At 37.9% G+C, this 45,972-nt stretch carries 38 protein-coding genes and 1 tRNA gene; 20 read left to right on the plus strand and 19 right to left on the minus strand.

Annotated features, from left to right (window positions below; genetic code table 11):
• Positions 1–7,426 (plus strand): Ig-like domain repeat protein (locus tag ACJMLD_RS06100; protein ID WP_405269255.1); only part of this gene is annotated, 7,426 nt, incomplete at its 5' end.
• Positions 7,427–7,698: 272 nt separating this feature from the next.
• On the opposite strand, the gene ACJMLD_RS06105 is transcribed toward ACJMLD_RS06100, so the two are convergent.
• A complete protein-coding gene (locus ACJMLD_RS06105; protein WP_405269258.1) occupies positions 7,699–10,317 on the minus strand; it encodes a right-handed parallel beta-helix repeat-containing protein in 2,619 nt (872 codons plus the stop codon).
• A 198-nt stretch (positions 10,318–10,515) separates the two neighbouring features.
• On the opposite strand from ACJMLD_RS06105, the gene ACJMLD_RS06110 reads away from it, so the two are divergent.
• The 4 genes from ACJMLD_RS06110 (at position 10,516) to ACJMLD_RS06125 (ending at position 14,142) form a co-directional block, all read left to right on the plus strand.
• The gene (locus ACJMLD_RS06110) at positions 10,516–11,214 is read left to right on the plus strand and encodes a TIGR00297 family protein (RefSeq protein ID WP_405269261.1); all 699 of its coding nucleotides are present in this window, start codon (positions 10,516–10,518) and stop codon (positions 11,212–11,214) included.
• A 101-nt stretch (positions 11,215–11,315) separates the two neighbouring features.
• A complete protein-coding gene (locus ACJMLD_RS06115; protein WP_405269264.1) occupies positions 11,316–12,554 on the plus strand; it encodes a 2,3-bisphosphoglycerate-independent phosphoglycerate mutase in 1,239 nt (412 codons plus the stop codon).
• Between the two features lie 8 nt (positions 12,555–12,562).
• Positions 12,563–13,900: a phosphoglucosamine mutase gene (gene glmM, locus ACJMLD_RS06120; RefSeq protein WP_405269267.1), complete on the plus strand. Its 1,338-nt coding sequence runs from the start codon at positions 12,563–12,565 to the stop codon at positions 13,898–13,900.
• Positions 13,901–13,932: 32 nt separating this feature from the next.
• On the plus strand, positions 13,933–14,142 hold the full coding sequence (locus tag ACJMLD_RS06125; protein ID WP_405269270.1) for a hypothetical protein: 210 nt from the start codon (positions 13,933–13,935) through the stop codon (positions 14,140–14,142).
• A 222-nt stretch (positions 14,143–14,364) separates the two neighbouring features.
• On the opposite strand, the gene ACJMLD_RS06130 is transcribed toward ACJMLD_RS06125, so the two are convergent.
• On the minus strand, positions 14,365–14,535 hold the full coding sequence (locus ACJMLD_RS06130) for a rubredoxin (protein WP_405269273.1): 171 nt from the start codon (positions 14,533–14,535) through the stop codon (positions 14,365–14,367).
• Between the two features lie 153 nt (positions 14,536–14,688).
• Between ACJMLD_RS06130 and glmU the strand changes: the two genes are divergently transcribed.
• Genes glmU through ACJMLD_RS06155 form a run of 5 tightly spaced genes read left to right on the plus strand, consistent with a single transcriptional unit; the run spans position 14,689 to position 19,434 of the window.
• On the plus strand, positions 14,689–15,978 hold the full coding sequence (gene glmU, locus ACJMLD_RS06135) for a bifunctional sugar-1-phosphate nucleotidylyltransferase/acetyltransferase (protein ID WP_405269276.1): 1,290 nt from the start codon (positions 14,689–14,691) through the stop codon (positions 15,976–15,978).
• A 12-nt stretch (positions 15,979–15,990) separates the two neighbouring features.
• A complete protein-coding gene (locus ACJMLD_RS06140) occupies positions 15,991–16,473 on the plus strand; it encodes a gamma carbonic anhydrase family protein (RefSeq protein WP_405269278.1) in 483 nt (160 codons plus the stop codon).
• A 3-nt stretch (positions 16,474–16,476) separates the two neighbouring features.
• The gene (gene hisC, locus ACJMLD_RS06145) at positions 16,477–17,577 is read left to right on the plus strand and encodes a histidinol-phosphate transaminase (RefSeq protein WP_405269281.1); all 1,101 of its coding nucleotides are present in this window, start codon (positions 16,477–16,479) and stop codon (positions 17,575–17,577) included.
• Positions 17,578–18,285 (plus strand): anaerobic ribonucleoside-triphosphate reductase activating protein, encoded by a 708-nt coding sequence (locus tag ACJMLD_RS06150; RefSeq protein WP_405269284.1) that lies wholly within the window; start codon positions 17,578–17,580, stop codon positions 18,283–18,285.
• 12 nt (positions 18,286–18,297) lie between these two features.
• Complete coding sequence (locus ACJMLD_RS06155) at positions 18,298–19,434, plus strand: tetratricopeptide repeat protein (protein WP_405269287.1); 1,137 nt, start codon at positions 18,298–18,300, stop codon at positions 19,432–19,434.
• 161 nt (positions 19,435–19,595) lie between these two features.
• Here the strand turns inward: ACJMLD_RS06155 and glmM (ACJMLD_RS06160) are convergent, their stop codons facing one another.
• Complete coding sequence (gene glmM, locus ACJMLD_RS06160; RefSeq protein WP_405269290.1) at positions 19,596–20,960, minus strand: phosphoglucosamine mutase; 1,365 nt, start codon at positions 20,958–20,960, stop codon at positions 19,596–19,598.
• A gap of 60 nt (positions 20,961–21,020) precedes the next feature.
• Positions 21,021–21,419 carry an exodeoxyribonuclease VII large subunit gene (locus tag ACJMLD_RS06165; RefSeq protein ID WP_405269293.1) on the minus strand — a complete coding sequence of 133 codons (399 nt, stop codon included), beginning with the start codon at positions 21,417–21,419 and terminating at the stop codon, positions 21,021–21,023.
• An 86-nt stretch (positions 21,420–21,505) separates the two neighbouring features.
• Here ACJMLD_RS06165 and ACJMLD_RS06170 point away from each other — a divergent pair, with 86 nt between their 5' ends.
• On the plus strand, positions 21,506–22,132 hold the full coding sequence (locus ACJMLD_RS06170) for a queuosine precursor transporter (RefSeq protein WP_405269296.1): 627 nt from the start codon (positions 21,506–21,508) through the stop codon (positions 22,130–22,132).
• Here ACJMLD_RS06170 and ACJMLD_RS06175 read toward each other — a convergent pair.
• The gene (locus ACJMLD_RS06175) at positions 22,129–23,787 is read right to left on the minus strand and encodes an ATP-dependent DNA ligase (RefSeq protein WP_405269299.1); all 1,659 of its coding nucleotides are present in this window, start codon (positions 23,785–23,787) and stop codon (positions 22,129–22,131) included. The genes ACJMLD_RS06170 and ACJMLD_RS06175 overlap by 4 nt on opposite strands.
• Entirely contained in the window at positions 23,787–25,061 is a 1,275-nt protein-coding gene (gene thiC / locus ACJMLD_RS06180) for a phosphomethylpyrimidine synthase (protein ID WP_405269302.1), read from the minus strand. The genes ACJMLD_RS06175 and thiC overlap by 1 nt, the downstream gene beginning before the upstream one ends.
• A gap of 81 nt (positions 25,062–25,142) precedes the next feature.
• Between thiC and ACJMLD_RS06185 the strand changes: the two genes are divergently transcribed.
• Positions 25,143–25,817: a PolC-type DNA polymerase III gene (locus ACJMLD_RS06185; protein ID WP_405269305.1), complete on the plus strand. Its 675-nt coding sequence runs from the start codon at positions 25,143–25,145 to the stop codon at positions 25,815–25,817.
• Here the strand turns inward: ACJMLD_RS06185 and ACJMLD_RS06190 are convergent.
• The 3 genes from ACJMLD_RS06190 to ACJMLD_RS06200 all read right to left on the minus strand — a co-directional run bounded on the left by ACJMLD_RS06190 (position 25,814) and on the right by ACJMLD_RS06200 (position 30,612).
• Positions 25,814–26,647 carry a methanogenesis marker 8 protein gene (locus ACJMLD_RS06190; RefSeq protein ID WP_405269308.1) on the minus strand — a complete coding sequence of 278 codons (834 nt, stop codon included), beginning with the start codon at positions 26,645–26,647 and terminating at the stop codon, positions 25,814–25,816. The genes ACJMLD_RS06185 and ACJMLD_RS06190 overlap by 4 nt on opposite strands.
• A gap of 140 nt (positions 26,648–26,787) precedes the next feature.
• Positions 26,788–28,986: a CDC48 family AAA ATPase gene (locus tag ACJMLD_RS06195; RefSeq protein WP_405269310.1), complete on the minus strand. Its 2,199-nt coding sequence runs from the start codon at positions 28,984–28,986 to the stop codon at positions 26,788–26,790.
• 315 nt (positions 28,987–29,301) lie between these two features.
• Entirely contained in the window at positions 29,302–30,612 is a 1,311-nt protein-coding gene (locus ACJMLD_RS06200) for a prephenate dehydrogenase (RefSeq protein WP_405269313.1), read from the minus strand.
• Between the two features lie 58 nt (positions 30,613–30,670).
• Between ACJMLD_RS06200 and ACJMLD_RS06205 the strand changes: the two genes are divergently transcribed.
• The 3 genes from ACJMLD_RS06205 (at position 30,671) to ACJMLD_RS06215 (ending at position 33,807) form a co-directional block, all read left to right on the plus strand.
• On the plus strand, positions 30,671–31,732 hold the full coding sequence (locus tag ACJMLD_RS06205) for an mRNA surveillance protein pelota (RefSeq protein ID WP_405269316.1): 1,062 nt from the start codon (positions 30,671–30,673) through the stop codon (positions 31,730–31,732).
• Between the two features lie 55 nt (positions 31,733–31,787).
• Positions 31,788–32,753 (plus strand): cell wall biosynthesis protein, encoded by a 966-nt coding sequence (locus ACJMLD_RS06210; RefSeq protein ID WP_405269319.1) that lies wholly within the window; start codon positions 31,788–31,790, stop codon positions 32,751–32,753.
• Between the two features lie 70 nt (positions 32,754–32,823).
• Positions 32,824–33,807: a glycosyltransferase family 1 protein gene (locus ACJMLD_RS06215; protein ID WP_405269322.1), complete on the plus strand. Its 984-nt coding sequence runs from the start codon at positions 32,824–32,826 to the stop codon at positions 33,805–33,807.
• Between the two features lie 5 nt (positions 33,808–33,812).
• On the opposite strand, the gene ACJMLD_RS06220 is transcribed toward ACJMLD_RS06215, so the two are convergent.
• Positions 33,813–35,114, minus strand: a complete 1,302-nt coding sequence (locus ACJMLD_RS06220) for an FAD-dependent oxidoreductase (protein ID WP_405269325.1) — start codon at positions 35,112–35,114, stop codon at positions 33,813–33,815.
• A gap of 79 nt (positions 35,115–35,193) precedes the next feature.
• Here ACJMLD_RS06220 and ACJMLD_RS06225 point away from each other — a divergent pair, with 79 nt between their 5' ends.
• Positions 35,194–35,478 (plus strand): HypC/HybG/HupF family hydrogenase formation chaperone, encoded by a 285-nt coding sequence (locus tag ACJMLD_RS06225; protein ID WP_405269328.1) that lies wholly within the window; start codon positions 35,194–35,196, stop codon positions 35,476–35,478.
• Here ACJMLD_RS06225 and ACJMLD_RS06230 read toward each other — a convergent pair.
• From ACJMLD_RS06230 to ACJMLD_RS06270, 9 genes are all read right to left on the minus strand, one after another.
• Positions 35,472–35,987, minus strand: coding sequence for an amino acid-binding protein (locus ACJMLD_RS06230; protein ID WP_405269331.1), 516 nt, complete (start codon positions 35,985–35,987; stop codon positions 35,472–35,474). The two genes, ACJMLD_RS06225 and ACJMLD_RS06230, sit on opposite strands and share 7 nt — an antisense overlap.
• Before the next feature lie 163 nt (positions 35,988–36,150).
• A tRNA-Ile gene (locus ACJMLD_RS06235) sits at positions 36,151–36,225 on the minus strand.
• A gap of 102 nt (positions 36,226–36,327) precedes the next feature.
• Positions 36,328–36,612 (minus strand): iron-sulfur cluster assembly protein, encoded by a 285-nt coding sequence (locus tag ACJMLD_RS06240; protein WP_405269334.1) that lies wholly within the window; start codon positions 36,610–36,612, stop codon positions 36,328–36,330.
• 89 nt (positions 36,613–36,701) lie between these two features.
• Positions 36,702–37,610 (minus strand): DUF5591 domain-containing protein, encoded by a 909-nt coding sequence (locus tag ACJMLD_RS06245; RefSeq protein WP_405269336.1) that lies wholly within the window; start codon positions 37,608–37,610, stop codon positions 36,702–36,704.
• A gap of 1 nt (position 37,611) precedes the next feature.
• Positions 37,612–38,103 carry a TIGR00295 family protein gene (locus tag ACJMLD_RS06250; protein WP_405269339.1) on the minus strand — a complete coding sequence of 164 codons (492 nt, stop codon included), beginning with the start codon at positions 38,101–38,103 and terminating at the stop codon, positions 37,612–37,614.
• Positions 38,104–38,114: 11 nt separating this feature from the next.
• Entirely contained in the window at positions 38,115–38,633 is a 519-nt protein-coding gene (gene tfe / locus ACJMLD_RS06255) for a transcription factor E (protein ID WP_405269342.1), read from the minus strand.
• 127 nt (positions 38,634–38,760) lie between these two features.
• Positions 38,761–39,960 (minus strand): DegT/DnrJ/EryC1/StrS family aminotransferase, encoded by a 1,200-nt coding sequence (locus ACJMLD_RS06260; protein ID WP_405269345.1) that lies wholly within the window; start codon positions 39,958–39,960, stop codon positions 38,761–38,763.
• Positions 39,961–39,965: 5 nt separating this feature from the next.
• The gene (locus tag ACJMLD_RS06265) at positions 39,966–41,852 is read right to left on the minus strand and encodes a polysaccharide biosynthesis protein (RefSeq protein WP_405269348.1); all 1,887 of its coding nucleotides are present in this window, start codon (positions 41,850–41,852) and stop codon (positions 39,966–39,968) included.
• Positions 41,853–41,999: 147 nt separating this feature from the next.
• Positions 42,000–42,872 carry a coenzyme F420-0:L-glutamate ligase gene (locus tag ACJMLD_RS06270; protein ID WP_405269351.1) on the minus strand — a complete coding sequence of 291 codons (873 nt, stop codon included), beginning with the start codon at positions 42,870–42,872 and terminating at the stop codon, positions 42,000–42,002.
• A gap of 79 nt (positions 42,873–42,951) precedes the next feature.
• On the opposite strand from ACJMLD_RS06270, the gene ACJMLD_RS06275 reads away from it, so the two are divergent.
• The 4 genes from ACJMLD_RS06275 (at position 42,952) to ACJMLD_RS06290 (ending at position 45,942) form a co-directional block, all read left to right on the plus strand.
• Positions 42,952–43,524, plus strand: coding sequence for a pyruvate kinase alpha/beta domain-containing protein (locus ACJMLD_RS06275; RefSeq protein WP_405269353.1), 573 nt, complete (start codon positions 42,952–42,954; stop codon positions 43,522–43,524).
• A gap of 129 nt (positions 43,525–43,653) precedes the next feature.
• Positions 43,654–44,790 (plus strand): cell division protein FtsZ, encoded by a 1,137-nt coding sequence (gene ftsZ / locus ACJMLD_RS06280; protein ID WP_405269356.1) that lies wholly within the window; start codon positions 43,654–43,656, stop codon positions 44,788–44,790.
• Between the two features lie 115 nt (positions 44,791–44,905).
• Positions 44,906–45,085 carry a protein translocase SEC61 complex subunit gamma gene (locus tag ACJMLD_RS06285; protein ID WP_405269359.1) on the plus strand — a complete coding sequence of 60 codons (180 nt, stop codon included), beginning with the start codon at positions 44,906–44,908 and terminating at the stop codon, positions 45,083–45,085.
• A 386-nt stretch (positions 45,086–45,471) separates the two neighbouring features.
• The gene (locus tag ACJMLD_RS06290) at positions 45,472–45,942 is read left to right on the plus strand and encodes a transcription elongation factor Spt5 (protein ID WP_405269363.1); all 471 of its coding nucleotides are present in this window, start codon (positions 45,472–45,474) and stop codon (positions 45,940–45,942) included.
• The last annotated feature ends 30 nt before the right edge of the window (positions 45,943–45,972 follow it).

Below are 45,972 nucleotides of genomic sequence, written 5' to 3' on the forward strand. Positions count from 1 at the left end.
TGGTATGGAATTCACTAACAGCACTGTTGACGGCAATGCAACATTCTACATACCTGAAATTACTTATGGTAATAAGACTGTTGTTGCAACCTATCCTGGTGATGACAAGTACAGATTCAACTCAACCACAGCTAAATTCACTGTAAACAAACGTGATTCATATGACATAATCGTCAATGTTACTGAATCCATCAATGTTGGAGATGTTGCCCAAGTTAATGTAACACTTCCAGAAAATGCAACCGGACAAGTGGTTGTAAAAGTCGATGGTAAGAATTACACCATTAACTTAACCAATGGTAAAGGATCCGTTGAAATTGAAGGATTGCTTAACGGAACTTACCCTGTAGAAGTGACTTACCTAGGTGATGACCAATACCTTTCAAGAAGCAACAATACTCAAGAGATTAAAGTCAACAAAGTTCCTTCAACAATTATTGTCACTGTCGACGACATTACCGTTGGAGATGTTGCAGCTGTAAATATTACAGTGATTACCAATGCAACAGGTAATGTGACAATTGTCATCGGTGACGAGTATAATAAAACTGTCGGAGTAACTGATGGCTTAATCAGCGTTGTTGTTCCTGGTTTAAGCGTTGGCAATAAAACAGTTAATGTGACCTACAACGGCGATGACAGATTCTTGCCAAATCAAAACTCAACTAACTTCACTGTTGGCAAAACCACTGCAGAAATCGACCTTGTCGTTCAAAATATCACTTACGGTGAAATCGAAACAATAACCGCATTCATTAATGCTACCGGCAATGTCACTATCAAATTAGGTGACGAAACATTAGATACAGCCAATATTGTTGATGGTAAAGTTGAATATGATATTGATAAATTGCCTGCTGGAAATTACACTGTTGAAGTAATCTATAATGGAGATACTAATACCAATACAACCAGTATTAAAGCAAACTTCACTGTTGAAAAAATAGATCCGAAAATCAGAATTGAAGTTGAAGATATAATTTATGGTGATGTTGAAACTATTATTGTACATGTAAACACTCCTGGAAATGTAACCATTAAAGTAAATGGTGACTTATGGTATGATGAAATATCATTAGACGGTCAAACCCATGTATTGAGGGCATCCAGATGGGCAGTGCCAAATACTGATGAAACCACTACTGTAGAAGCCCATAACTTAGAAGTGGGCAAATACATAGTTGAAGTAACTTTCAACGGTAATCAAAACTACACTAAGGCAACTGCAACTGTTGACTTTGATGTATTTAAAGCAAATACAACAGTAAGCATTGATGTTCAACAGACAGTCAAAGTCGGTGAGACCCAAGTGATGAACATTACAATTAACAACACAAATGCTACCGGTAATGTGACCATCAATATTGATGGCGAAAACTACACTGCACCAATTACAAATGGTACCGGTAACTTCACAATACATCCACTTGCCAGTGGAAATCATTCTGTTGTTGTAATCTATGAAGGAGACAAGAACCTTAACGGCAATTGGACTTCTGCAACATTTGAAGTTGAAAAACTTGATATTGCAGTTGATTTGGATGATATTACAGATGATATTTATGTTGGATCTCCTGTCACTTTCACTGCAAGATTAAATGAAACTGTAACCGGTGATGTTGTATTCACAATCAACGGCGCTAATTACACTGTGCATGTTTCAAACGATACTGTTGCTACTTATGAATACACTCCAGTCAATAATGATACTCTAGAGGTTGTTGCTACATTCATGGGCAATGATGAGTATAACACAAATTCAACTTCTAAAAACTTCACAGTTAATAAGGTTCCTATTGAAATTTCAGTTAGTGTTGATGAGCCTATCGCTTATGGAGATGCCGCCCATGTTTCTATCGTGTTAAATGAGACTATTAATGCTATTGTTGAATTAGTCGTTGATGATAAACCTTATTACGTTGCTGTAGTTAACGGTAAAGGCGAATTTAATGTTTCCGGTCTTTCCACCGGAGGTCATGTTGCTAACGTGACATTTGATGGTGATGACAAATACTTAGGAAACAGCTCTTCAACAACATTTACCGTATCTAGAGCGAATATTAATGAAACTGATATTAAAGTCATTGATCAAGGTAATGGTACTGTTGTTGTGGTCGTTCCAAGCAACGCTACAGGCAATGTAACCATTAAAGTTGGAAATAATACTTATAATGGCACTATTAAAGATGGCATAGCTACAATTGACTTAGATAATGAAACTCCTGGAACCCATGACATTGAAGTCATATATTCCGGTGATGGAAATTATGCCCCTGCAAATACTACTGGAACTGCAACAATTCCTAAACTTGCAACTCCAATCGACGTCACTGTTGAAAACATTAAAGTTGGAGACAAGGAAACCATTGTTGTTACTGTTCCGGAAAACGCAACTGGAAACATTACAATTGAAATTAATGGTGTCGAATACAGTGAACCGATTGAAGATGGCATAGCCACATTTGAAATTGAAAACTTGACTGCTGGAAATAAAACAGTGGCTGTTGACTATGTTGGCGATGATAACTACGTAGGAAACCACACTACCGCTAACTTCACAGTATCCAAAGTAACTCCAGAACTCAAATTGAATGTAACTTTAGATGGCGACACTGCAACTATAGATGTCGAAGTACCAGAAGATGCAACAAAACCAGTACTTATTGATGTAAATGGTATAGGATACTATGCAAACATTACCGATGGTAAAGGACGATTGGTACTTGAGGATTTGGCTGCTGGAGACTATAATGTTTTAGCCAGATATCCTGGAGATGACAAATACACAGAATCTGATGTGAAAAATGATTCATTCAAGGTTAGCGGTCTTCCTTCAACCGTATCAGTCAAAGTCGACAACATTACCTATGGCGAAGACGCAGTTGTCGAAGTGACCGTTCCTAGCGATGCTACAGGCAATGTAACAGTTACAATCGATGGCAAACCTTATGAAGCAAATGTATCTGGAGGAAAAGCCGTTGTAATTGTTCCTGACCTTAAGGCAGGCAATTACACAGTTGATGTAACCTATAACGGTGATGACAAATACAAACCTAGCAGCAATTCCACTGACTTAGAAGTATCTCCTGTTCAAACTGATGGCCTCAAGGTGATTGATCAAGGCAACGGCACGGTTGTTGTGGTCGTTCCTGACAATGCTACAGGCAATGTTACAGTTAAGGTTGGAAATAATACTTACACTGCAGAGGTTGTAAACGGCACTGCGGTCATTGATTTAGTGAATGAGACTCCTGGAACCTATGATATTGAAGTGATTTACTCCGGTGATGAAAACCACACTGCGGCGAATACTACTGGAACCGCAACAATTCCTAAACTTGCAACTCCAATCGATATCGCTGTTGAGAACATCAAAGTCGGAGACAAAGAAACAATTGTCGTAACTGTTCCAGACGATGCGAAAGGCAATGTAACAATTGAAATCAACGGTGTAGAATACACTGAAGAGATTAAAGATGGCAAAGCCACATTCGAAATTGAAAACTTGACCTATGGCAATAAGACAGTTTATGTCGACTACATCGGCGATAACAACTACACAGGAAACCACACATCCGCTAACTTCACAGTAGACAAACGCAAATCCAGCGTTAAAGTGGATGTTGAAGCAATCGATGTTGGTGAGGATGCAGTTATTACAGTAACAGTTCCTGAAAACGCAACAGGATATGTAATTGTTGAAATTGATAATCAGACTTATGCAATTAAAGTAAATGACGGAACAGGCTCTGCTACAATCAAAGGATTGGCTAGCGGAGACTATCCAATTAATGTAACTTACTTAGGAGATGACCAATACTTCAATTCAACCAATGCTACAAGCTTGAAAGTATCCAAAGTGCCTTCAAGCATCAACGTGACTGTTGATGACATTACTGTTGGCGAAAATGCAGTAATCAACGTTGAAACTCCTAAGGATTTATGCGGAAATGTAACCGTAAGCATCGATGGCGAAAACTATACTGTCCCTGTTTCAAACGGTAAAGGAACATTGGTTGTTCCGGACCTTGCAGTAGGCGATCACACAGTTGACGTAACATTCGATGGCTGTAAAAAATACGAACCGGCTGAAAACTCAACTACATTCACAGTATCCAAAGCGACTACTGATGAAAGTGATATTAAAGTCATTGATCAAGGCAATGGCACTGTTGTTGTGGTTGTTCCTGACAACGCTACAGGCACAGTTGAGATTAAAGTTGGAGATAATACTTATAATGCCACCGTTGAAAACGGTATGGCTGTTATTGATTTAGTGAATGAGACTCCTGGAACTTATGATATTGAAGTGATTTATTCAGGTGATGAAAACCATACTGTGGCAAATACTACTGGAACTGCAACAATTCCTAAACTTGCAACTCCAATCGATGTCGCTGTTGAGAATATCAAAGTCGGAGACAAGGAAATAATTGTCGTGACTGTTCCAGATGATGCGAAAGGCAATGTAACCATTGAAATTGACGGTGTTAAATACACTGAAGAGATTAAAAACGGCAAAGCCACATTTGAAATTGAAAACTTGACTGCTGGAAATAAAACCGTAGCTGTTGACTACATAGGTGATAACAACTACACAGGCAACCATACTACTGCTAACTTCACTGTATCTAAAGTAACTCCGGAAATCACTGTCAGCGTTTCAGATTCCAAAGTCGGCGATAAAGTAATCATTGAAGTAACCGCACCTGAAGATGTAACAAGACCTGTTCTTGTTGATGTTGGCGGTAAAGGTTACTATGTAAACATTACTGACGGTAAAGGAACATTGGAGCTTGACGACTTGACCAGCGGAGATTATGATGTAACTGCAAGATACCTTGGCGATGACAAATATGGCCCAGCTGATGATACTGACTCATTTAAAGTGGATAAAGTTCCTTCAACAGTCAGTGTTGATGTCGATGACATCACTGTTGGAGATAAGGCAGTAATCACTGTAAACGTTCCTGAAGACGCTACTGGCACTGTAACAGTAACAGTTGATGGAAAAGAGTACAATGTATCTGTTGCTAACGGTAAAGGAACATTAGTAATTCCTAGCCTTAAAGCAGGAAATTACACTGTTGATGCGGTCTATAATGGTGATGACAAATACGAAGGAAGCGATAATTCCAGTGAATTTGAAGTGTCCAAAGTTCAAACCGATGACCTCAAGGTAATCGATCAAGGCAACGGCACTGTTGTCGTTGTTGTTCCTGACAATGCTACAGGCAATGTAACCATTAAAGTCGGTGACAATACTTACTCTGCAGAGGTTGTAAACGGCACTGCAGTCATTGATTTGGATAATGAGACTCCAGGAACCCACGACATTGAAGTGATTTACTCCGGTGATGAAAACCACACTGCAGCAAATACTACTGGAACTGCAACAATTCCTAAAGTTGAAGCTCCGATATCCGTTGATGTTGATGACATTAAAGTTGGAGACACTGCAGAAATTGTTGTAAATGTTCCTGAAGACGCTACTGGTACTGTTACCATTGAAATTGATGGTGTAAAATACACTGAAGAGATTAAGGATGGCAAAGCAACATTCAATGTCAAAGACTTAACCGCCGGAAACAAAACAATTGCTGTAGAATACAGCGGTGATGACAAATATCTTGCAAACCACACAACATCAAAAATCACTGTATCCAAACGTCCTTCAACTGTTGAAGCGACAATCACTGATATTGATGTGGGCGATAATGTAACTATCACTGTCACTGTTCCGGATGACGCAACCGGTCAAGTATTGATTGACATTGATGGTGTTGGATACTATGTTAATGTAACCAACGGTAAAGGCACAGCTGAAATTCCTCGCATGCCTAATGGAGTTTATAATGTAAACCTTACATACACTGGTGATGACAAATACTTGCCAAGCTCAAACACTTCAACATTCAATGTATCTAAAGTGGAATCATTCGTAATTCCTGTTGCAGAAGACATTTATGTTGGAGATGTGGAAGTAATCAAGTTCACAGTTCCTAGCGACGCAACCGGCACTTTAACAGTCATTATTGGCGGTAAGGAATACAACTACGATCTTGATGACGGTACATTGAGTGTGACTGAGGATGATGGTGAAGTATTCACCGTTGCTGTAGCTGAAGGTAAAGGTGAATTGAAAGTCACTGGATTGCCTAAAGGAGACTACACAGTAAGTGTAAAATACAATGGTAATGAAAAATACCTGCCATGTACCAATACAACAACATTCCGCGTTCTTAAACTTGACAGCGATATGGATGTAGTTGACCTTGGCAACGGAAGCGTCATGGTAGTCTTGCCTGAAGATGCAACCGGAAACGTAACAGTTAAAGTTGGAGATAACACCTACACCGCAGAAGTCGTAAACGGCACAGCAATAATAGACTTAACTGATGAAACTCCTGGAAAACATGATATCAGCGTAATATATAGTGGAGATGATTCACACAAAGCTCAACAAGAGGATTCAACTGCAACCATTCCAAAATACGACACTCCAATAAGCGTAGAAGTTGAAGACATAAATGTCGGTGACACAGCCATAGTTACTGTAACTCTTCCAGACACAGCTACTGGCACCGTAACCGTTGAAATCAATGGAAAAGAATACACTGCCACAGTTAAAGACGGAAAAGCAGTATTTGAAATAACTGGCCTGGCAGCTGGAGACAAGACCGTGGCTGTCAAATACTATGGTGATGACAACTATGTTGAGAACTCCACAACTGCCGAATTTACAGTATCCAAAGTACCTTCAACAATAAAAGCTTCCGGCAAAGACATTACAGTCGGCAAATACGAAATCATAACAGTCGATGTCCCAGCTGATGCAACAGGCAGAGTGTTCGTCAAAATTGATGGTGTAGGATATTATGGAGACATTGAAAACGGCAAAGCCAAAATAGTCATTCCAAAACTTCCTAGCGGCAAATACAAAGCAACCGTATGCTATGAAGGTGACGACAAATACTTGCCAAGCGAAACCCCTGTTTCATTCAACGTAGCTAAAGTCAAAACTCCTCTTAAAGCTACAGGAGATGAAATCGAACAAGGCCAAGAAGCAACCGTTGTTGTAAAACTTCCAAGCGATGCTACCGGTACTGTAACAATAACCATAGACGGCAAAAAATACACAACCGAAGTTAAAGACGGAAAAGCAGTATTCGTAATTCCTGGATTGAAAAAAGGAAATTATGATGTAACTGCATCATACTCCGGTGATGAAAAATACGAGGCCAATGATACAATAACAGACGTTGAAGTAACATTCAATGATAATGGTGGGGAAAATGAAGATGCCGAACCTGTCCACGGTGATGGTGTCGACCTAACCAAACACGCTACAGGCAATCCGATACTTGTATTGTTACTGATCTTATTGGCTGTCGGTTCAACTCAAATCAGAAGATTTAGGAAATAATTTTCCTATATTTTTATCTTTTTTTACAAAAATATATCAACAAATGTATATTGTCCAGATACTTTTATTCATTTTCATCACGAACATTAATATAATAAACTTTTCAATCAATAAACTGAATCGAATTTAAGGTACTTCTTATTTAATGAATGATATCTTCAATTATATGATAAGATAATTTGGAGCCATTTTTTCATAGTGTTTAGAGAAAAATTTAATCTCCTGTTTGAATCGAGATTATCGAAAAGAAAAAAAGAAGAGGTTAAAAACCTCTATTTGATTGTTATTTTAATTTTTTTGCTGGATTTCTTATAGGTCTTGTCCCCTGCAAATTTGATCAAAGCATTATATTTGCCTTTTTTAGTTGATTTGATGGTAAATTTGGCGACACCTTTTGCATTAGTTTTTGCAGTATATGTTTTGCCTTTGATTTTGAGGGTTAATTTTTTGCCTTTGCTAAGATATGTTTTGCCATTTTTACTTTTGACAGTTTTAAGGGTTACTTGGATTGATTTCGTTTTCTTATTTGCTTTGAATTTTTTTGCGGAAGCTTTGATTGAAGTTGATTTTTTTGTGACTGTCAATTTGGTCACGGCCAATGGCGCAGCATTGCATTGATTATCGCCTGCAAATGACATGGTATAATAATATGTGCCTGCAGTCGCTAAATTAACTTGTAAGCTAGCTTTTCCCTGCTTATTAGTGATAACTTTATAAACATGTCCGTTCAAAGCTATCTGGACAGTTTTGTTGGATAGAAGATTGCCATCCTCATCCTTTAGAGTAGCATATATGTATTTGCCCCTCTCGCCATCCTTGTAGTCAACTGCCGCTTGAGTAAATGAACTTGCCACCTCAAGTTTTACATCTTTTCTACCGTCGCCAACGGCCAGTCCGCTGAATATGGATTTTGATGCAAAATAATCGTCTCCTGAATATATGACTTCAAGTGAATAAACGCCTTTTGATAGTTTTTCCAATGGGATTTCCACGCCGTTCTTACCAATCACTTTCGTAACGATTTCCACACCATTAATATTGACGCTAACGGTTCCGGTGGCATCCTCATCTAATCTTACATTGATGATTGGCACTTCATTATTTTCATTGATGTTAACCTCCATTTTTGAATCAAGTTTGTTTTTGACGGTTAATGTTTCATTTGCTTGAATGTAATTATATTTAGCAATTATTTCATGTTTTCCAACATTTAATCCGCGAATTGTTGCTTTTCCTTTACCATTTGTAATTTCAGCATAATATTTGCCGTCACCAATGTCAATCAGGCAAATGCCGGTTTGATTGTTTTTTAGATTGATGAGGATTGTCGCGTCCTCTCCTTCAAATATGTCTTCGGCAACAATGGACATTTGGGGCGTACCCATTTTTGAAAGGTCGGAAGTGACAATGACATTATCCACATTGGCAATTATTAAAATGTCTTTGCTTGTCGGCTTAAATGTGGTTTTAAATGAACCGTTGACTAACTTTCCATCGGTTTGGCCTAATGCGCCCCCAACGCTTTCCAGATTCACACTTCTAAGAGGTATCAAACTTATCTTGTCTTTGTTTTCAGTTCCGTTCCAGCATAGATTAACATATACATTGACATCATCTCCAATTTCGATATTCTCGGAATCGGAAGATATTTTCAGCTCGGCAAAGGTTTTGACGCCTGCAGATGATGGAAGATTTTCAATCAATGATTTAATGTCAGTATTGTTGACAGCCCACCAGTTATAATTTAGGTTCACGCTTTGTGAAGCGGAATAGATGCTGGTGTCTATTGTACAGTAGTTAAGAGTTGCATCAACGCTTTCAAAGTAAATTGATTGGCCGTCAACGGTTTTTATTCCATCTGCTGTATTATTTATAAATTGGCAATAGAAAATGTTCATGCTTCCGCTAGCTCTGTTTAATGAAAGCGCTCCTCCATGAGCACCATAACCTGAAGCGTCGTAGACTTTATTGTTTTTGAAAGTGGAATTGTATAATTCTAATCCGCAGTCCCATGTATAAATTGCTCCGCCGTATGATCCTCCGCTCAGGTGGTAGGCTGCAATGTTGCCTGTAAAGTTGCAATTGTCTATAAATGTGTGGCTGCGGTCTTGTGTTGCGATAGCTCCACCATTTCTTAAAACTTTATTTTCTATGAAATTTGTATTGTAAACATAAAGGGTGCCTGTGTTGGATATTGCTCCGCCATCAGCAGAATTCTTACGAAAACCTGATGAATTGGTCACGTTTGCAATGTTGTTCCTGAAGGTACAATTATTTAAGGTCAGATGTCCCGCGTTATCGATTGCTCCGCCATTTCCTTTGTTGATGCCAAGAATGTCATTGTTTTCAAATAGGCAGTTGGTAAATTTCAATGTGCCTCCGCTATTGGAAAATGCTCCTCCAAATGTTTCATTGCCTGTTTTATGATGGTTGATGAATGAAATGTTTTCAAAGGAGTAAGCGCCTTTATTTACAATGGCAAATGTGTTTTTATTATTTCCATCAATTATGGCGTTTTCAACACCTATGAATGTGATTTCAGTCGGGGTGCCGTTTAGGGTAATATTTGAATTTCCATCGTCGCTGAATTTACCATTCAGATAAATGGTTCCGCCGTCATTAACTAAACTCAACCCTTCTGAAATTGTCCCTACTGGATTGTCTGGATTGCCTGTGCCATTGTTGGTTCCTGTTGATGCATCAACATAAACCACATCAATTTTTTGTGTTGTCTCTTCTAAAACGACATTATCCGTTTCAGATAATGTTAAAATCTCCGGGTCTTGTTCAACAGTATTATTTTCACTTGCAAATGATGCAGGTACGATAAGCAATATGGATATTATTGCGAATAATACTATTAATCTTCTTGTAAGTCTATTTGAAATCATAAAAATCCTCATTTATTTAAATTGAAATCTTTGAATTGCATAATGCTACAAATCGTTTTATGATGTTATATTTCATTAATTAAAGATATAAATATTATTAAAATTCATGTGGGTTTATATTGAAATTGTTTAAGAATGGGTAAGTCTTTTATATAATTTTAAACAAAGCATTAACTAAGATTATTATTAGTGGTAGCTATGGTTCATGCAGTAATGATTAATTGGGTATATGTAATCCTTCTGTTTATTTTAGGATTCATTACATATTACAGGAAATCCCTGGATCTGTTTGGCTCAGCAGTCATGATTATCATGGGGGTAGTTATTATATTCTCGGCGGGAGCCAACTGGCTAATTCTTATTGTCCTGTTTTTAGTCATGTCCCTGCTTGCAACAAGATACTCTAAAAAATACAAAAGGTCTCTCGGCCAGTTCGAAGGCAGGAGAACCTCAAAAAATGTTATTTCAAATGGTGTTGTCGCCTGTTTCATGGCCGCATTTGGAGGATATTACTTGCCATTTGTCGGGGGATTCATTGGAGCCATTGCAACTGCAACTTCCGATACCTTGGCTTCTGAAATTGGGGTATTGGATCAAAATCCGCGTTTGATAACAACTTTGCAGAAGGTGGATCCGGGTACAAATGGTGCGGTTTCAACTTTAGGTACCGCGATAGGCATTTTCGGTGCAGCCATCATTGGTGTTGCAGCATACTTCTTAGGGATTTTGTCAAATCCATTAATTGCCATTACCGTTTCAATCATCTCAGGAACAGTTGGTTGTTTCATGGATAGTATATTGGGAGCCCTATTTGAAAACAGGGGATTAATAACCAACGAGCATGTTAATTTGATGGCAACAATTGTCGGTGCTATCGTCGGAATTTTATTGCTTTAATCTTTTTTTTTAATTTCATTTTAAAATTTAAACGGGCTTTTAAACAAATTATTTTAACTATTAAAGATAAAAATTATATTATTATAATTTAGGTGATATTTATGAAAGGAATTATTTTAATTATGGATGGTATGGGTGACCGTCCAATTAAAGAATTAGGAAATAAAACTCCTTTGGAAGCTGCAAACACTCCATATATGGATAAGATGGCTGAAGAAGGAATTACTGGCATTATGGATTCAATAGCTCCAGGAATTATTCCGGGAAGTGACACAGCACACCTGTCCATTTTAGGTTATAATCCATTTGAGGTCTATACCGGAAGGGGTCCGTTTGAAGCAAACGGCGTTGGACTGGAAGTGCTTCCGGGAGACATTGCATTCAGATGCAACTTCTCAACTGCAGATGAGGATTTGATTGTAACAGACAGGCGTGCAGGAAGAATCAAAGAGGGCACTAAAGAAATAGTCGACGTATTGAATACCATGGTTCTGGAAGATTATCCTGAAATCAAAGTGATTTTCAAGGAATCAACCGGCCACAGGGCAGTTCTGGTCTTAAGGGGAGAAGGACTCTCTGATAAGGTAAGCGATGCTGACCCTAAAGTGGAAGGTAACAAGCCTAAAGAGGTTAAGGCATTGGATGACACCCTGGAAGCTGAAAAAACTGCCGACATATTGAACAAAGTTGTTGTAAAAACTTATGAAATGATTAAAGATCACCCTGTAAACTTAAAAAGAATAGAGGAAGGCAAACCTCCAGCAAATATAGTCATTCCACGTGGTGCAGGAGAAGTGCCTGTTGTTGAATCATTAAATGAGAAATATGAAGTAAATTCAGCATGCATTGCCGAAACAGGACTTATCATGGGTATTGGAAGGTTTGCAGGAATGGACATTATTGAAATGGAAGAGGTAACCGGCGGAATCGATACCAATTTGGACAACATTCGTGATACCATAATCGACCAAGTCAAAAATTCAGACCACGACTTTTTCCTGATAAACATTGACGGTGCCGACGAAGCGGGCCATGACGGTCAGGCAATGGATAAAAAGGAATTCATCGAAAAGGTTGATAGGGTAGTGATGAGCGAACTGATAAAACTTGAGGATGTCTACATTTACCTTACAGCCGACCACTCAACTCCGATTTCCGTCATGAACCATTCAGGCGACCCTGTGCCTGTTGTAATCAGAGGCCCTGAAGTGAGAGTGGATGACGTTAAGGAATTCTCCGAACGCGCTTGCGCTAAAGGGGGTCTTAACAGAATCAGGGGCGCGGATGTAATGAACATCATGATGGACTTGATGAATTATGCTCATAAATTCGGGGCATAGGTGTTAGTATGGTAGCCAAAAAACTATTTGGAACATCCGGAATCAGAGGATTGATAGGCTCTGAAGTCACATGCGAACTTGCATTGAATGTCGCAAAGTCATTGGCATATTACCTGGGAAATGAAGGTACTGTTGTACTGGGTTATGATACAAGAACAACTAATGAAATGCTTGACCAGGCCATTTGTGCAGGATTGCTTGAAAGCGGAGTCGATGTAGTAAAGATTGGTATGGTTCCAACACCATTAGTTGGCTATGCTACCGAAAAACTTGATGCCGATGCAGGAATAATGCTGACTGCATCCCACAATCCTTCCCCCTATAATGGAATCAAGCTATGGAATAAAAATGGGATGGCATACACCTCAGCTCAGGAATCAAAGATTGAAGAGATTTATACAAATAAGGATTACATTTCAGTATCATGGGATAAAATCGGCAAGTTAAGCGTTAATGAAGAAATCAAAGGCCAATATATTGATGATTTGGTTGATATGGTTGACATTAAAAAAGGCCTGAAAGTAGTGATTGACTGTGCATCCGGTGCAGGAAGCGAAATATCACCTTTAGTATTTAGAAAAGCGGGATGCGAAGTCACAACACTCAATTCACAGCCTGACGGATTTTTCCCTGGAAGGAACCCTGAACCCAACGCCGAAAACCTGCAGACATTAATGAAGACTGTCGTAGCTATTGGGGCAGACCTCGGAATAGCGCATGATGGTGATGCGGACAGGATGATTACGGTTGATGAAATGGGCAATGTTTCCCCATTCGACTCTCTTTTGGCACTGATTTCAAAGGAATTCGAAGGTGATATCGTAACGACCGTTGATGCAGGATTATGTATGGACGAATCCGTAAAAGGCGAGGTTCTAAGGACCAAAGTCGGAGATGTTAATGTTGCCGAAGTGATCATTGAAAAGGACGCCGCTTTCGGTGGGGAGCCTTCAGGAACCTGGCTGCATCCGGACTTCTGCATGTGTCCTGATGGAATCTTGTCAGGTCTGAGAATGGCGGAGATTGTTTCAAGGGATGGCAAATTGTCCGACTTGTTGGCCCAAATTCCATCATATCCGAACATACGTGAAAAGATAACCTGTTCCAAAGAGGCCAAAATCAAAGTCATGGAAAATATGGAAGAGTTGCTTACGGACGCATTCGATGATATTCGTGATGTCAATTCCATTGATGGAGTAAGATTGACATTTGAGGACGACAGCTGGGTATTGGTAAGGCCTTCCGGAACTGAAGACTACATCAGGATTACTTTAGAGTCCCGTGATGAAGCCAGAGCGGAATCCATTAAGGAGACTTGTGTAAATATAATTAACGAAAACCTATAGAAGATTAAATTAAAGAATGGAGTAGGATCATAATGGGAAACATTGGTGCGGCGGTATTGTCATTTATTATTCCGGGATTTGGCCATTTTGCAATCAGGCAACCAATAAAAGGCATACTGCTTTTCATATTCTGGGTTCTGGTCATTCTGATGCTGTTGTATTTGCTGGGCATCAGGGGAGCATGTATCGGAGGTTTCTTTTACGCTCTTGCGAGTGCTTATGACGCTTTCATTTCCAGCTGATGATCTTTGCGTTGATTGGTCTAATAAACAACTAAAATTAATAACATTAATAATATGCACAGTTCTTTTTACTTTTTTGCTGTATTATTAATGAATCTTATTTTCTTTTCAGGATTCCATCATGGAAATGAATGGTAATGATGCCAAACATCATTTAGAATATATGGAAAAAATGCGAGTAAAAAAAAGTTTATTATAAAAAAAGAGAAAAATAGAAGAAGATTATTTTTCTTCTTCTGCAATGAATGCTTCAACACCTAAGGCTGCACATTCTGGGCATACCCAATCATCTGGCATATCTGCAGGAGTTGCTCCAGCAGGAATGTTGTATGCTGGGTCACCTTTTTCAGAATCAAATTTGTATTCACAATGTAAACAAACATAGATAGTCATTTTATTAATCTCCTTTTTTGTTTTATCAGCAAAGCTAATATGGTTGTAGTATATTTTAACTATTATTTATAATTAGTTATTTGTTATTGGAAAAATTAATTTATAAGAAGAGATAAAAACATATAATATTATAAGATAATTTTCTAGGGGATAGTGAAAATGAAAGCGATTATTTTAAGCGCCGGTGAAGGGTCACGGATGAGGCCATTAACACTTACAAAGCCAAAGACCATGTTGCCGGTTGCCGGAAAGCCAATCATGCAGTATAATATCGAATCATTGAGGAATAACGGTATTAAGGATATTCTATTGATAGTTCGTTATAAGGAAGAAATGGTTCGTGATTATTTTGGTGACGGCAGTAAATTCGGTGTCAATATCTCATATAAAACACAAAAAGACTTTTTAGGAACTGCTAACGCTATCTCATATGGTAGTGAGTTTATTGAAGATAGCATCATTGTTTTAAATGGGGATATTATATTGGATGAGGAAATCATCAGCGAACTAATTAAGAAATACAATTATCTGAAGCCCGATACATTGATGCTTCTGACAGAAGTTGAGGACCCGTCCGCATTTGGCGTTGTGGAAATTGAAGACGGAAACATTAAAAGCATTGTGGAAAAGCCTAAAAAGGAAGAGGCTCCAAGCAATCTGGTCAATGCAGGAATTTACGTTTTCAACAAAGACATTTTTGATAAGATAAACAGAACTGGACTCTCACAGAGGGGTGAGTATGAAATTACCGATTCAGTAACTATGCAGATTGAGGAAGGCAAAACCGTAATCGGACATAAAACCAATAAGGATTGGATTGATGTTGGCCGCCCATGGGAGTTGCTTGAAGTTAATGAAGAGCTGATCGGCCATCTTAAGACAGAAATCAAAGGCAGAGTTGAAGATGGAGCCCATATTCACGGCGAACTGTTTTTGGATGAAGGTAGCATCATTCGTGCAGGAGTATACATTGAAGGAAACGTTTACATAGGCAAGGACTGTGATGTCGGTCCCAACTCATACATTCGTGGAAATTCCTACTTTGGCGACAATGTCCATATCGGAAACGCTGTTGAAATTAAAAACTCAATCATCATGGAAAATACCAATGTTAGCCATTTGAGTTATGTTGGGGACTCAGTGATAGGTTCCAACTGCAACATTGCTGCAGGAACCAACATTGCTAACCTACGTTTTGACAATAAATCAGTCAAAACCAAAATCAAAAATCAAATGATTGATAGTGGAAGGCGTAAATTCGGTTCAATCATTGGGGATTCAGTCAAAACAGGAATCAACTCCAGTTTCTCTCCAGGAGTAAAGGTGGGCCATAATTCCACTATAGGTTCAGGGGTTTTGCTGTATGATGATGTACCCTCCGATACAAGAGTATTGGTAAAACAAGATCATATTATCCAAAAGAAAAAAGCGAAAAAAGAATAAATTGGCGATATTATGGAAAATATTGAAGACTCTATTGTAATATGCCCTGGTGCGCAAGTATTTGGCGATGTTGAACTTGGCGAAAATGTCTCTATATGGCACGGTGCCGTAATAAGGGGAGACACAGATTCAATCACTATCGGAAACAATTCCAATGTTCAGGACAATTGTGTTGTCCATTGCACTCGAGGATTCCCTGTTGTGATTGGAGATAACGTTTCCATCGGCCATGGTGCCGTCGTTCATGGCTGCATATTGGATGATAATGTTTTGATTGGAATGAATGCGACAGTCTTGAATGGAGCGCACATTTCCAAAAATTCCATTGTCGGTGCAGGTGCAGTTGTAAGCGAAGGAAAGGAATTCCCTGAAGGCAGTTTGATTTTAGGTGTTCCAGCCAAGGCGGTTAAGCAGCTTACTCCAGAACAGGTACAGCTTATTCAAAATAACGCAGACAATTATGTTAAACTTTCCAAACAGTATAAGGAAGATTAAATTATGAAGGCAAGAAAAATCGTAGATGAAATGGATTCATACGTTCCGGGCAGGTCTCAGGATGAGATTGCTCAGGATTTCAACTTAAAGAAAGAGGATATTATCAAATTAGGTTCAAATGAAAATCCGTGGGGGCCATCCCCAAAGGCCATGGAAGCCATTAAGGACGAAATAAAATCCATAAACAGATATCCCGAATCCCAATTGCATGAACTTGTAGCGGAAATTGCCAGCTATTCTGGCGTTGAGGATTCACAAGTGATTATCGGTGGCGATGGGGCTGACGAAGTCATTGATGTTTTAGCAAAGACTTTCATTGACGAGGGCGATGAATTCATTGTCCCTTTACCGTCCTACATGTATTATGAATATCTATTAAAGCAGTATGGAGCAAATCCGGTTTATGCAAGATGGGACCTTGAAGAGAACAAATTGGATGTCGAATCAATTTTTGAAGCAATCAGCGATAAGACAAAAATGATGTTCCTGTGCAGTCCGAACAATCCTACCGGAACATTAATCGATAAGGAAGTGCTTATTGAAATCGCTTCTAAAAATCCGAATGTTCTGATTGTTGTTGATGAAGCCTACTTTGAATATTCCGAAGTCACAAACAAAGATCTAATCAATGATTTTGACAATATTTTCATTATCCGCACAATGTCAAAGGTGCTGGGCCTTGCAGGCATGAGAATAGGCTATGGTCTTGCATGTGAAGAGATAATCGAATACATGCACAGGATTAAGCCGGTATTCTCCCTTACAAGACTGTCTTTCGTAGCAGCTCTCAATACTTTCAGAGATAAGGCCTACATTGAAGAATCCATCAAAAAAGGAATTGAATCAAGACAATATTTATATGACGAAGTGTCAAAAATTGAAGGATTGAATGTATTCCCATCAAAATCCAATTTCATGCTGATTAATGTAAAGGATACTGGATTTACAGCTAGTGAATTGGCTTTGGAGCTCATGAAAAAAGGAATCATTGTAAGGGATTGCACTTCATTTAAAGGATTGGATGAGTATTGGATTAGAATCAGTATTTGTACTCTTGATGAAGATAGGAAATTCATTGAAATATTAAAAGAGGTTTTAAGCTAAATGTATATTGGTGGAACTGTAATATCATCTGTTGAATTTCATGGGAATATGTCTTTGGTCATTTTCATGTCCAAATGCCCATTGGCTTGCAGGTATTGCCATAACGTCGAACTTTTGGAGGACAATACCGAATGGTCATTTGAAAAGGTAAAGGAGGAAATCGATTCTTCTGCCGACTTTTTGGATGCCGTTGTAATTTCAGGCGGAGAGCCGCTGGTGCAGGCTGATGCAGTGATAGAGATATTGACTTATGTCCGCCAGATAGGTTTAAAGACAAAATTGGATACAAGCGGAATTTATCCGGACCGCCTTAAAAAAATATTGGATTTGGATTTATTGGATTTTGTCTCTCTTGATGTTAAAACAACATTTTCCAAGTATAAAAAGATTACAGGAGCCAATGTCGGCTTCCAAGTAAAAAAGTCCATGGATTTGATAAATGATGCTGGAGTTCATCTGGAAGCCAGGACAACTTATGTTCCAACGTTACAAACAAAGAAAGATATAATCAATCTTGTCGATGAAATTAAAGCTGACATCTATACGATTCAACAGTTCAGAAATAAGAATGTTCTAGATCCTGCTTTGGAAAAGGTGGAGGTTCCAAATCCTCATGACCTGGAAAAGTTGGCTAGGGAAATCAAGCCATATTTCGATGGTGTAGTCAAAGTCAAGTCAGCGGAATTCGGGGAAAGAATAATAGAATAGGAGTGTCTTAAAATGCCAATTTTATCATTTTCAAGCAATGATATTGATGTTATCACTGGTAAGAAAACCAGAACAATCCGTAAAGCATGGAAGACACCACTCAAAGTTGGAGATAGGTTATACTGTTATTGGAATTTGGTTTCAAAAGAAAAAATGAAGATTTTTGAAGCCTTTGTCACTGATATTGAGAATATTTCCTTTGAAGAAATTGAAGGCAATGATGAACTGGCCCGCCAAGAGGGATTTAAGGATTCCAAAGACATGATAAGAGAATTTAAAAAGATGTATGGCGGAAAGATAGATCCTTCAGAAGAGTTTCAAATAATATACTTTGAAAAAATTCACATTGATGATTGGAAAGGCGATAAGATCGATGAGAAGGCCATGATTACCAAAAGGGCGGACATCCTATTTGACAGCGGAAAGTTCGACAAATCCACAATGTGCTATGAGGCTGCCTTGAGGCTTGACCCTAGCGACGTTTATCTGCTGAACAAGCAGGGTGATAATTTGTCTAGATTGGGCAGGTTCATCGATGCAATCGAATGTTATGACAAGGCATTGGAATATGAGCCGGACAATATCTACATTCTGAATAATAAGGCTATTGCACTTCTAAACTCAGGCAATATCAATGAGGCATATAAGGTAAGCACCATTGCATATAACTACAGGCCAAGCAGTCCGATTGTTCTTTACTGGAGGGGATTCATTTTGGAGATGCTTGGAAGATATGACCAGGCATTGAGGGTCTATGACAAGCTCATCGTCATTGACGGCGAAAACCCTGAGGTCTGGAATTCCCGTGGAAATCTATTGACGGATATGGGAATGCTGGAAGAAGCTATTGAATCATTTGACAGGGCTGTTGAAGTCTGTTTGGATGATTCTGAAATGGATGCCAGTGCCATTAATAGGATGGGCAATGCTTACATTGATTTGGGCAAGTTCGATGAAGCCCTTGAATGTTTCAATAAGGCAATATCTTTGGAAAAAAATAACATTGACTTTTTACTTAATAAAGGTGTGGTTTTAATGGAACTGGGCAAATTTGAAGAGGCTGTTGATAGTTTCAACAGGGTACTGCTCAGAAATCCTGATAATGAGGACGCATTTTTCTTAAAAGAGGAATGTTTGGAAAACTTTTGAATATTTTCGGCAATCCATGTAGATTTGCAGTTCCCATTCTTTTAGTTTTACTCAAGACTTGTTTTATTTTAAAAATAGATATGATATGATAAAAAGTTTTTGAAAAATAGCTATTTTAATTGAAGCTATTTTTCATTTAATCGAAAGAATTTTTTAGCAAATTATTCCTTGTATTTTTTGATTAAACCGATTCCCCAATCTGTCATTTCATCGGCTTTTTGCTGTGAGTCGGATTCTGCAAAGCATCTGAAAATCGGTTCGGTTCCGGACGGTCTTATGATTACCCATCCATCTTCTTTTAGGATTTTAACTCCGTCTGTAAGGTCAAGCTCAAAATCAGTAGTTTCCTTAATCTCTTTTGCAATGCTTGACATGACCATTTCCTTTTGGTCGTCAGGACATTCGATTTTCATTTTTTTGGCATAGTATACCGGAAGTTCAGATACCAATTCGGACAGTGGCTTTTTCTCTTTTGCAATGATTTCCAGGATTTTGGCAACGGTCATTACAGCATCCCTTCCGTAAACGAAATCAGGGAATATCAAACCGCCATTTTCTTCGCCGCCAAACAGCCCATCTTCATCTTTGAGTTTGCGTGCTACAAGCAGGTCTCCAACAGCAGTAGCTATTACATTGCCGCCGTATTCATCTGCAACATCGTAAATCGCTTGGGAAGTTGCAACGGTAGTCACGATGGTTCCGCCATTGTTTTCCTTAAGCATTTGCTTTTCAACAAGGGTAAATGTCTTATCTCCCAAAACAAAGTTTCCCTTCTCGTCAATGCATATGGTCCTGTCCGCATCGCCATCATGGGCAAGGCCGATATCAGCATTCAACTCTTTAACGACGCTTATGAGCTCTTGCAGGTTTTCTTCAATCGGTTCAGGGTCACGGCCAGGGAAGAATCCGTCGGCCTGACAGTTGAGGGTTGTAAGTTCACAGCCAAGTTTCTGAATCAGGTATGGTGCTGTAAAACAGCCTGCACCGCTTCCGCAGTCGACGACAACCTTCAGGTTTGCTTCGCGTATTGCATCGCCATCCACCTTGGATATGGCCTCATCAACATACTCTTCGATGACTTTGCTGTTGTGGTAAATCTGGCCGATTTCAGAGAACGGCACTCTTGTAGGCTCCTCATCAAAGTATAGCTTTTCAATTGCAAGATCCATTTCATCAGGTATTCCGATACCGTATTCATCCAAAAATTTAAGCCCGTTGTATTTTGGAGGATTATGTGAAGCGGTAATCATCACTCCGCCATCATAGTACTTGCGGACAGCATACTGAACGCCGGGTGTCGGAATGATTCCCAAATCCACCACATCGCAGCCGGAAGACAAAAGTCCTGCCTTTACGGCTTCCTTCAGCATGGGGGTGGATGTTCTGGTATCTCCTCCAACGGCAACAGTTCCTTTAATCAGTGAGCCGTAGCAGGCTGCAAGTCTTGATGCGAATTCTGGGGTTAAGACATCGTTTGCAGTTCTTCTAACTCCAAATGTTCCAAATAATCTTTTCTTATCAGACATAATTAAAATTCCTAAAACATTAATGTAGTTATTTTTGGATTTCTATAGATAAATAGATTATTAATTTATCATCCTCAAACTGTCCCCGCTTGACAAAATCAATTCCAAGGAGGATTTGTATTCGGTTATGGTTCCCGTAACCTCTACTTTCCGGTTTTTGAAATTTTCGATATCCAGGTTCCTCGATTGAATTTCCGCCACTTGCTTTTCAAAGATTATTAACTGGATTTGGCCTTCGCCATCGCTTATGGTTAAAAAATAGTTGGTGCCTGAACTGGACTCGGCAATGTCGGTAATCACGCCATCAATGCATACCTTTTCATCAATCATGGCTCTTGAAATGTCTTTTATATCCACTTTTTTAACTTCGACCGAAGGGGTAAAGGCAATCAGGCCTATAATTCCAATTAGGGAAGTTATCAGTGCAATCCTTAATAGCTTTTCATCCGTAATTTCCATAGTTATTAGGTTATTCCTCAAGGTAGAAATAGGCGATAGGATTTTGACTTGTAAAATTTATTTAATATTAGAAATATAGTATCATCATGTTTGAAAATCTAACTAAAAATGAACTGTATGCAACATTGACGGGCATTTTCACCGCATGCCTGATTATATCTAACATTATTGCCGGCAAAACATTTGATTTTTTCTCATTCACGCTTCCATGTGGCGTAATGATCTTCCCGATAATCTACATTGTTAATGATGTATTGGCAGAGGTTTACGGCTACGAAAAGGCCCGACGCGTAATTTTGCTTGGATTTTTCATGAATCTTATTGCAGTCATTTGCTACAGCATAACAATATGGCTTCCGGCGCCTGCATTTTTTGAAAACTCACAGGCTTTCGAAATAGTTTTGGGAAGCACTTTCAGATTATTGATGGCCAGTTTCGCTGCATATCTGGTTGGTTCACTTGTAAATGCTAAGATGATGACCTATCTTAAAAAATGGGATGAAGAAAAGCTATTTTTCAGATGCATCCTTTCAACATTATTCGGTGAAGGATTGGATGCGATAATCTTCATCACAATCGGATTTTTGGGCACAATGCCTACAGAAGCATTATTGACAATGATTGTTGTTCAGGCATTGTTCAAGACCGTCTATGAAATAATCGTATATCCGATTACCCGAAGCGTAATTGCAAAGGTGAAAAGTCTGGATTAGTTTCCGGTATCGTACATGGAAAGCAATCTTTCAACGGTGTCCGCATCCATCGGACCCTTATCCTTTCTTATATTTTTGACAACAGGGAATCTTAGGGAGTAGCCTGTTTCATATTCGGGAGATTCGACAATTTCAGAAAATGCGATTTCAAGAACTATTTTCGGTTCAACGACAATCTCCTTTCCTTTGGTTGAAATCTCGATTTCCTTCATCTTGCCGGTAAGGTATTCCAGGGTGGCATCGTCGAGGCCGGTTGCGGCATAAGCCACGCTTTTGAAGTCATCGTTTTCATCCCTCAAGGCCACCAGATATGACCCGATGAAGTCTCCCCTTTTTCCTTTTCCGTATGTCCCTCCAATGACGACCATATCAAGGGTTTCAGGTTCTGCCTTGTATTTGAGCATTTTTTTGCCTCTAAGGCCTGGAATATATGGTGCAGTTGAATCCTTGATCATGATTCCTTCGTGACCTTCATTGATGGATGTTTCGAACAGCTCCTGGATTTCATCAAGATTGTCTGGAGTTCCGATTATCATGGTACTCAAATTCATTTCATCAACGGAAGTATCAACAATGTCTTCCAATGTTTCCCTTCTTGCTTTTAAAGGTTCATCTATCATTGGAACCTTATAGTAGAGCACATCAAACAAATACAATTTTAAAGGAACGTTTTCCATTGCTTCTTCTACATTGTATTTTCTTCTGACACGATGCAGAATGTTCTGGAAAGGTAGCGGCTTTCCATTTCTTGTAGCTATCACTTCGCCCTCTACAATATAATCCTCATGAGGCAGATGCTCATCAAACAGTTCAACGATTTCGGGCAATGCATGTGTGATGTTTTCAAGCCTGCGGGTGAATATCCTGATTTCATCATCTTTTCTGTGAACCTGCAGTCTGATGCCGTCATACTTTGTATCGCAGATTGCAGTTCCCATTTCCGGAATGATTTCATCCAACGGAGGTGCAAGCTGTGCAAGCATTGGTTTTACAGGAGTTCCAGGAGTCAGGTTAAGCTTCTTCAGGCCTTCAGCGCCCTGCTCCTTTGCGGTTCTTGCAACTACTGAAAAGTCATTCGTAAGCATTTGGGCTCTTTCGACTATGCTTTTGTCAATGTCGAAAGCCTGTGCTATCGCATCCCGGACCACACCGTCGCCCACGCCGATTCTCAGCTCTTCTGTTATTGTACGGGTAAGGTATTTGGCCTCGGTGGCACTGGCTTGGCTCAATAATTCCAATATTATCGCGATTTTGCGGTTGGTCGACCTTGAACCGCTGATTGTGGACAGCTTTCGCAGGTTGTTGAATACGAAATCGATTGTCAGTGGCTGTGAGAAGAATGTCATCTGGGATTTTTTGGCATATAGCTTGATGCAGGCAAGGCCGATGTCGCCTTCGTCACGAACTGCATCCTCAACGGCAGCCTGTGTAGTTCCCACAGCTTCTGCAACTGCTCTTTCCACGAGTTTTCCTCCGATTCCAATTTCTTCGGAGCTCCAAGCCGGGAATACAACTCCCAAAATCAAAAGTCCCACTTTTTCAATGGTGTCAGAATCCAGTTTCTTTAGGTATTCAGCTATTATCTCTGTCTTTTCAAGTCTTTTGGTTGTTGCCTCAAGTGCTGAGTATACATCCACTAATTCCTGATACTTCATTAGAATTCTCCTTTGGCTATTTTTACAGCACAGTATTCTCCGCACATGGCACACATTTCGTCATCGTCAAGCTTGCATTTGTCACGGTATCTTCTAGGTTTGGATTTGTCAAGCGCAAGGTCGAACTGGGCTTCCCAGTCAAAATCCCTTCTGGCCTTTGCCATTGCACGCTCCCTGGTCCATGCTGAATCAAGTCCTTTTGCGACATCAGCGGCTTCGGCAGCTATTTTGGATGCAATGATTCCTTCTTTAACATCTTCCAGGCTAGGCAATGATAAGTGTTCGGCTGGTGTTACATAACATAGGAAGTTGGCCCCTGATGCAGCGGCAATCGCTCCTCCAATCGCTCCAGTTATGTGGTCATAGCCAGGTGCGATATCAGTCACAAGGGGTCCTAAAACGTAGAACGGCGCTCCATGGCAGATTGTTTTTTGAATTTCCATATTGGCTCTAATTTGGTTTAGTGGCATGTGTCCAGGCCCTTCCACCATTACCTGCACATTGGCATCCTGTGCTCTTTTGACAAGGCCTCCCAGGTTTACAAGCTCTTGGATTTGAGGGATATCGCTTGCATCTGAGAGGCATCCTGGCCTTAAGCCATCTCCTAAGGATAAAGTAATGTCATATTCATAGGACAATTCTAAAAGATAATCGTAGTTTTCATATAATGGATTTTCCAGGTCGTTGTGGCTAATCCATGAAGCAATAAATGTTCCGCCACGGCTGACAATTCCCATCATTCGTTTGTTGTCTTTTAATTTTTGGACAAGGTCTTTTGTAATTCCACAATGGAGTGTCATGAAGTCAACACCCTCTTTGGCCTGATTTTCAATAGCCTTAAAGATGTCGTCAGGGTCCATATCGATTATTTCCCTGTTTTTTGCCAAGGTGACGACTCCTGCTTCATAAATAGGTACTGTTCCTATACATAAGTCGACAGCATCCATAATCTTTTTTCTGAACAATTTCAAATCGGAGCCGGTTGACAGATCCATCAATGCATCTGCACCGTATTCCTGTGCCAGCTTGGCCTTGTTTATTTCCAAATCGATGTCATCGATTTTGGATGATGAGCCTATGTTTGCATTGATTTTGGTTTTTAGGCCTTCTCCGATACCGCATGGTTTGGAATGTCCGTTGATGTTTTTTGGAATTACAACTTTTCCAATGTCGATTAATTTTGCAAGTTTATTAACGTCGATATTTTCGTATTTCGCAACATATTCCATTTCAGGTGTAATGTTGCCTTTTTGCGCTTCACTTTTTTGAGTCAAATTTATCCCTCTTGTTGACTAATCACTATTAGTTATATAGGTTCAAATATAAAGAATTACTTAATTGATTTTTGTTAGGATGTGTTTGTTATAAAAGTTATATTTTTTGACACGGAAACAACAGGTTTAAATTGCTTTGATTGTAAAATTATCGAGCTTGCAATGTTGACTGTTGAAAATGGTGAAATAATAGATGAGTATGATGAGTTTGTCGATATTGGTGTGAAATTAAATCCAAAAATCACAGATTTAACAGGCATTACCGATGATGATTTGATGGATAAAGGTCTTTATGAAGATATCATTGCAGAAGATTTAAAAGAAAGATTAACTCCAGGCACTTTAATGATTGCCCATAATTGCCAATTTGATTTGCATTTTATTTATCAATTATTAAAAAGACATTATCCTACTGAAGCTTATGATATCGTTAGTAAAGTGGATTGGATAGACACATTAACAATTTTAAAAGACAGGAAAGATTATCCGCATAAATTAATTGACGCAGTACATTATTATGAACTTGAAGAAGTTAAGTTTCACAGGGCAATTGATGATACAAAGGCTTTATATAAAGTAACATTGGCTATGAAAGATAAACGTAATGATATATTATTGTATAAGAATATTTTTGGATATAATCCTAAATGGCCTATTCGCCGTAAAGAAAAATTTGAATTCATTACATACAAACAACAACCATACCATAATTTGGGAGAAGCGGTACCTGAAGATAAGATTTTGCCGAGACTCTAAATAAGGGGGTATGGCAAGTCAGGGTTATCCTTTTTAGGCTTTTCTCCGCCGATTCTATCCAAACGCATTTCCAGGAATTTCTTGCCGTCTTCAGTATGGGCAAAGATTGGTATTGATTGTCCTACTGTCTTTATGCTTTCCTTTTCGCCGATTTCACGAATGTGCTTGGAGGAACAGCCGGTTGTTACATCGCAGATGTCGAATAGTTTTCTTGCTTCTTCAGCTGTTTTTTTGGTGGTGTGGACCACAAAGACATAGATGTTCACATCAGGATTTTCTTCTCTCAATTTTTCAATTCCATCTGCATCTTCAGCGAGTGTAATGGTTACTGCAATATTCTTGAATCCTTTTGAAATGGCCAATTTTATCCCTTCAATCTGGTTGATTTCAGCAGTTTCCGGATTGACGATATTTTCTTTGCCAATTTCAGGTATCAATTCTGGAATGGGGCTTGTTTTTACAAGTCCGGATACCCTTCCGCCGATTCCCTGAACGAGTTCCGGTTCTGTGACGATTATTGTTCCGCAGCCTTCCAGAACCATTACAACTGAATCAATTGCATTCTCATCAAGCAGTGTGCACATTATTTCTGATATTCCGAAGCTTAAGAAGTCTTTCATTCTTAGCTGCCTTTCAGGGGTGCACATTCCAAAGTCATCGATTCTAAACTGGATATTCTTTTCAATAACTTCTTTGGTGAGTTTCTTAATTCCTCTATGGTGATCAAAAAGAGGACAGTATTCGACTTCAGGTTCTGTCACATCAATGACCTTTCCATCTTTGATTGTGATTCTACTTTTCCCCAATGCTTCAATAATATGTTCGCTCATGAATATAACTATTGTTAAAATAAGTATTTAAATTGTTTTGTAATATATTTTAGAGGTTGTGTGGGAAGTGCTGGTCCTTCCCACGTATATGGTCAGAGATAATAAAAAGGAGGAAAAGGAAGAAAGGTGCTGTTTCTTCCTTACATATACTGAACTAGCTGTTCATCCTGGTCATTTCCAGGTTTGACTTTATCGATTGCATCTTTAAAGTATTTGTATGGGATTTCACTAGCTTCGAGGTTGTCTCTTAGAGTCAACATTGCAGCTTCTCTGCAAACGGCTTCAATGTCGGCTCCAACATATCCATCTGTGTTTTTGGCTAATTTTTTAAGATCAACATCTTTTGCAAGAGGCATGTCTTTTGTGTGGACTTTAAAGATTGCAAGCCTTGCTTCCTCATCAGGTTCCTTAACCTGAATGTGTCTGTCAAATCTTCCAGGTCTCATAAGTCCGGCATCCAAAATGTCAGGTCTGTTGGTTGCTGCAATGATTGCAACATCTTCAAGTTCTTCCAAACCGTCCATTTCAGTCAAGAGCTGATTAACAACTCTTTTGGTAACGCCGCTGTCAGTATCGTTTCCGCTGCGTGCGCTGGCTATCGCATCAATTTCATCGAAAAAGATTACTGTTGGTGCCGCTTGTTTTGCTTTTCTAAATACTTCTCTAACGCCTTTTTCAGATTCCCCGACCCATTTGGATAGAAGTTCGGGACCTTTTACTGAAATGAAGTTTGCTTCACTTTCACTTGCTACGGCTTTTGCGAGCAATGTCTTACCGGTTCCAGGAATTCCGTAAAGCAATGTTCCTTTCGGTGGTCTAATGCCTAAGCGTTGGAAGGTATCAGGGTGTTTTAATGGCCATTCAACAGCTTCTTTGAGTTCTTGTTTCACATCTTCAAGACCTCCTACGTCCTCCCATTTGATATCTGGGATTTGCACGAGGACTTCTCTTAAAGCTGAAGGTTGGATTTCTTTTTGAGCTGATTTAAAATCGTCTCCAGTAACTACTATTTTTTCCATCACTTCTTTCGGAATCTCTTCGTCGTTTTGGATTTCCGGCAGGATTCTTCTCACTACTCTCATTGCCGCTTCCTTACATAATGATTCAAGATCCGCTCCTACAAATCCATGGGTGGTATTTGCTATCTTGTCAAGATCTACATCATCTGCAAGAGGCATGTTTCTTGTGTGAATCTCCAATACTTCCTTTCTTTCTTCAGAGTCAGGTACTCCAATTTCAATTTCTCTGTCGAATCTTCCCGGCCTTCTAAGTGCTGGGTCAAGAGAATCTGGTCTGTTAGTTGCACCAATCACGACGACTTGGCCACGGGATTTAAGGCCGTCCATCAATGTTAGAAGTTGAGCAACGGTCCTTCTTTCAACTTCTCCATTTGTTTCTTCTCTTTTTGGTGCAATTGCGTCAAGTTCATCGATAAATATGATTGAAGGGGAATTTTCTTCAGCTTCTTCGAAGTATTCCCTTAGGTTTTCTTCAGATCCGCCCACATATTTGCTCATGATTTCAGGTCCGTTGATTGCAATGAAATGAGCATCACTTTCACTGGCCACCGCTTTGGCCAGCAATGTTTTACCTGTACCTGGTGGACCATGCATCAATACTCCTTTTGGTGGGGCAATGCCTAATTTTTCAAAGAGTTCAGGTCTTTTAAGAGGAATTTCAATCATTTCCCTTACTTTTTTGACCTCTTCTTTTAAACCGCCGATGTCTTCGTAGCTTACATCAACAAGGTTTCCCACACCTTCGATTTTGCTTACGTCAACAGGAGTCTCATGAAGCTGGACTTCGGTATTCGGACCAACGATTACAATGTCTTTAGGGTTTGTTGATACTACTGCAAATTTGATTTCTTTCATTGTAGGTGTGAAGTCCATCAATTCATCAAATAAACCTCCAAAGCCCATATTCATACTTGGTCTTGGTGCCCTGATTTGTGATCCAATGATGTCTCCTTGCACCATTACCTTTCCAGCGAATAAGCCACGTACATCTCCCTGTACGCGGATGTTATTTTCAATCGGAGCTAAAACGACTTTTTTTGCTTCTGTCGCTTTGGTTTTTTTAACAGTGACTTCACCGCCGATTGTTGCTCCGGAGTTTTTACGAACTAACCCATCAATTCTAATAACTCCAAGACCAATGTCGGTTTGTGAAGGAAGAGCAATTGCTGCAGTTCTTTTTTCTCCGACGATTTCAACTAAATCCCTTTCTTTGATGTCTAAATCGTCCATGACATTTGGATCAAGTCTTGCAACGCCTTGTCCAACATCTTTTTGAGATATTGCTTCTGCAACTTTTAGTGTAATTTCATTTTGTGCCATGATATCATCTCCTTTTTAATGGCTATAATGTAATAATTATAAAATGTCAAAAATCTTTTTGTTACTTTTTGTAACTTTATTGACAAAGTAATCTGTGTATGTTTTACTATATAAAGGTTTCGGTTTTATGAATTTTTTAAAACTATTTTAAAATAAGTTATTTTTTATTTAACTAGTGATATATTAATAATTTATCTTAAAAAAGTTATTATTCATTAATCTATCTAAATAGATAAAAATTAAAAGGTTATATTTAAATTAAAGATTTAATTACTTTATGACACTTTAATATTTGTTCGTATTGTTTAAAACAAGTTATCTAATAATTCCACCAAATCCGGTAAACAATTTTCTAACATTTTCAATATCCTCTTTGTCAAGGCCGGTAACTTCAAAAGTTAAGCTTATGGAATCATCATCAATTTGAGGGCCGTTATAGGCATCAGTCAATTTAATGTCAATGATATTGTCAATGTTCATAACTGTATCTTCAATTGTTTCAACATGGACATTCTTTGGAAATACGCAACTGATGGATTCGGTTTTGGTATTCCAATTATCGATTTTCCATTGGTAAAGTTCACTTGGAAGCAAAATCCTGATATTTGCTATACGGAGCTTTTTGGTTTTATTTCCATCTTTTAACACGGCAGTTTTCCCGTCTATGCTTTCAAGAATTCCAACATGGATTTTCCCGGAATAGATATGCTTTAATCCAACTTCCTGTCCGATTGAATTGTTCAGATAGGTATATTCATAGCTCAATGCGCTGATTGCCTTGTCACTTCTACCCAAAGCATTTTTGATATCTCCCATATGCTTTGTTGCTTTGATGGCAATGTCTATGAATTCCTCTTCATCACCATTATTGATGACGTCCCTCAGTTCAATCACGGAATCGGCCAATGCATTTCTAACCTTAGGTCCGTAATTGTTTCTGGATTGGATATTATAGGTCAGATATGGATTTTGGGATACGATACGAGCTATCATATCAATCATCAGATTGTAGATGGGACTTTCATAGTCTTCGGTTTCTGATATGTCAACGCTTAGCTTTTCAATTGCAGATGCTGTTGAAATGAATGAGAAATGTGTCAGAACCTGCACAATGCTCATCATGAAGTCATGATTTTTAGCGCTGGTTTCAATTATCCTCATGTTTTTGCCTGCCAGGTAATTGTAGACTTTAGGATACCATTCGCCCTTTTTGTCTGCAGTCAAAACAATGACCTGATTGTCTAGGCTTGTTGTTCTCGGACCAAAAACGGGGTGTGTTGGAATGTATTCTACAGTTTCAGGAAGTACCTCTGCCATTGTTTTTGACGGCTCTTCCTTGATGGAGGTCACGTCAACCATCAACGAACCGCTTTTCATGAAGGGAGCAACTTCGCGAATGACCTCTGAGGTATATTGTATTGGCACGGAAATAACCAATATGTCGCTGATATTGGCCAAACCCGCATTTGATTCTATATAGTTTACTCCTAACTCATCAGCTGCACGTTTGCCTTTTTCCGGATTGTATCCTGTTATAAATACATTAAATTCATCTCTAAAGTAGTAGACGAGAGTCTTTCCCAACCCGTCACTACCTCCAATAATTCCAACATTCATTTTAACCATTACTAAATTTATAATTATTAACTATATAAATTATTAACTAGAAAAATTATTGTGAATTATGAAGATTATAAACGAAGATGAAAAGGAAGGGATTGTTGAAATTGTTCCCGAAACATTGGATGATTTATGGCATCTGTCCCATATCATAGAAATTGGGGACAATGCGTCCTCAAAGACAACCAGACGTATTCAGGATAATACTGGAGATAAGCTTAGAAGCGACAGGGGAGTTAAAAAAACCTTTTATTTGGGATTGGACATTGAAAATGTCAGTTTTCATCTATTCACAGGAAAGTTAAGATTAACAGGAGTAATTACGAGGGGGCCAGAAGACCTGATACCTCTTGGGTCACATCACACATTGGAAGTTAAGCTCAACACCCCAATAACCATTAAAAAAGAGCGATGGCCGAAATGGGCAATTAAAAGACTTGACCAGGCTATTGAGGCTTCCAAAAAGCTTTCTGCAATAATCGTTGTTTTGGAGGACGATACCGCAACATTAGGTTTGATGAGGCAGTTTGGAATAGAGTATTACGGCCCAATCAAAGGGCAGGTGTCCGGCAAAAGAATCATTGATAAAAACAGGCAGAAAAACATTGTCCGGTTTTATGAAAAAGTCGTCGAGTCAATTGAAAAGTTCGATTCAATCCAGAATATTGTCATTGCAGGGCCAGGATTTGTTAAAAACGATTTTTACGATTATTTAAAAGACAAACATAGTGATTTGGCAGAAATATCTATCATTGAGGCAACAGGATCTGGAGGCCGCAACGGAATAAGTGAAGTTCTAAAAAAAGGAACTGTTGAAAAGCTGACTTCTGAAAATAGGGTTGCCATGGAAATGAGCGCCGTTGATAACCTGCTTACTGAAATTGCTAAGAATTCATCAAAAGTGGCCTACGGTTTGAAGGAGACCAAAAAGGCAATTGAATTGGGGGCAGTTGATGAACTGCTAATATTGGATACTAAAGTTGCAAGCGAAAACATGAGCGATGCAATGGACATGGTAGAAAACATGAAAGGGGAAGTAATGGTTATAAGCAGCGAACACGAGGGCGGAAAACAATTGGAAAGCCTTGGGGGAATGGCGGCAATTTTAAGATATGAAATTGGTTAAATTGATAGAATATTTATATATCATAAACAATTAAAAATAATATAGAGGGATTAGCATGTTTTATTCATCGGTTATTCTTGCATTTATTTTTGTTTTTATCCTATCTGCAGTAGGGACTGCTGTTTTAAATGCAATTTTTAGATTTTTAGGAAGTCGAGGGTATCTCGGCAATTTATACCCTAATGTAAGGGGAGGAACTCCACGTGCAATCGGAGTGATACCATTCATCATACTGTCTTTTTACATGCTGCCCGGATGCAACACCTTGATTTTGATTATAGGTATTTTTGCTTTAATCGACGATATTATGGGAAGAAAAAAGTGCGTACCCTTGGGTATTGAATGGGGTCAGCTTTCCAGAGGAATCGGTATTATTCTGGTCATGATTGTAGGAATCCTTGAAGGGTATTGGATTTCCGCTATTTTCATCGCGCTCATGGTTCAGCCAATGAACATTTCAGATATGCAACCAGGTTCAGCATGTATTGTTACACTGATAATGTCTGTTCTAACTATTGTCCTGATGTTGATTGTCGGTTCTCCAAATGTATGTGAATTGCCGGCGGTTTATACGCCATTATTAATATTCTTTGTATGTTTAGGTTATAGTCCATTGGATTTTACAGGAAAAATCATGCTGGGGGAAGTTGGAAACCATACCTTTGGAATAGCACTTGGTCTGGCTTTCTACATGGTTGGCGGATTATGGTCAGTCATTCTTCTCGGAATCATAACAACAGCACTTATTGCATTCATCAGAAGAAATAATTTAAGAGTATTTTTATCCCAGCAATTAAGAATATACAATCCGACATTCGGCGATTATTTCATGGATGTGTTAACCGGCGGAGGTTTAGGAGACTTGCTTAGGAAATGGATTCTTAAAGATAAACAATATGTTGTCAAATCTCCTATATTGATTTTTTTAGGATTTAGAAGACTGCTGTTCAATCCTCATGCATCACGCATTGCAGATTATGGTGTAAAAAGAGAGATACCTAGATTGGGAAAAGGAGAGTGATTTTATAAAAGCGTTTTTCATAGTCACCGGAAGGGGTTTAGGCGGTGATGCGGCAGTTGCTCTCAATACAATGAAAGCCCTTGAGAGAAAAGGAGTTGTATGTGATATTGCTTTGGATGAATCAGCTCCGGGCATTCTGTTTGAAAAAAACGGTTATTCATGGTATAAGATTTCTGTTCCCAGTGCCGGAGGCCATTCTGCCACTAAATTGTCAGCTATCAAAGGCGCTTTTAAACTGATTACCGCCACATTTAAGGCAAGGTCAGCTATTAAAAAGTCAGGGGCAGATTTTGTCGTTGGGGTTTTAGGTGGAGGTGCAATTGTAGGTTCTTTAGGAGCCAAATTTGCAAGAAAACCAGGATTTTCTTTAATTTCAACCCCCCTGGATTCGATGGTATGTCCAAAATTCAATCAGTCTTATGTATTACCTGAATTGGATAAGTTCAGGTGGGAAAATCTTCCTGAAAATATGGATAAGGCATTTTATCCTTTGGATGAGAATGTTGGAGATGGAGACGAAAGCATAGCTCTTTCAAAGCTTAAGGAATATCCTAATTTTGACGAAAATAAGAAGACCATCGTATTCTCTTCAGGTTCATCAATCTTTAAAGGCATGCTCGATGCAATCAATTTGGTTTCCAATCATACTGATGAATACAATCTTGTTCTTGTAGGCCTTCCATTGCATGAGGAATATATGGAAGAAATCGATGATGAAAAGATAATATATGCTGGATTCATTGATTGGATCAATCATCTATTCAAATTCGCCGACTTGACAGTTCTAACTGATGATGGAGTGTCTCTAGAAGAGGCGTTGACATGTGAAAAGCCAATCATTGCGCTTACTAAAGTAAAATGGGGAAGATATCAAAACATGGCTGGCGTGTTTAAGGGAGCTATTCTGGAATCTGAAGTCAGTGATGTCTGCCAAAGTATTGATGAGGCCTTTGAAAACTATGACTCTTTAAGGGAAAATGCTTTAGTTTATGGCAGACAATGCGCTCAGGCCGCTGACTATTTGGCCGAAGACATGCTAAAAAGATTAGAATAGTGGTTTTATAACCACATGTTTTTTATTATTTTATAATTGCTGTCTGTTGAAGGATGTATTTCCAAAAATTCGGAATAGTCATCTAAATCATAGCCCATCCTCATTAAATAGGATATGTATGCAACATCACTTACAGATGACGGGGATATGGAATTGATTCTGTTTATTTCATTGTTTTTCTTATCGAATTCCACTTCAGTATATCCAGTATCTCCAGACAGAATGTTCCAGAATGAGGAAGGACCGGCAATTCCAGGAATTCCGATTGTTGATTTATCCTCATCAGTGCATGATGATTCTTCATTTTTAACGAAGCTGACTTCCATGTTCAGACTCAATGTTTGAGGAATGCAATTATAGCTTACTTTATTTCCATATCCTGCCATGTTTCTTGCAGCTGTGATGCCTTCCATTCTAGCTACTGGCGTTAGCAGATATCCTCCGGTAACATCACCTGCGGCATATACATTATCAACATTAGTTTTCATCATTTCGTTGACTTTTATGGTTCTGTCCTGATTCAGTTCAACGAAACCTTCAGCGATTTCACTATTGGGCGTTCTGCCTGTTGCAAAAAATGGTGTTCCTTCTAATTCTTCGCCTTTATCGGTCAATACTTTATCCTTAAATGCTTCTACAACATTGGTGTTTTCATATATGTTGACCTCAGGAAGTATTTTTTCCAAAACGTATTTTTTTGTGGTTGCACTGATTTCCTTTAAAAAGGTACTTCTTGCAAGGATATTGACCTCGCTGCCGAGTGTTGAGTAGATGTTGGCTATTTCACCGGCTATTATGCCTCCACCAATAATATTCAATTTTTCAGGAATTTCATCAAGCTTCAGGATATCCTTGTTTGTCAATCCAAACTCTTTCCCTTCAATGTCCGGAATAAATGGGCGGGCACCTGTCGCTATCAATAGATTATCATATTCAAAGCTTTCATTATTCACTTTAACGATATCATCCTCTATGCTGGCTTCGCCATAGATTATATTATTTCCGAAACTTTCGTTTTCCATTTGATTTAATTTCCGCAATACCTCTTGTGTTTCCACAATCTTTTCAATGATCTTTTCGTAAGATATGTCCAATTGACTTTTAATAAATCCATAATCATTGAATCTCTTGTTTGAGTCAATGAATTTTGTAATATCTGTCAATGCGCAAATGACCATACAACCTTCATTTAAGCATGTACCGGCTATATGGTTCTTTTCAATTAAAGTAACATCTTCCCCTAGTTTTCCAAGCTCTAGTGAACCTAATCTTCCTGCAGGACCTGAACCGATTACAATATTCTTCATTAAAACACCCGTTTAGATAATTTTATATAATACTAACTTTGTAAATTAATAATATAATTAAATTTTGGAGATAGTAATTATGTGTATTGCAGCACCTGCTCAAGTTGTTGAAATTAATAGAGAAGAGAATACATTATTTGCTGACTTTGGTGGAGCAAGACAACAAGCTAAAATGGATCTTCTACCAGATGTAGAAGTTGGCGAGTATGTTTTAATCCATGCCGGTTATGCAATTGAAAAATTAACTGAAGAAGCTGCTAAAGAATCTTTAGAAGCTTGGGAAGAACTTTTAGAATTCCTTGAAGAAGAAGATAAAGAAATGGAAAAAGCAAGAATGGAACATCTTGAAAAAATTAATCAATAAATAGACACTCTTGTTACTCCTTCTATTTTTAAAAATTCGTTTATTAAATCACCTTTAACGGGCTCTTCTGTTATGATAGTTAATAGAGGAGTTTGTTGAAGTTCTGTATCTTCAGCATAAGCCTGCCTTATCCCAATTCCTTTTTCTGTAATTAAGCTTGTAGTGCGTGCAAGAATTCCTTCGCTTTCAGATCCTACTTCTATTTCTATTACTCCAAGGTCTAGGTTTTTAGCAATATTTTTTAAAAGTGTTCCTGCAGGTATTATGTTGCTGAATAAGTTGTATAAGTCTTCATCTTCTTTTATCACGTCAATAGTTGATTTAATAGCTCTTCTGTCAACATCAGCTGCAGTGGCCAGTGCCTTATCACTAATTTTCAAATTTCCGCAGTAGATCTTTCCATCTTCATTTAGTGATAGTCCGAGTTCAATCATTTTTTCCGCAACTCTGATTCTTGCAGGGTATTTTTTGAATTTTTCATTAACTTTTTCCCACATTTTAATCAACATTCCAACTTTTTGTACATTTAAGTTTTTTTATGTAGAATATAGTATATATTTGTTATCATTGAAAAGGAAATATAATTATATTGATATTAAAGTTTTAAAAAAAGCAGATTTTTTAGATAAAATTGTCATGTAATGTGAAAAGACTTAAAAAAATAGTTTGAAGTAGGCTAGATGGGATTCGAACCCATGACCTCCCGGTTATCAGCCGAGCGCGCTAACCAAGCTGTGCCACTAGCCTATAATATTTGTGTGACAGTTAACTGTCAACACTTTAATTTATATTAATTACTATATATAACTCTTTCGGTCATATATAGAATTAATTGAGTTTTTTAAAAAATTATCTGTTAATCATTTCGTTAATGGAGTCTGCCATAGCATGTCCTTCAACGATGATTTTTGCATTTTCAATTCCTTCAACTTTTTCAGCTCTGATTTTTGCATCAGCAGCGATACGAGTGATACTCATACAACCAGGATTGGTTGGTTTAAGGATAATTTCAGCTTGATCACCATCAACAGTAATATTTTGTACAATTCCCATTTCTACAATACTGATTCCCATGTGAGGGTCATTGATTACAGAAATGGCATCTTTGATATCATTCACTAAATCTTCTGACATATTTAGTCTCCTATTTTTTATTGTAATTTATAGTTTTAAACTAAGGTATTTATAAACATTGTTATTTTTTCAAACAAAAATACACTAAATTATTTAACACGGTGTTTAATCTTAACACCTATTCCATTTTCGCATTCTTCCATTTCACGACCAGTCATTATTGCTTTTCCAACTCCAACTACACTGTCATCTTTAACAACAACCACTTCGTCATTTGGAATGATTTTAGGGTCTGCTTTTTCAATTCCCGGCGCAAATACGGTATTTGTTGTAAGGTCAAAATCAATTTCAACAATATGTATCCCCAAATCTTTTAGGATTTCTCCACCCGGCAAATTCAATCTGTACAATCCATAATCCTTATTCAATAATGCAAGTTGGGTTCCATCAGACAATATCCTCTTATGGTACATTCCCTTGGTCTTAACATTATCCGGAATGAATTCCTCGCCATTTTCACCAAATTGGAATTTTGCAATTGACCTTAATTCATGCAACGTTTTTTCTCTTCTATTGACTTTATTATGATTTTTAAGCTCCATCCTCAAATTATAAAGAGAATCAGGGGAGGTTGGCCTTTCGTCTTTGCAGACATTTATAAAATCATCAACATAAGCTTCACAGGATTCCAGATATCCTCCTGCAAGGTTGGCAACTATTGTTTTTCCTTCACAATACTTGGCTATTAGTTTGCCGGTTTCCTCAATTTCATCTTCAGACCATTTGCCGGTTGTGCTCACGTCATAAGATTGAATGGGGAATGTGTTCTCAAGTTCCCTAGGGCAGATTCCAAAGGGGGAGGTAACAATCAATTCCTGATAGGAACGGGTAAGTTTTCTGAATTTCTGATGTGATTTGGAATTGGAATAAGGTTTTTTCATACTGCAGGGCAATAGAACAACAGTATCCCCAAGAGGTTCCATCATTTCCATTCTCTGTCTCCACCTCACTGCTTCGGGGCGGTATAGGGACTCTTCACTTGAACATATAACTTTCATATTATTCCTCAAAGGCTTTAATCAGTTCATTGTCTAATTTTATCAATCTTTCAATGTTGTCGTCACTGTCTTCAATATTTCTTTTCCATTTTTCTATAACAAAATCAATATCCACTTCGTCACTTCCGCTAATCAGGTTGTCGGCATGGGCAACGATTTTTTCTTCAAGCGTTTGCGGAATGTAGGATTTTTTCGGAAGTCCGAGTTTTTCAGCTTCCTCTTCGGTTATTCCGGCTCCGATATGTCTTTCGATGATATTCAAAACATCTTCGGAGTAACCATATTTTTTAGCTATTTCGACCCCTTCGACGGCATGGGTGATGCCGTGGGTTTTTGACCTTCCTATATCATGCAGAAGGGCGCCTTTTCTAATAAGCTCTTCATCTATATTATCAAAATTAGCAGCTATTTCCATAGCTTTTTTATAAACCGCTTTGCAATGGTCTATAACATTTTTAGGAGTGTTCTCCTTTTCAAGTAATTCAATTTCCATTGTTATCCAAATTATTTGTTCTTTTCTGTAAAGGAATTAAAATTACTTTCAACCATTTTAATATCTTCTTTGATTTGCTCAATGGTTTCTGTATTGTCTTGGAACTCCAATTCCTCTCCGCATGCAGGGCATAGGAATTCATAATCTGAAGCTTCATCAAAGTCAAGTCTCACATGCCCTTGAGGGCAAACGAAGAACATATTGTTTTCTTCATATTCTAACTCATCATTAAGCATGGTCAAATAGTTTTCGGAGTCTTTGATGATACGATTGATTATTTCTTCTTTCTCAAATTTCCAAGAATAAGTAAACCATTGTGTTTCGGGGTCTTTACTTCTTTTATAGCTAGCAATTCCCATATCATAAAGTCTGTAAAGTATTTTTCTAACGATATTTAATTTTATCCCAGTTTCATTAGCGATTTCTTCATCAGTTTCAATTCCATCATTTAATGCTTGAACAATAGGCAAATTGCTTTCATCTTCAACAATGCTGGTTAATAGTTGTTTTACTAATGGATCATTTATCATTTAATTTCCCCTAAACTTATTAAATCAAATTATCATAGTGTCTGAAAAAGTAAAAAAATGAATTAAATTTTATGATATAAGATTTAAAATCTATATTAGTTATGTTTTTTTTATTATAAATATATATCTAATATTCTTCCACAATATCCAATAAATTTTGAATGATATAATCTACTTCAGCATCTGTTAAAGTGGAGTATATAGGCAAACTTATTTCGTTTTTGAATAAGTTGTACGCATTAGGATAATTGTCAATATCGAAGCCCAAATCTTTATATGCGGTTAGCATAGGAAGCGGTTTATAATGCACATTGGTGCTTATTCCTCTCTCTTCCATTTTTATTATAATCTCATTCCTGTCTTCTGATGAAAGGCCTTCAAGTCTTGTTAAGTATAAGTGGCCTGAAGAAGATGAGCTTTCAGTAAAATGTTTTGGGGTAATTACTTTGCTGTCTTTAAATCCTTCATCATATTTTCTAATAATCTCATGCCTTCTTTTTAACATGGAATCATATCTTTCAAGCTGTCCAAGACCGATTCCAGCCTGGACATCAGTCATATTGCACTTGTATGCAGGAAGCAGGATGTCATACTCCCAAGATCCCTTTTGGGTTTTTTCCAAAGCATCTTTGGTTTGCCCATGAAGGGATAGAATCTGCAATTGCTTGTATAGCTTCTCTGAGTCGATTCCATCATGGTCTTTCCAAGTTACCGCACCGCCTTCAGCAGTGGTTAAATTTTTAACGGCATGGAATGAAAAACAGGTAAAGTCCGCAAAGGTGCCCGCTTTTCTGTCATCTTTGATGGCTCCAAAACCATGTGCGCAATCGGCCAAAACGATTATCCTGCCGAATGCTTCTTGAATGTCATTATTGGCATGGAACAGTTCCTTCTTTTCGTTAATTATTTCAAATATCCTGTCATAATCGCACAATATTCCTGCAATGTCTACAGGCATTATTATTTTTGTTTTATCGGTGATTGCATCCTTCATCTGTGAATAGTCCATTTCCTCTTTGTCTTTTTGGCTGTCAATCATTATCGGGGTAGCCCCTACATGGCAAATGACGCTGCAGGTTGCAGTATATGTGTATGCAGGCACGATTACCTCATCGCCTTTTCCAACACCCAACAGCCTTAAAGTCATCTCCAAAGCGGTAGTTGCGGCACTCAGGCAAACAGTTTTGTCGCTGCCACAATAAGCACTGATCCTCTTTTCAAATTCCTTTGTTTTAGGTCCGGTTGTAATCCATCCGGATCTTAATGCTTCAACAACTTCTTCGATTTCTTTTTCGGTAATGTCTGGTGGTGAAAATGGAATATTCATATTTTTTACTCTCCGTTAACGTCTTTTGGATCTCTATAAGTAGGAACACATTTTTTCATTGTGTCTTTGATGATTTGTTTATCATAAATATCATTGTCGATAATTTCTCTGAAGGCATCCAGCTTTTCTTCGACTTCATCCATTGTAAAGTTCATAGGTTCTGTAATGAAGATCTTTTCATGCCCTGTCGCTTCAAGGTTTTCTTCATCCATCAACAATTCTTCATATAGCTTTTCTCCAGGCCTCAAACCTGTGAATTTGATTTCAATATCTTTGCCGGGTGTCAATCCGGACAGTTCAATTAGGCTTTTTGCCAAATCATAGATTTTGACAGGCTCCCCCATATTCAATACAAATATCTCTCCGCCTTTGGCATAGGTAATTGACTGCAAGACCAAAGCCACGGCTTCCGGAATTGTCATGAAGAATCTTGTGATGTCCTTATGAGTTACGGTTACAGGACCTCCTTCGGCAATCTGCTTTTTAAATAAAGGCACGACGGAACCGTTACTGCCTAAAACGTTTCCAAAACGGACTGCTACATATTCGGTTTCACTTTCCTTATCCTTTGCTTGGATAATCATTTCACACAGCCTTTTGGTAGCGCCCATTATGTTTGTCGGGTTGACTGCTTTGTCGGTGGATATTAGAATAAATCGTTTGGTATGGTATTTGTCACAGGCATTTACAAGATTATATGTTCCGAATACATTGTTCTTGATAGCTTCGGTAGGATTGTTCTCCATCAGAGGGACATGCTTGTGCGCTGCAGCATGGAAAACGATTTCAGGTGAGAATTCATCAAATATTTCAAACATTCTCTCTTTGTCCCTGATGTTTGCAATAATTGCTCTGATGTCTTTGTCTGGATATTTGGCCTTGAGCTCCAATTCAATGTCATATAAGCTATTCTCATAGATGTCCAGCATCAACAGCTGTTTCGGATTGTGGAGCATTATCTGTCTGCAGAGCTCTTCACCAATGGATCCGCCACCGCCGGTCACCAAAACCACTTTGCCGTTAATCAGACTTTTAACGTTTTCATTGTCAAGTTCGACAGGATCCCTTCCGAGCAGATCTTCAATTTCCACATCCCTTAAGCTTTGATACAGGTTTTCTTCGGAAATGAGTTCCCTTAGTCCAGGCAATACCTTGACTTTTGCATTTGTTCTGTTACAGATTTCCAGGATTTCCTTCTTGTTCTTGTTGTCAATATTGACTATGGTAAAGAAAATGGAGTCGATGCCATATTTTTCGCATATGTGTTCAATGTCATTTCTGTCTCCGATAATCCTTACGCCACCTACAGAATAGCCCATACGTTTTTCATTGTCATCAATAATTCCAACAATTTCATATTTTCCTTTTAAGGTGGAATTTAAGGTTTTAATAATGTCATTGGCTGAGTATCCTCCGCCGATAATTAATAACTTTTCCTGATTTTCAGGAGTATAATTTATTCCCTTATTGGCAATGTCTGACAATAGAGCATATCTTATGACCAGTCTATAAACGACAAGTATTATTCCAATCAAAATCCCCACTGCAACATTGTATTTTATGGAAGGGTTTTTCATGCCCAAGATGTCTTCAAGAGCGGATACGATAAGCATAATTAGAACTGAAAGGATTATATACATCAGATAATCATGGTTATTCTCATAGCGTATGATGTTGGAATACCTTTTTGTCAATCTGAAAACGATTTGCAAAACTATTATTGTTAGGATAATGCCTATTAGAATTTCCTTTTTAGTTATAGCGCTTATAGGATTCATTAAAAATGAATCGGTAATCAGCACCGATATTAAATAATATCCCAATATGACTGAAATGCAGTCCATTAGGGGTAATAAAATATTCCTGTGTTTTCCAAAATTATCTACATTCATTAAGTTCATCCTTTCATTATTTTTTGACTAAATCTGTTATAAGTTATAATATTTTTTTGTAAAATCATTAATATAAAATTTTCTTTAAGCTATTTTTTCTATTTAAAATTGGTTATTAGTTAATTTATGCCATATTCTTGTATCTTTTCAGGAGCAATCTTGCATTTTTCTGATGATTACGGCAGGGGTATGGGTAATCGAGTCAAGGTCTTCGATTGTTACTTCATCGATTTCACTGCCTAAAACCTCTTTCACACTGTGTATAGTTTTCATTTCTGTTGAAAGTGATTTTTGATAGTCTTCAGCGATATTGGCTATTTTTAAGGCAGTTTCTATATCTATCTTTTCGCTGCATCCCAGCGGTGTTGATCCCATATTTTCGGACAGCTGCCCCTTCACATATCCGAAGACTCCATTGTCGGCATCAATGCCTTCGATGGCTATTGGCAATGCCGTAAAGTATTTTCCGTTTTTCATATATGTCGCATCGGTATCGATTATCATCACGCAGATGTCTTTCCCGATTTCCTTTTTAATGTCTTTTGCTACCTTATCGGGATTTTCCGGAAGAAGAGACACATAAGTTCCTGGAGCATTGCTCAAGTCAATGCCGGCTTCTGAAGCAGGTTTCAATGCATGTTTCAGTCCATATAACTGCAGGACAACTTCTTTGTGAGCTTCCGTTTGTTTAGGCAGTTTTCTCAGGTTCTTGATTGTTCTCTTTTTTATTTTAAGCAAAGGCCCTAGAACATAGCCCCAAAGATATTTGCTCCATACTGTTGTTAGGAATTTTGCGGTTAATGATGGAGTGTATTTTGATTCATCAACCAATCTGCCTTGTGAAACTGAAATTGGAGTCTCAGCTATTACCAAATAATCATCATCTTCCATCAATTCCTTTGCAGGATTTATAATGGAATCCAAATTTTCATTTGGCTTAATGTATCCGGTTTCGATTGGGATTACGATGTAATCTCCATTTACCACATGCTTTATATTCTTTAATTTTTCGTCTGTCATGAAAATCTCTAATTTAAATAGATGTTATAATATATAATTTAATAGAGTTTTAAATAATTATCTATTGGGAAGGATAAACATGGCAAGAAAATTTATAACCTATTTTGATAATGAGGGTAGTGATTATACAGATGAATTGATATTGGCTGTTAAAGATAAATTGGAAGTCTCTGAAAATATTAAAAGAATTCTAATCGCTTCATCTTCAGGCGAATCCGCATTGAAGTTATATGAGGCTGTTGGCGATTCCGTCGAAATAATCAATGTCACCCACCATATGGGCTTCAGCGGCGCAAACGAATCAGACATCTCCGATGAAATGATTGAAAAACTTGAAAGCGTCGGCATCAAAACATACTTCGGAAGCCATGCTTTCAGCGGTGCAGCAAGGGGAGTTACCAATAAGTATGGAGGATATTCTCCATTGGATGTTGTTGCAGATACTTTCAGAATGTTTTCCCATGGTATTAAGGTAGGTGCTGAAATCTCCATCATGGCCGCTGATGCAGGATTGGTTCCGGTTGGCGAGGAAATAATTGCTATCGGTGGAAGGGGCCATGGTGTTGACAGTGCAGTTATTTTGACTCCTGTAAACGCGAAAAACTTGTTTAATCTAAAAATTAAGGAAATTATTGCAATGCCAAGAGATTGATTGGATATTTTAATTTTTTCCAAAAACTTTTTTAAGTAGTTATAACTTATAAATTAGTTGCATTTAAATATAAGTAAAAATAGAAATATTTAACAATTATTTTAATAGTAGATTATGTGGGGTTAATCCGTGAAGTTTATAGATGATGCAATCAAAGAATCCGAACAAAGAATGGAAGAGAAAGCACCTGAAAAACTCGCTTCAGATATTGATGAAGATCTTATAGAGATGATTAAAGGAGCTAAAACTAATATATTTGTTGTTGGTGCCGGTGGAGCAGGAAACAACACTATTTCAAGATTAAATGAAATGGGCATCGAAGGGGCAACTACAATTGCAGTAAATACTGATGCTCAAGATTTATTTTACAGTCAATCAGCTAAAAAAATCCTTTTAGGCAGACAAACTTCTAAAGGATTGGGTGCAGGTGGAGATCCAGCTGTCGGTGAAGAATGTGCCGAAGAAAGTGAAGATGAAATTAGAGATGAATTGGAAGGCGCAGACATGGTATTCGTTACCTGTGGTCTTGGTGGAGGAACCGGTACTGGTTCAGCACCAATCATCGCTAAATTATCTAAAAAATTGGGCGCATTAACTGTCGCTGTTGCTACTATGCCGTTTTCAGCTGAAGGAATTAAAAGAAGAGAAAATGCAGAGCAAGGTTTAGAAAAACTCCAAGAATCTGCTGACACTGTAATCGTAATTCCAAATGACAAATTATTGGAAGTAGCACCAAACTTGCCTTTAAACAAAGCATTCATGGTTTCTGATGAAATCTTGGGAAGGGCTGTTAAAGGCATAACCGAATTGATTACTAAAAAAGGCCTTGTAAGTTTAGACTTTGCTGATATCAGAAGCATCATGGGAGGCTCCGGAATGGCTATGATTGGTATGGGAGAATCCGATACCGGTGATAGAGCATTAGAATCAGTGCATGAAGCATTAAGCAGCCCATTACTTGACATTGATATTTCAAATGCTACTGGTGCTTTGGTTAACATATCAGGTAGTTCTGACTTAACCTTACACGAAGCAGAAAAGATTGTTCAAGTTGTTGCTGACAAATTGGATCCTGAGGCTAACATTATTTGGGGTACTCAAATTGATGAAAGCCTTCAGAATACTGTTAGAACAACTGTTGTCGTTTCAGGCATCAAATCTAATTATGAGATTGAAACTACTCCTGAAATCGAGTATGCTGATGAAAAATCAGAACCTGAGTCTACTGATGACCAATTAGATGATTTCATTGATGGAATCTTCTAATTTTATCTTTTATTTTTTTTGTAAAAATGCAAACATTTATTAATGTTTAAATTATAAATTATTTTATTACTATCATTTTATTATAATTTAAAAATTCTTAATTTTGGGTATTTATATGGATGTTCAAGAAAGTGTTAATCAATTTATCAAAGACAGTAAAAGAGTATTGAAAGTAGCAAGAAAACCTGATTTGCCGGAATACATCGATCTAGCTAAAATTTCAGCTATGGGTGTTGCAATTGTTGGTGTAATAGGTTTTGTAATTGTGTTGCTTGGTTCTTTAATTGGTATTTAGAACCAATTACTTATTTTTTTGATAAACTATAATTATAATAATTTTTTTTAGTAATGTTAATTTTATTCAAAAGTTGTTTTTTTAAAAACTTTTAAATACTATTATCTATTATAAATATTAATATTATAGAAATCTTATTTTCAAGAATTTTTTTTCTTGATAATTATGACTTTTATATTATGTGTGATGGTTCTAATGTCATTAATTTGATTTAGGATTTATTTGCACTAAACCCAGAGAACATGGGGGATAGCTTAATCAATTTCTGTTTGTCAGAACGGATTACTTAAGAATCTCTAACATATGGTTGGAGACGTTCAAAATATTTTTAACTTAATGTATGATTTTATTAACAAGAAAAAATTTTAAAAATAGGTGAATTTTTCATGGAAGATACTAATAGTTCCATATATGCTCTTAAAACCTCTGCAGGTCAAGAAAGAAATGTTGCTAGATTATTGGCACGTAAAGCCAGAACTATCGATGGCATAGGCATTTCATCAATTCTTGTCCCAGAATCTTTAAAGGGATATATTTTAGTTGAATCTTCAACAAAAATCGATCTCAGAAATCCTGATTTAAAAGTACAACATTTAAGAGGTGTTGTTGAAGGTAGTGTAGGCATTACTTTCGATGAAGTTAAAAGATTCTTAAAGCCAGAACCTATTATTTCCTCTATACAAAAAGGAAGTATTGTTGAACTTATTTCTGGTCCGTTCAAAGGGGAAAGGGCAAAAGTGGTTCGTATTGATGAATCACGTGAAGAAGTCGTTCTTGAGTTAATAGAAGCTGCAGTACCAATTCCGGTTACTGTTAAAGCTGATCAAATTAGAATAATTCAAAAGGAGGCTGACTGATGGCTAAAGATACAGTCGAAGTTCTTATCG

Origin of the sequence: Methanobrevibacter sp. (assembly GCF_045112895.1) — an archaeon.
Taxonomy (GTDB): Archaea; Methanobacteriota; Methanobacteria; order Methanobacteriales; family Methanobacteriaceae; genus Methanocatella.

Excerpts from the sequence above, each read along its gene's own strand:
- ACJMLD_RS06245 (WP_405269336.1), bottom strand. The coding sequence starts at position 37,610 with ATGAAAGTTATATGTTCAAGTGAAGAGTCCCTATACCGCCCCGAAGCA.
- ACJMLD_RS06140 (WP_405269278.1), top strand. The coding sequence starts at position 15,991 with ATGGAAAATATTGAAGACTCTATTGTAATATGCCCTGGTGCGCAAGTA.
- ACJMLD_RS06215 (WP_405269322.1), top strand. The coding sequence starts at position 32,824 with ATGAAAGCCCTTGAGAGAAAAGGAGTTGTATGTGATATTGCTTTGGAT.
- hisC (WP_405269281.1), top strand. The coding sequence starts at position 16,477 with ATGAAGGCAAGAAAAATCGTAGATGAAATGGATTCATACGTTCCGGGC.
- ACJMLD_RS06240 (WP_405269334.1), bottom strand. The coding sequence starts at position 36,612 with ATGTCAGAAGATTTAGTGAATGATATCAAAGATGCCATTTCTGTAATC.
- ACJMLD_RS06200 (WP_405269313.1), bottom strand. The coding sequence starts at position 30,612 with ATGGTTAAAATGAATGTTGGAATTATTGGAGGTAGTGACGGGTTGGGA.
- ACJMLD_RS06115 (WP_405269264.1), top strand. The coding sequence starts at position 11,316 with ATGAAAGGAATTATTTTAATTATGGATGGTATGGGTGACCGTCCAATT.
- ACJMLD_RS06190 (WP_405269308.1), bottom strand. The coding sequence starts at position 26,647 with ATGAGCGAACATATTATTGAAGCATTGGGGAAAAGTAGAATCACAATC.
- ACJMLD_RS06130 (WP_405269273.1), bottom strand. The coding sequence starts at position 14,535 with ATGACTATCTATGTTTGTTTACATTGTGAATACAAATTTGATTCTGAA.
- ACJMLD_RS06110 (WP_405269261.1), top strand. The coding sequence starts at position 10,516 with ATGGTTCATGCAGTAATGATTAATTGGGTATATGTAATCCTTCTGTTT.
- ACJMLD_RS06250 (WP_405269339.1), bottom strand. The coding sequence starts at position 38,103 with ATGGAAATTGAATTACTTGAAAAGGAGAACACTCCTAAAAATGTTATA.
- ACJMLD_RS06225 (WP_405269328.1), top strand. The coding sequence starts at position 35,194 with ATGTGTATTGCAGCACCTGCTCAAGTTGTTGAAATTAATAGAGAAGAG.
- ACJMLD_RS06165 (WP_405269293.1), bottom strand. The coding sequence starts at position 21,419 with ATGGAAATTACGGATGAAAAGCTATTAAGGATTGCACTGATAACTTCC.
- ACJMLD_RS06155 (WP_405269287.1), top strand. The coding sequence starts at position 18,298 with ATGCCAATTTTATCATTTTCAAGCAATGATATTGATGTTATCACTGGT.
- ACJMLD_RS06205 (WP_405269316.1), top strand. The coding sequence starts at position 30,671 with ATGAAGATTATAAACGAAGATGAAAAGGAAGGGATTGTTGAAATTGTT.
- ACJMLD_RS06175 (WP_405269299.1), bottom strand. The coding sequence starts at position 23,787 with ATGAAGTATCAGGAATTAGTGGATGTATACTCAGCACTTGAGGCAACA.
- ACJMLD_RS06270 (WP_405269351.1), bottom strand. The coding sequence starts at position 42,872 with ATGACAGACGAAAAATTAAAGAATATAAAGCATGTGGTAAATGGAGAT.
- glmM (WP_405269267.1), top strand. The coding sequence starts at position 12,563 with ATGGTAGCCAAAAAACTATTTGGAACATCCGGAATCAGAGGATTGATA.
- ACJMLD_RS06195 (WP_405269310.1), bottom strand. The coding sequence starts at position 28,986 with ATGGCACAAAATGAAATTACACTAAAAGTTGCAGAAGCAATATCTCAA.
- ACJMLD_RS06150 (WP_405269284.1), top strand. The coding sequence starts at position 17,578 with ATGTATATTGGTGGAACTGTAATATCATCTGTTGAATTTCATGGGAAT.
- tfe (WP_405269342.1), bottom strand. The coding sequence starts at position 38,633 with ATGATAAATGATCCATTAGTAAAACAACTATTAACCAGCATTGTTGAA.
- ACJMLD_RS06285 (WP_405269359.1), top strand. The coding sequence starts at position 44,906 with ATGGATGTTCAAGAAAGTGTTAATCAATTTATCAAAGACAGTAAAAGA.
- ACJMLD_RS06170 (WP_405269296.1), top strand. The coding sequence starts at position 21,506 with ATGTTTGAAAATCTAACTAAAAATGAACTGTATGCAACATTGACGGGC.
- ACJMLD_RS06125 (WP_405269270.1), top strand. The coding sequence starts at position 13,933 with ATGGGAAACATTGGTGCGGCGGTATTGTCATTTATTATTCCGGGATTT.
- glmM (WP_405269290.1), bottom strand. The coding sequence starts at position 20,960 with ATGTCTGATAAGAAAAGATTATTTGGAACATTTGGAGTTAGAAGAACT.
- ACJMLD_RS06290 (WP_405269363.1), top strand. The coding sequence starts at position 45,472 with ATGGAAGATACTAATAGTTCCATATATGCTCTTAAAACCTCTGCAGGT.
- ACJMLD_RS06230 (WP_405269331.1), bottom strand. The coding sequence starts at position 35,987 with ATGTTGATTAAAATGTGGGAAAAAGTTAATGAAAAATTCAAAAAATAC.
- ACJMLD_RS06260 (WP_405269345.1), bottom strand. The coding sequence starts at position 39,960 with ATGAATATTCCATTTTCACCACCAGACATTACCGAAAAAGAAATCGAA.
- ACJMLD_RS06105 (WP_405269258.1), bottom strand. The coding sequence starts at position 10,317 with ATGATTTCAAATAGACTTACAAGAAGATTAATAGTATTATTCGCAATA.
- ACJMLD_RS06210 (WP_405269319.1), top strand. The coding sequence starts at position 31,788 with ATGTTTTATTCATCGGTTATTCTTGCATTTATTTTTGTTTTTATCCTA.
- ACJMLD_RS06220 (WP_405269325.1), bottom strand. The coding sequence starts at position 35,114 with ATGAAGAATATTGTAATCGGTTCAGGTCCTGCAGGAAGATTAGGTTCA.
- ACJMLD_RS06275 (WP_405269353.1), top strand. The coding sequence starts at position 42,952 with ATGGCAAGAAAATTTATAACCTATTTTGATAATGAGGGTAGTGATTAT.
- ACJMLD_RS06265 (WP_405269348.1), bottom strand. The coding sequence starts at position 41,852 with ATGAATGTAGATAATTTTGGAAAACACAGGAATATTTTATTACCCCTA.